Here is a 43,751-nt window from a genome sequence, read left to right on the forward strand (position 1 = left end):
CTGGGCGGCGTCGTCGAGTTCCTTGGGCAGGGCCTTCATGAACTGGACCATCAGGAAGATGAAAAACGCGTTGGTGGCCATGAAGTTCGGCACGATCAGCGGCAGGTAGGTGTCCAGCCAGCCCAGCTGGGAGAAAATGATGTACTGCGGGACCAGGAGCACGTGGCCCGGCAACATCAGCGTTCCCAGCATCAGCGTGAAGAACAGTTTCCGGCCGGTGAACTCCATCCTGGCGAACGCGTACGCGGCCAGCGCGCAGGAGAAGATGTTGCCCACGATCGAGAGCACCACCACGATCATGGAGTTGATGAGGTACACGTGGAACGGCTGGTTCAGCGCAGTCCAGCCCTGCTCATAGTTGCTGAAGTCCCAGTTTTCGGGCCAAAGGCCCAGCTGCCTGAAGATGTCGTTGCTGGGCTTGAACGAGCTGGAGATGAGCCACAGCAGCGGGTACAGCATGACCAGGCCCACCAGGCAAAGGATCAGGTGGCGGGAGAACCGGGTTGCTTTGGTGCCGGACAGTGCGTCTTCCGGGTCGGCCTGCTTTGCTGCCTTGTCTTGTTTGCGCTTCGGGGGTAGTTCGAGGAGTGCCATGGGGTTGCCTTAATTGTCGTAGAAGACCCAGAACTTGGATGCGATGAAGTTGATGGCGGTGAAAATCGCGATGATCATCAGCAGGAGCCAGGCCATGGCGGAGGCATAGCCCATCTCGAATTCAGTGAAGCCCTTCTGGTACAGGTACAGGTTGTAAAACAGGGTTGAGTCCGCCGGTCCGCCGGTGCCGCCGCTCATCACATAACCCTGCGTAAAGGTCTGGAACGAGCCGATCAGCTGCATGATCAGATTGAAGAAAATGATGGGGCTGATCAGCGGGATGGTGATGCTGCGGAATTTCCGCCACTGGGACGCGCCGTCGATCGAGGCCGCCTCGTAGTACATGGTGGGGACCTGCCGCAGGCCGGCCAGGAAGATCACCATGGGTGAACCGAAGGTCCAGACGTTGAGGACAACCAGCGTGCTGAGGGCGAATTCCGGGTCCGTGACCCAGGCCGGACCCTGGATGCCGAAGATGCCAAGGAACCCGTTGACGATTCCGTCGTTGCCGAAGATGTAGCGCCACAGCATCACGATGGCCACGCTGCCGCCCAGCAGTGACGGCAGGTAGTAGACGGAGCGGTAGATGGCCAGCCCCTGCAGGCCGCGGTTCAGGACCAGGGCCACCCCCAGCGCCACGGCCAGGGAGATCGGGACCGAGACAAAGGTGTAGATGAAGGTGACCTTCAGCGACTGCAGCAGCCGGGGGTCCTCGAACATGGCCTGGAAGTTGGCCAGGCCCACAAAGTTCGGTTCCGTAAAGAGGTTGTAGTCGGTGAACGCCAGGTACAGCGACGCGAAGAACGGAATGATGGTGAACAGCATTCCGAGGAACCACGGCAGCAGGAACAGGTAACCTGACCGCTGGTTCCGGCGGCGGGGGGTGCTTCGCCGCCGCTTGCCGGGATGGCCCGTGGCAAGTTCAGCGGCGGCGCCCGGGGCGGCTTTTGTCAGCACGGACATGCGTCAGGCTCCTGTCTGCGTGGCGGAAGAGGGACCGGAATTACTTGTTGATCGCTGCATTGCTCTTCTCGATGAAGGTTTTGGCAGCGTCGGCCGGAGTGACGCGGCCGAATTCAACCTCCGTGGCGAGCTGCTTGAGGGTGTCCGCCACAACACTGGCGCCCTTCGGGTAAACATATGCTGCGGGCAGCTCGTCTTCCTGGATGGCTGCGACGAGGTCCACAAACGCGGTGTCATCCGGACCAAGCTGTGACTTGATGGAGTCGGCGACGTCCGGGTTGATGGGCACGCCGCGCTGGGTCAGGGTCTGCGCAGCGCCTTCGGCATCGTTGATGAGGAAGTCCAGGAGCTTGGCTGCTTCCTCGGGGTGCTTGGACTTGGCTGCGACGGACCACAGCATGCTTGGATCAGCAGAATATCCGCGGCGTTCCTCAGTGGTTTCACCGGGCATACGTAACAGCACCACCTTGCCGCCGGCGGCTTCGTTGTAGGCCTTGAAGTTGTTGATGGGAATGATCTGTGAGGCGACGGTGCCCTTGGCCAGATAGGACTGCGCCGGGGATCCACCGATCTGCTCAAAGAATCCGGCAGGCGGATAGCCGCCGGCGGTCCGCAGGTCCACGCTGTACTGGAACCACTTCTCGATGGTTTCAGCACTTACGCCGAGTTTGTTGTCCTCGGTGTAAAAGTCCTCGCCACGCTGCCGGGCAAGGAGGATGGGTCCGGTTTCCGTGGCAACGTCGTAGCCGGCACCGTAGACCTTGCCGCCGGTTTTCTGCGTTATCTCGGTGGCGAACTTTGCGTAGTCCTCCCAGCTCCAGGTCTTGTCATCCGGAATGGCGACGCCGGCCTCATCCGTGATCGCCTTGTTCACCACCATGCCGATCGTCGTCACGCCCGTAGCGACCCCATAGAGCTTGCCGTCCACCTCGCCGCGGCCCAGGATGGTCTGCGGCACCTTGTCCAGGTTCACGCCGTCCAGGGACTTAACATCCGCCAGGGTGCCCCGCTGCGCGTATTCCAGCAGGCTCCGGTTGGCCATGTTCAGCACATCCGGGGGATTACCGCCGGCAAAACGGGTGGCCAGCTTGTCCGCGTAGGGTCCGCTGTCCTGGTATTCGCTCTTGACGGTGATGCCGGGGTTCTTCTCTTCGAAGATCCGCAGCGCGGCATCTGTCATCTTGGCGCGGTTGGAATCACCCCAGTAAACGAAGTTCAGTTCCACGTTGCCGCCTGCCGAGGGGGATGAGCCGCCCCCGCAGCCGCTGAGTGCAAGCCCTGCAGCGGTCAGTGCCGCACCGATGAACAGCCGGCGGGGCATGCCCGCGGTGGTTGCCTTCTTCATTGAATGACGCCTCTCGTTGGTTGCCCCTGCTTGTAGGCGGATTTTATATAAAGCAGAAAGTTTCTGATGCATTGAGCTGCATAGTGAGATTCAGACCCACGTGTACGGAGTGCAAAACTCTCGGTAAACGATTTCTAGCAAGGAAAGACTGTGACTGTCAACACTTCATAACAAACTAGCCGAAATCATATATCGGAAAGTTTCTAGGGCTATTGCCGTTTTCTTTCTGAGTCTTTAGGCTGTTTCAAACATCCGGGATGCACAAACCAAAGGAGGCCCGATGGACCTGCCCGGCGAAAGCCTTGCCGGCCTGGCAACCCATAACGGCGGCAGCGCGCTGCCGCCGCTCAGCTCGCCCCGGCCCTACCTCCACCCCATCCGGTCGCTTGCCGGAACCGTACTGACCGACGCTTCCCCGGCGGACCACGCCCACCACTTGGGACTGTCGATCGCCGTCTCGGACCTGAACGGCACCAACTTTTGGGGCGGCTCAACCTTCACAGCCGCGAACGGGCCCCAAATCCTGCCCAACCACGGGACACAGCGTGCGGACGGCTGGACGGCAACCAGCCCGCCAGGATGGACCAGCGCGACAGGCAACCCGGATACACCCCACGCTGCAGGCTTCGAGGGCGCGCTGACTTGGCTTTCGGAGCACGGGAACGAACTCGCCGTGGAACGCCGCAGGATCAACCAGTACCCGCACCCCAGTCCCGGAACGTGGTGCCTGTCCGTGGACTCGGCCCTCACCCCCGCAGGTTCCGTGCCGCGGCTGGAGGTGTCGTCGTCGGCCGTCAAGGGACGAAACGGTGCCGGCTACGGCGGCATTTTCTGGCGCTTTTCCGCCAGCAGCACACCACCCACCGTCCTCTCGGACCACGGGGCCGGAACCGAAGCTGCGCATGGTTCGCTCTCGCCGTGGCTGGCCATCAGCCTCACCGTGGCCGGCGCACCGGTCAGCGTGGTGCTGGCGCAATCCGCCTTGATCCGGCCCTGGTTCATCAGGACTGAGGGCTACATCGGCGCCGGCCCGGCCGTGGCCTGGTCAGCCAAAGCCGCCGCGGACGCCGACACCCCGCTGGTCCAGGACCTACACGCCGTCATCCACGACGGCACCCTCCACACGGCCAGCCAGGCCCTGGAACTCCTCCGGCACCACCCCGGACTCCATCCCGAACGCCAGCCCGACAGGACATCATGACTTCCCGGAACGCCGTCCCCGTGTACAGCAACCCCATCCTCAACGCAGACTGGCCCGACCCCGATGTGGTGCAGGTCAGGGGCGTGTACTACCTCATTGCCTCAAGCTTCAACCGGGTCCCGGGGCTGCCGGTGCTCCGCTCGCGGAACCTCGTGGACTGGGAACCCGCCGGCCACGCCCTGACGCAGCTGCCGCAGGCCAGCCACTATTCCCTGGTCCGGCACGGCAGCGGCGTCTGGGCCCCATCCATCCGCCACCACGCGGGCCGGTTCTGGATCTTCTACCCGGACCCCGACCACGGCATCTTTGTCCTCAGCGCCGAAAAAGCAGAGGGTCCCTGGACCGCCCCGCACCTCCTGTATCCCGGCCGGGGCCTGATTGACCCGTGCCCGCTGTGGGACGACGACGGCCAGGCCTACCTGGTCCATGGCTGGGCCCACAGCCGGATCGGCGTCAAAAACAGGCTCACCGTGCACCGTATGAGCCCGGACGCCAGCCGCCTCCTGGACCACGGCACCCACGTCATCAACGGGGCTGACCTGCCGGGATTCACCACGCTGGAAGGGCCCAAGTTCTACAAGCGGGACGGCTGGTACTGGATCTTCGCCCCGGCCGGCGGCGTGGCCACCGGCTGGCAGTCCGTGTTCCGGTCCAGGTCCCCGTTTGGCCCTTACGAGGAGCGCCGGGTCCTGGAGCAGGGCGCTTCCGCGGTCAACGGTCCGCACCAGGGCGCCTGGGTCACCACGCCGCTGGGCGAGGACTGGTTTGTGCATTTCCAGGACCGCGGACCCTACGGGCGGGTGGTCCACCTCCAGCCCATGGGCTGGGACGGGGACGGCTGGCCGTGGATGGGGGAGCAGGCGGCCGACGGCGGACCGGGAACCCCGGTAGCAACCCACCCGTACCCGGCGGGTACTTCACCGCGGGACGTGGCGCCGGAGGGCAGCGACGACTTTGCTTCCCCGTGGCTGGGCCAGCAGTGGCACTGGCAGGCCAACCCGCGGGAGGCGTGGTCCGCGACGCCCGGCGGCGGGCAGCTGGTACTCCGGCCGCAGGCCAACGATCCGGTCAACCTGCGTGAACTGCCCAACGTCCTGGGCCAGATCCTGCCTGGCACCCCTTCCACGTTCACCACCTCGCTGGAGCTGCAGGACGTTCCTGTTGGAACCCGGGCGGGTGTGGTGGTCCTGGGCCAGAAGTACGCCTGGCTGGGGATGGTGCGGACAGCAGACGGCTTTGTGCTCGGGGCCGGAACCGGCGGGGAGGGGCCGCAGGAAGAATCCCTGGGCCGGGCCGTGCAGCTCGCAGGTCCCCGGATTGAGCTGCAGATCAGGACCGACGGCTCGCCACGCTCCACCTTCGCGTGGCGGGCAGCCCCGGGAGACCCCTGGGAAGTCCAGGGCTGGAACTTCAGCGTGATGCAGGGCAAGTGGATCGGTGCCGAGCTGGGCATCTTCGCCACCTCACCCCTGGGTTCGGCCGAAGGCGGCAGTGTTATCGTGGGACCCGTGCGGGTGGATACTGCGCCCGTGCGCCGGGCCTCCGCCCCGCAGCTTGCCGTTGCCGCCACCATATGAACCCAAGGACTGCCCCGTTGACCGCCACCCCGCGTCCCAAGATCGCAGACGTCGCGGCAGCCGCAGGAGTTTCTGTACCTACGGTCTCCAAGGTCCTTAACGGCCGCACCCACGTCTCCGATGCCACCCGGGCCAAGGTCCAGCAGGCCCTGGCGGACCTTGACTACTCCAAACGCAACACCCCCGCAGCCCAGCCGGGCATGCTGCAGCTGGTGGTCAATAACTTCGATTCCCCCTGGGTCCTGGAAACCATGGCCGGGGTGGAGTCCGCCGCGGACCGGCTGGGCTATGCGGTGGCGTATTCGCGTGCCGAACACGCCACCGCCGAGCGGTGGCGGAAGCTGCGCGAGCCCTCCGTGAACCGGTTGGACGGCGTGATGCTGCTCGCGCCGCGGCGGGGTTCACCCCTGGTGACAGCACTGCGAAGCCTGCGCATCCCGGCCGTGGCCATCGACCCCGAGGGGTCCGAAGGCCTGGCAATCCCCAGCGTCAGCCCGGCGTCGTTCTCCGGCGCGCTGGCCGCCGTTGGGCACCTCCTGGCCCTGGGACACCGACGGGTGGGCATTATCACTGGCCGGAACCACAGCCCGGGGCACGGCCGCGCCCGGTACGCGGCCTACGCGGCCGCGCTGCACGAGGCCGGCCTGCCCGTGGCGCCGGAACTGGTCCGCGACGGCGACTTCAGCACCGAGTCCGGCATGCGGCTGGGCGCCGAGCTGCTGGATCTGCCGGAGCCGCCCACCGCCATCTTTACCGGCAGCGACCTGCAGGCGCTGGGCGTGATGAACGCCGCGGGCCAGCGCTCGCTGCTGGTTCCCCGGGACCTCAGCATTGTTGGTTTCGACGACATCGCCCAGGCCGCCCTGACCTCTCCGCCGCTCACTACCGTCCGGCAGCCGCTGGCGCAGATGGCAGCCATGGCGGTGGGCATCCTGACTGAGCAGCGCGAAGGCGCGGTGTCGGCGGCCCCCACAGCCCTGGAGGTAGCCACCGAACTGGTGGTCCGCGGAACCACGGCCCCGCCGTCCCGGTAACCTGCGACCCGGCCAGCTATCAAAGGCCGGTCCCAGCGGACCAGCTCCAGCTCCCGCAGCCGGGTCAGGACCAGGCCGGCGACGGGATCGGCGCCTGACTCCCGCGTGGCCGATCCGCCCCTAGCCGGACCCGAGGACCAGGTTCCGCAGGTCATCCAGGGTCTGCTGCATGTGGGCGTCCATGGCCTCCCGGGCCCGCTGCGCATCCCGGGCCTGCAGGGCCTCGGCGATGTTCTGGTGGTGCCCGATGGCATGCTCCTGGATGGCCGGCACTGCTGATGTCTCCGTCCGGCGCTTTTCCAGTACCCGGTGCAGCGGCTCGAACAGCACCGAAACAAACACGTTGCCTGAGGCGTGCAGGATGATGTCGTGGAACGCCAGGTCCGCCTCCACAAAAGCGGCCACATCGTTGACGTGGTGGGCGGCCCGCATGGCGGTGATGTAGGCGAACAGCGAGTCCACCTCGGCCTCGGCGATCCGGCCCGCCGCCAATTCGCAGGCGCCCGTTTCCAGCATCCGCCGCAGTTCAATGAGCTGGATGGAGGACTCGGCCTCGTCCCTGCCCTCGGAGGCAGCCCGCAGCACCGCTTCCAGCGACGCCCACCGGTTCAGCGGATTAACAAACGTCCCCCGGCCGCGCTCCACGCTGAGGATGCGCTGCGCCTCAAGGGTCTTCATGGCTTCGCGGACGGTCATCCGGCTGACATCGTGCCGGGCGCTGAGCTCCAGCTCGCCGGGGACGGTGGATCCCGGTGGGAATTCGCCGCCGATGATACGGTCCAGCAACTCGTCCGCCACTACGCCAACCAGTGACTTCCTGGCCATGCTGCCCCCGATCGCTGCCGTGGGCGTACGCCCCGCGGTATGTCAGACAAGTCTACTTGCGCGTTTTTATGTCCTGTGCCACACTAATATTCAAATGTTAGATGTCAGACATCTTACAGGTCGATAAAACGGGATCCGCCGTGCCGGATCACTACACAACGGAGTGCATTGTGACGCTTGAAGTTGACGTTCTGGCTGCCTACCCGCCGGAACTCGAGATCCCCGCCGCGCTGGTGGCCAGGACCGTGGCCGAGTCGAATGCCGGGGCGCCCCGGATGCTTGTGGTGCTCGACGACGATCCCACCGGAACGCAGTCCGTGGCAGATTTGCCCGTGCTCACCCGCTGGGAAGTGTCGGACTTCGCCTGGGCTTTCGGGCAGGCCAAACCGGCCGTCTACGTCCTCACCAACACCCGCAGCCTTGACCCGGCCGAGGCCGCTGCACGCAACGAGGAAGTGGTCCGCAACGCCCTCACCGCCGCGGGTGCCTCCGATCCGCAGTCCGGGCCGGCCCTGCAGCTTGGGTTCGTCAGCCGCAGCGACTCCACCCTCCGAGGGCATTACCCGCTGGAGCCTGACGTCATCGCCGCCACCGTGGCCAACGTCAGCGGGGAATCGACGGACGGCGTGGTCCTGGTTCCCGCCTTTCCCGACGCCGGCCGCATCACCATTGGCGGCGTCCACTACATGCGCGGCACGGGCGAGGCCGCAGGTACGCTCATTCCCGTCTCCGATACCGAGTTCGCCAGGGATGCCAGCTTTGGCTTCAGCACGTCGGTGCTGAAGGACTACGTGGCGGAGAAGTCGCAGGGCCGGTTCCCCGCCGGCTCGGTCATTGTCCTGGACCTGCACACCATCCGCGCCGGCGCAGCAGCCAACGACCCCGCAGTCTCAGCAGTGGCCATCGCCGACGCACTCGACGCCGCCAATGATTCCACCCCCATCGTGGCGGACATCGTCACCGAGAACGACCTCCGTGCCCTGGCCCTTGGCCTCGACGCAGCCGAACGCCGCGGCAAAAAACTCCTGTACCGGGTGGGCCCGCCGTTCGGCAGGGCCCGGATCGGCCAGGAGATCCGCGCGGAACTCAGCGGCGGGGAAGCCTTTGCCGGCCAAAACCCTTCCGGGGCCGGCGGCCTGATCGTGGTGGGCTCGCACGTGGGCGTCACCACCCGGCAGCTCAAAGCCCTCACGGAGCAGCACAGTTCTGCCCGCATCGTGGAAATCGACGTCGAGAAGCTCCTGGGCGGGGACGCCGCCGCACACCTCGACAGCACGGTGGAGACTGTCGTCGAAGCCCTCCACACCGGCGACGTCATTGTCCACACCAGCCGCCTGCTGATCAGGACGGACGATCCCGCCGAAAGCCTGCGGATCGCCCGCACCGTTTCCGCCGCCGTCGTTGCCGTGGTCAACCGCACCCTGAAGACGTTCCCGCCCCGCTTTGTGATCGCCAAGGGCGGCATCACCTCCTCGGACGTCGCAGCCCACGGCCTTGAGATCCGCCACGCGATTGTCCGCGGCCCCATGCTGCCGGGCATCGTCTCCCTCTGGGAACCGGTGGACGGCCCTGCCAAGGGCATCCCGTACATCGTCTTCGCCGGCAACGTGGGCGACGACGAGTCCCTCGCCCAGGTCACCCGCAAACTCAGCACCACCTTCTAATACCCACAGGCTCCTAACCCCGTCCCGCAAAATTCACCGGAGAACACCATGACCAGCAATTACACCGTCACCGTCCTGGGCCTTGGCGCCATGGGCCTGCCCATGGCCACCCGCCTCGCGTCCAAGCTCACGGTCCACGGCTTCGACATCGCCGAACCCCGCCTGGAGCTGGCCGCTGAAGCCGGCATCGCCACCTTCAGCACCGCCCGCGAAGCCGCCAAGGGGGCGGACGCCGTCCTCCTGGCCGTCCGCAACGGCGAACAACTCAACGACGTCCTCTTCGGCGAAAACGGCGTGGCCTCGGTCCTGGAACCGGGCGCCGTCGTCATCCTCGGCAGCACCGTGGGCACCGAAGCCATCCCGGCCACCGTGGCCAAACTGGCCGAATACGGCGTGGACCTGGTGGACGCCCCCTTGTCCGGCGGGCCCAAGCGCGCCGGCGAAGGCGACCTGCTGATCGTTGTTGGTGCGTCCCCCGAAGCCCGCACCAAGGCAGCCCCGGCCCTGGAACTGCTGGCCTCCACCCTGACCGTGGTGGGCGACAAGCCCGGCGACGGCCAGGCCCTGAAGACCGTCAACCAGCTCCTCTGCGGCGTCCACATCGCCGCCGCGGCCGAGGCCATGGCCCTCGCGGACGCCCTGGGCCTGGACCAGGCCAAGACCCTCGCCGCCCTCGAAGCGGGTGCAGCCGGCTCCTTTATGCTCTCCAACCGCGGCCCGCGCATCCTGGAGGCCTACTCCGAGGACGGCGCCGAGGTCCTGTCCCGCCTGGACATCTTCGTCAAGGACATGGGCATCGTGGGCAAAGCCACCCGGGCCGCCGGCCTCGCAGCGCCGGTGGCTGCCGCCGCGGAACAGCTTTACCTGCTGGGCCAGGCCCAGGGCCTCGCCGCCGCCGACGATTCCGCCGTCATCAAGGTCGTCGCGCCCACCAAGCGCAACAACTAAGCGCAACCCCCACAACGTACGACGACGGCGGTCCCCCCTCCGCCGTCGTCGTACCCCCACCAGAAATTCCCAAGCGCCTGATCGCCCGTCTTCTGGAAGACTGGCACGTCAAAGGAGACACCCCTCATGAACCATCCGATACTGCCGCTGCTGGGGCGGGCGGCTGATGCGCCCGCCATCAAACCCGCCGTTGAGCTCGGCACCCCGCTGCTGCTGACCATCGCCGCGCTCGGCATCGCCGTCCTGCTGGTAATGATCATCCGCTTCAAGATCCAGGCGTTTGTGGCCCTGCTGACTGTCAGCATCATGGTGGCCGTCGCCGCCCAGATCCCGCTCAAGGACGTCTTCACCGTGGTGGCCAACGGTGTGGGCAGCACCATGGGCAAGGTGGCGCTGCTTATCGCCCTGGGCGCCGTGCTGGGCCGCATGATCGAGGTGTCCGGCGGCGTCCAATCGCTCGCGACGCACTTCACCAACAAGCTGGGCGCAAAGCGCGTGGCTGTGGCCCTCACCGCTGTTGGCTTCCTGGTCGCCATCCCGGTGTTCTTCGAAGTGGGCGTCATCGTCCTGGTCCCCATCGTGTATGCCTTCGCCAAAATCGCCAAGGTGCACCCGGTCAAGTTCGGCCTGCCCATGGCCGGGATCATGCTGTCCATCCACGTGGCGGTCCCGCCGCATCCGGGCATTGTTGCCGGTGCCGGCGTGTTTGGCGCGGACATTGGGCTTATCACCCTCATCTCCTTGATTATCTGCATTCCGCTGGGTTTCCTGTCCTACTGGGTGGCCAGCATCATGAACCGCAAGGACTACGAACTCCTGCCCTCGGTCAAGGCGCAGGTTGAGGAATTCGGTTCGGATGCCCTGGTGAAGGTGGGCCATGACGGCCCCGGCGCCGCCACGCAGGCCCCGCCCCGGCCCGGTCTGATCATCTTCCTTATTGCCGCCCCCATCGTGCAGATCCTGCTCGGCACCGTTGGCACCCTCACCATCCCCAAAGACAATTCCTGGTATGGCCTGGCCGCGTTCGTCGGCAACCCGTTTTTCGCCCTGCTGGTGGCCGTGGCGCTGTCGTTCTTCCTGCTCGCCGTGCGCCGCAACTGGTCGCTCAAGGAAACCGGTGAAATCTTCGAAGGTGCCCTGCCGCCCATCGCTTCCATCCTCATGGTGGTTGCTGCCGGTGGCGTGTTCGGGGAGGTACTCAGGACCTCCGGCATCGGCGCGGCGCTCTCCCAAACCCTGGACCACCTGGGCCTGCCCGTCATCGCCCTCGGCTTTGTCATCTCCCTTGCCCTGCGCGCAGCCCAAGGCTCCGCGACCGTCGCGATTGTCACCACCACCGGGCTGCTCACCTCCGCGGTGATGGAGGGCGGCTACACGCCTGCGCAGATCGCCGTCATCGTTATCGCCATTGGCTTCGGCTCACTTGGCCTGTCCCACGTCACGGACGCCGGTTTCTGGACAGTGGTCCGGTACTACGGCCTCACCGTCTCCGACGGGCTCCGCACCTGGACCGTCCTCACCACCGTCCTGGGCCTTGCCGGCTTCGCGCTGACCTTTGTTGCCTGGATCCTGGTGGGAGGCCTGGGCGTCTGATGCGTACCCAACTCGACCACCTGGTCACCTCTGCCCTGCAGCAAGGCTCGGCAGTGCCGGCCTTCACCTGCTACGACTTCACCACAGCCCTTGCCGTGGTGGGTGCCGCGGAGGAATCCGGCCGCGGCGTCATCCTGCTGGTGGCCCCCAGGACCGCCGCCACCCGCAACGGGCTGCGCCTCATCGCAGCACTCCGTGGCCTGGCGGATGCCGCCACCGTCCCGGTCGCCGTGCAGCTTGACCACGCAACGGACCTTGCCGTGATGGCCGGCGCCGTGGCTGCCGGGGCGGATTCCGTCCTCGCTGACGGCTCCTCCCTGCCCTTTGAGGAAAATATCGCTTTGGTGCTGGCAGCCCGCGCCCTCCTGGGCCCGGATGTGGTCCTGGAGGCGGAGTTGGGTGGCCTGGCCGGAGACGAGGACCGCGCATTCGGCGATGACGCTGCCGGAGTGGATATCGCAGGCCTGACCGATTCGGCCCAGGTTGAGGAATTTGTGTCCCGCACCGGCGCCGGATTGCTGGCTGTGGCCGTGGGCAACGTGCACGGCAAATACAAGGGCGAACCCCGGCTGCGGTGGGACGTGCTGCAGGACATCGCCGTACGGACCCACATTCCCCTGGTGCTCCATGGGGCCTCCGGCATTCCCGCTTCGGAACTGGTGAAAGCCGCCGCCATGAACGTGGGGAAGGTGAACTTCAACACCGAGCTCCGCACTGGAGTGCTGGCCACCCTGCAGGAGCAGCTGCCCGCTCACCGGGCCGACGGCGAAAACCTGCAGGCCCTGCTGGGCCGCTGGGACCGGACGGCGTCAGATTTCGCCACCGGCACGTTGGAGACACTGAGCAGGTAGGGACACCACCGTTGGTGCAGGGAGGCTAGGATCAAGCCATGATCCTGGCCTCCCTTGTTTTCGTTTTCCTGGCAGCAGCCCTGCACGTTTTTATCTTCACGCTGGAGTCGGTGAACTGGACCAAACCCGCCACGTGGAAGCGCTTCAACATCGCCTCCCAGCAGGACGCCGAAACCACCAAGTCGCTCGCCTACAACCAGGGTTTCTACAACCTGTTCCTGGCGATCGGCGCCTTCATCGGGCTTGCCCTGGTGGCCTTCGGTGGCGACGGCTCGGCGCAGGACGTGGCCGGCTGGACCCTGGTCTTCGCTTGCTGCGGCTCCATGCTGCTCGCCGCCCTGGTCCTGGCACTGAGCGGCAAAAAGAACCTCCGGCCTGCGGTGACGCAGGGGATCACCCCGCTGATCGCCGTCGTGCTTGGCCTGATTGCCGTCACGTCCTAGCGTTGCCCGCCGTTCCGCCGCGCCGGTGAGCATTGCCAGCGGGGCCAAGTAGTGCCACTGTCGAACCATGACCGAGAACACCATGTCCACGGAAGACACCTTTGCGCCGGACGTAGCGCTGGCCCGCAATGACGCGGACCACCGCTACGAACTGCATGTGGGCGGAACCCTCGCCGTCCAGTCGTTCTTCGAGGACCAGCCCGGACACGTTGACTTCATCCGCACCGAAACCTCGGCAGGGTTCGAAGGCCAGGGCCTGGGCAAGGTCCTGGCGCATTTTGCGCTGGACGATGTTGTGGCCACCGGCAAGCGGATCATTCCGCATTGCCCGTTTATTGCCGGTTACCTGCGCAAGCACGAGGGCTACGGCCAGTTTGTGGACTGGCCGGAAAGCTGACCCGACGGCGGGTCAGGGCAGTTCGTCGGCCGGACCGTCGATGGTGAACCCGCAGGCGCAACGGTACGTGACCGCCCTTTCTGCCATGGCGGCGCTGTCAGCGGGACCGCCCTGCTCCTGCAATGCCAAACGGTCCGCCGGCATCCCACGTTGAGCCGGCCCGTCCCCGACCTGCATCGGAGCGGCAATATCAACGTGCACTGGTTCGCGGATGGGGGAGGAGTCCGGGTCCACCCGCTGCATGGGTGTCCTGCAATGCATCCGGGTGCTGAGTGTGGCCATCAGCTCCACGTCCACCGGTCCGGCCGGTACCTCCGGACTGCCCGGAGGGTCGGGGAGTGGTGCCGCCAGAAGGGGCTCTGCGGTGCTGGGCATGGTATTTTTCCTTGGGCTTCTTCACGGGCCTGCCGGCGTTGGCAGGGCCCGCCGCGAACTGCTTGCGGAGCTTTGCGCTTCCAACAAGCCAAGCATGCTTAGTACCTGCGGCCAAATTGCGGCCGCCACTAGGTCCTTCTTCGCCCGCTGCGGGGCGCGGGAAAGAGGGTCGTTGCCGTTGCGCCGGGTTCAGCCCCGGCGCCGCTGCCATTGGAAGGCATGCCAGAACAACAGCACCATGGCCGTCGCCAGCCCCGAGACGATGAGCTGCGGACTGAAAGACATCAATAGGTAGGCCAGGGGCGGGCCGTTGGTGGATCCGAAGGACATGACGGTTGTGCCGGCTCCGCCGAACAGGACAGCCAGGCCGCCCACCACCAGGGCTGCGGCCAGCAGCCAGAGCACAACAATGAACGGGTTCACGCTGAAGCCGGGCGATTTTTCGGCCGGCTCCGGCGGTTCACCGGCGCCCCCATCCGGAATCCGGTTTCCGTGCTGGTCCACTTCGCGGAAGGTCACCGCGCCCATTGGCTGTTCCATTGTTCCCCCTGGTTCCCGGGCTCCGTTCGGGCGCCCGGTCCATCCACCCTAGGCCGCGCAGGGCCGTTGGCGTCAAGGGCGTCGTTGCGGCACCATTCCGGAATCGTCCCGGCACTGCCCCGAATCATCCCGGCGCCATCGTTGGCACCTGGCGGGCCGCATATTGTGCCGGACGGTTCCACGGACTGCCAGTCAATGACGCCCCGCAGGCCGTTGAATCGTTCAATTCCGGGTGCCTGGGATAAATACATCACAGAAGTTTGATTAAAAGGGTTACCTAAGTAAGGCTTGCCTATGCAATTCGACGTACAACCCTGACCGAAGGAATACCAGTGCCGCTGATGCCCCGCCTTGACGAGTTACCCGTGGACCAACCGCGACCGCTTCAGGAGCTGCCGGGCCAGGATTTCGGCTCCCGCGTGGAGCTGGCACTTGGCGCCTCCAACCATCTGCTGAACGCCAGGAATTCCCCCCGCTACGTGGCGCAGGTGCTGCAGGGCGTGACCGCAGTTGCCACCAAACTGGAGCGGAGCACCCAGCCGTTCACCGGCGTCGGACCTGCGGAGCTGCAGGCCCGGGTGGCCGCCGTGGACCTGGAAACGCCGCTGCCGGATACCGCGGCGGCGCTGGCGGAACTCGAAGGGGTATACCTCCGGGACGCCGTCTACTTCCACGACACCAAATACGCCGCGCACCTGAACTGCCCCGTGGTCATCCCGGCGCTGGTGGGCGAAGCCATCCTGTCCGCCGTGAACTCCTCCCTGGACACGTGGGACCAGAGCGCCGGCGCCACCATGATCGAGCGGCGCCTCATCGACTGGGCCGCGGACCGGCTGCACCTCGGCGCCGACGCTGATGGCATCTTCACCTCCGGCGGCAGCCAGTCCAACCTGCAGGCCCTCCTGATCGCCCGCAACCACGCCGTAGCCGGCCTCCGGCAGGACCCGGCCCGCAGCGGCCTCCGGCTGCCGGCGCTGCTGGACACCCTGCGCATCTTCACTTCGGAGGACAGCCATTTCAGCATCCAGAAGTCAGCGTCCATGCTGGGCCTGGGGTTCGACGCCGTGATCACCGTGCCGTGCACCCCCGACCATCGGATGGACCCGGCCGCGCTGGCCGCCGCAATGGCTGACGCCACCGACGCCGGGCTCACCCCCATGGCTGTGATCGCCACCGCAGGCACCACCGACTTCGGCTCCGTCGACCCGCTGGCCGAGCTCGCCGCCCTGGCCCGCGCCTACGGCGCCTGGCTCCACGTTGATGCTGCCTACGGCGGCGGCCTGATGGTCTCCGGCCGCTACCGGCACCTCCTTGACGGCACCCGGCTGGCGGATTCCGTCACCGTGGACTTCCACAAAACCTTCTTCCAGCCGGTCAGCTCCAGCGCCCTGCTGGTCCGCGAGCGCGCCATGCTGCGCCACATCACCTACTACGCCGACTACCTCAACCCGGAAAGCGCCGCCCTGGCCGACATCCCCAACCAGGTGGACAAAAGCATCCAGACCACCCGGCGCTTCGATGCCCTCAAGCTCTGGCTCACCCTGCGCATCATGGGCGCGGACGCCATCGGCGCGCTGTTCGACGAGGCGATCGACCTGACCTCCCGGGTGGGGGCGCTCCTTGATGCTGATGACGGGTTTGAGCTCGCCGCCCAGCCCCAGTTGAGCACCCTGGTATTCCGGTACCGGCCCCTGCTCGCTGACGGCAGCCGGCTTTCCGAGGACGCCGCTGACGTGCTGAACCCCGCCATCCGCGCCGCCGTCTTCGCCTCCGGCCAGGCCGTGGTGGCCGGCACCAAGGTTGCCGGGCGCCACTACCTGAAGTTCACCCTCCTCAACGCTGAGGCAACCCTGGAGGATATCGCCGGGATCGTTGACCTGCTGCGCCGGACCGGCGCGGGCATGCTGCAGGACGGGGTGGCAGCATGAGCCGCATCCACGACTTCGCAGCCATCGGCGTGGGGCCCTTCAACCTGGGCCTCGCCGCCCTGGCCGAACCGATCGAAGGGTTGGCCGGGGTTTTCCTGGAGCAGCGCGAATCCTTCGACTGGCACCCCGGCATGATGCTGGAACCGGCCCACCTCCAGGTCCCGTTTATGGCCGACCTCGTCACCCTGGCAGACCCCACCTCCCCATACTCCTTCCTGAACTTCCTGAAGCAGACGGGCAGGCTGTACCGCTTCTACATCCGGGAAAACTTCTACCCCCTGCGCGCAGAGTACAACCAGTACTGCCAATGGGTGGCCGGCCAGCTGCCGTCCGTCCGCTTTGGCACCACGGTCCGGGACATCACGCACGACGGCGGGGTGTACCGGCTCACCGTGTCCGGCCCGGCCGGGCCTGAGGTACTGCTGGCCCGGCGGCTGGTGCTGGGCACCGGAACCTCGCCGTACGTCCCCGCGTCCGGCCGCGACATCCTGGCCCGCTCCGGAGCGGGAACCGGGGGACTGGCCATCCACAACGCCGACTACCTGGCCCGGAAGGACGAACTGCAGCAGCAGCGCAGCATCACCATCCTGGGCAGCGGCCAAAGCGCCGCGGAGATCTACTACGAGCTCCTGCAGGAATCCGGAACCCACGGCTACCAGCTGAACTGGGTCACCCGGTCCGGCCGGTTCTTCCCGCTGGAATACACCAAGCTGACCCTCGAAATGACCTCCCCCGAATACGTGGACTACTTCCACGCACTTCCGCAGGAGCAGCGGGACCACCTGAACAAGGCGCAGAAGAACCTCTACAAGGGCATCAACTCGGACCTGATCGACGCCATCTATGACCTCCTCTACACCCGCAGCATCTCCGGGCTGGTGGACACGCAGCTGCTGACCCACTCCACGCTCACGGCGGCGGAATGGGACCCGGCAGCGGGCACCCACACGCTGCACCTCGAGCATGGCGAGCAGGGCAGCTCCTACACGCTGGACAGCGAAGCCGTGGTCCTGGCCACCGGGTACGGATACCACGAACCGGAATTCCTGGCCGGTGTGCAGGACCGGATCGCCCGGGACAGCGCCGGGAGGTTCGCCGTGGACCGGAACTACAGCACCGGCGTCGAACCCGGCGAGATATTTGTCCAGAATGCCGAACTCCACACCCACGGATTCGTTACCCCGGATCTGGGCATGGGCGCCTACCGCAACTCCTGCATCCTGCGCGCGATCACCGGCCGCGAGGTCTACCCGGTGGAACGCAGCATCGCTTTCCAGCAGTTCGGTGCCCCGGCAGGCGTCGCGGCGGAGGTGCCCGCATGAGGTTCACCTTCCGCTGCCTCGACGCCACCGCCGACGCACCGCTCCTCCACAGCTGGGTGACCAAACCTTACGCCTCCTTCTGGGGCATGCTTTCCGCCAGCGTCGAGGACGTGGTGCAGGAATACCGGACCATCCAGGCCAGCGGCCACCACCACGCGCTGCTGGGGCTCGACGGCGGCGTCCCCGCCTTCCTGATGGAGGACTATCTTCCCGGCTCCTCACCCCTGGCCGCGGTCTATGCCGAGGAGCCCGGCGACGTGGGGATGCACCTGCTGGTGGCGCCGCCGTCGTCCGGCCCGGAAGCCGGGTACACCACTGCCGTGATGGACGCCGTCCTGGACCGGATCTTCGCCCGCCCGGACGTGGAACGCGTGGTGGTTGAACCTGACGCGCGCAACACCCGGATCCACGCCCTCAACGAACGGCTCGGGTTCCAGCCCGCCGGCCTCGTCACCCTGCCGGACAAGGAAGCGCTGCTCAGCTTCTGCACCCGCGCCGACTACCTCACCGCCCGCGCCGCACTGAACCTTCCCACCCCCATCCCCCAGGGAGCCGCACTGTGACCATCCACCTCGATCCTGCACCCACCGCCGGATACCGGGCCGCTGAAGCCCCGCACCTGGCCGCCGACCGCTGGGACATCGCCAACCGGCACCTGCTCCGGAAGGCGCTCGCCGAGTTCTCCCACGAACGCATCCTCTCGCCGGAACCCCTCGACGGCGGCTACCGGGTGGTGAGCGACGACGGCAGCTCCGAATACCGCTTCACCGCCCGGCTGCTGGAACTGGACCACTGGTCCATCGACCCGGGCTCCATCCGCGGCTTCCGGGACGGCAGGGAAGCGCCGCTGGACGTCCTGGACTTCATCACCGCGTTCCATGGCACGCTGGGGATCAACACCGCCATGCTGCCCGTGTACCTCGAGGAAGTCAGCAGCACGCTGGCCAGCCACGCGTACAAGCAGTGGGCCGGGCAACCGGCCGCCGCCGAACTCGCAGCAGGTGTGACCGGCGGGTTGGATGCTGCCGCGGACTTCCAGGCCATTGAACGCAGCATGACCGAGGGGCACCCCTGTTTTGTGGCGAACAACGGCCGGCTGGGCTTCGGGATCGGGGACTACCTGGCGTTCGCACCGGAAACCGGCGCCCCGGTCCAGCTGGTGTGGGTCGCGGCCGCGCGCAGCCACGCTGTCTTCACGGCCAGCCAGGGCCTGGACTACCGAGCCCACCTGGAGGCTGAACTGGGCGGCCTGGTGGGGGACTTCAACGCGGAACTCCGGCTCCAGGGCCTGGACCCCGACCTGTACTTCTTCCTGCCGGTGCACCCCTGGCAGTGGGAGAACAAGCTGACCGTCACGTTTGCGGCGGAAATCGCCCGGCAACGGATCGTCTACCTGGGCACCGGCACCGAGAAGTACCAGGCGCAGCAGTCCATCCGGACGTTCTTCAACACCGACCAGCCGGCGAAGTCCTACGTCAAGACGGCCATGTCCGTCCTGAACATGGGCTTTATGCGCGGTCTCTCCCCCCAGTACATGAAGGCCACCCCGGCCATCAACGACTGGCTGCGCAGACTGATCGAAGCGGACGGTGCCCTGCAGCAGCGCGGCTTCACGATGATCGGCGAGGTCGCAGCCATCGGTTACCACAACGGCTACTACGAGGCCGGCTCCGACCCCGGCTCGGCATACCGGAAGATGCTCTCCGCGCTGTGGCGGGAAAGTCCGCTGCCGCTGCTGGCGGACGGGCAGCAGCTGGCCACCATGGCCTCGCTGCTGCACGTCGACGCCGATGGCAGGCCCATGGTCTCCGCCCTGATCGAGCGGTCCGGGCTGGCCGCTGCGGAGTGGGTGCGCCGCTACTTCGAGGCGTACCTGGTGCCGCTGGTGCACTGCCTCTACCGCTATGAGCTGGCGTTTATGCCGCATGGGGAGAACGTGATCCTGGTGCTGCAGGACGGGGTCCCGGTGCGGGCCGTGATGAAGGACATCGCCGAGGAGATCGTGGTGATGGGGACCCGGCTGGAGCTGCCGGAGGAGGTTTCCCGGATCCAGGTGGCCATCCCGGACAGTGAGAAGGTGCTGGCCATCTTCACGGACATCTTCGACTGCATCTTCCGGTTCCTTTCGGCGCTCCTGGACGAAGACGGGATGCTGCGCCAGGAGGACTTCTGGGCCATCGCGGCCCGGGCGATCGCCGGCTACCAGGCCGAACACCCGGAACTGGCGGACCAGTTTGCCCGGCATGACCTGTTCGCCGCCGACTTCGAGCTGTCCTGCCTGAACCGGCTACAGCTGCGGAACAACCAGCAGATGCTGGACCTGACGGATCCCTCCGGCGGGCTGCAGATGGCGGGCCGCCTGGCCAACCCGCTGGCCCGGTTCGCCTAGCCGGGCCTGTCTCCGCGCCCGCCGTCGGATTCTGCACCATCAACCGGCTCGGCCCGCCGGCTGGCCCCGTCTTTCCGGGGCCGGCCACGGGGCCCGCGGGAATGATCGTGCAGAATCCGCCGGACTAGGCTGGCCGGATGAGCCAACCAGCACGCGGAACCACTGCCCTTATCACCGGCGCCAGTTCGGGCCTGGGCGCGGAGTTCGCCCGTCAGCTCGCAGCGCAGGGCTGCAACCTGGTGCTCGTGGCGCGGAACCGTGCCCGGCTGGAAGAGGTCGCGGGCGCCCTGGCCCAGCAGTACGGGACCACCACTGAAGTACTCCCCGCAGACCTGGCGGACGACGCCGGGGTGGCCGCCGTCGTCGAACGCCTGTCGCTCCCGGACCGGCCGGTAGGCATCCTGGTGAACAACGCCGGGACCGGGCTGCTGCATGACTTCGAGGACAACGTCATCGGCGAGGAGCAGCGGAACCTGAAACTCCACGCTGAAACGGCGATGGTGCTGACCCACACCGCTGTGCAGGGCATGCTGGCCCGTGGCGGCGGCCGGATCATCAACGTGGCCAGCATCGCCGCGTTCCTGCCGCGCGGGACCTACTCGGCGGCCAAGGCGTGGCTGCTCAGCTTTAGCCGGTGGGCCAACTTCGCTTACCGTGCCCGGGGCATCAAAGTTACGGCGGTGTGCCCCGGCCTGACCCACACCGAATTCCACCAGCGGCTGGGAATGGACCAGCCGATGGCTCCGGCCTGGGCGTGGCTGGACGCGGAAAGGGTGGTCCGGGAAGGGCTGGCGGCCAACCATCGGGGCCGGGCCGTATGCGTCCCGTCAAAGCGGTACAAAGCGGTGGCCGTGCTGGCCAAATTGGCGCCGGCCAGGCTAATGGCGGGCCCGGCGCGCAAGGCCCAGTAGCGCGGCGGGGGAGCGGGTCCCCGGCCGCCGGACCGCCACCACCACCGCGATCCCCACCAGAGCCCCCACCAGGGTTTCCACCGCCCGTTCCGCGATCAGCACGGTGGGATCCGCGGGGGCGGCGAGCTGCGTCATCAACAGGATCACCGGGGTGAACCAGACCATCGCCAGCCCGTAGTGGCGGTTCATGAACAGCTCGGTCGCAAACTGGAACACGATCACCAGCAGGGCCAGCAGCACCGCCTCGTTGCCCGGAACCAGCGCTGCAACCGACCACGGGCCGGGAAGGATCATGGCTGCGGTGACGGCAAGGCCCACAAATGTTCCCACGATCCGGTGGATGCCGCGGCGGACGCTGCTGGGCAGGTCGGCGCCGGCCAGCGGCACGGCGGCAGCCGCCATGGCCCAGTGCGGATGGCCACTGCCGCTGATGACCCCCACGGAACCTGCGGCGCCCACCGCCAGCACGTAGCGGGCGGCGTGGATCAGGAGTTCGCGGCGTCCGGTCCGGCCCGCCGCGGCAGGTTCCGGAGACGTCCGACGGCGGCCTGCCGGGGCCAGCCGGCCGGCCTGGCCCACGGCAAGGGAAAGGGCCGCCGATCCCGAAGCGATCAGCAGCGCCACGAACCAGGGGACCGCCGCGGGGACCGAGGCGCAGGCCCCGAGGGCCAGGATTCCAAAGAAGGGTCCCGCCGGTTTGAGCCGCATCCGGTCGGCGTAGACAGATCCCGCGCCAGCCAGTGTGGCTTCCACCCCCACGAGCCACCAGGATTGCAGGTGGTTGGCGGACAGGACAACGCCCACAGCCACCCCGCCCAGGAGCATGCCGGCAGCCCGGCCCTGGTGCCGGAGGCGCAGGAGATGCGGTGCGGACCTGCCGTACATAGCGGTGAGGCCACCGAACACCGCGTAGATGATGAGGTCCGTCCGGCCCGCGGCCAGCAGGAGCAGGGACGGCAGTGCGACGCTGACGGCAACGCGGACGGCGGCGGCGCTGTCGTTGTCCGCGGGTTCCAGGCGGTGCAGCGCGCGCACCTGCTCCACCACTCGGTTCATGCCCAACCATTCCTGTCAGCCTGCGGCCTCTTGGCCCTTCGGAAACTATCACCGGCCCCGGCCCGGAGTCATTTCCGGCGGGCCCTGCACCGTCATGGAACGCTTGCCCGGCCGGGCCTTGTGGCAGGAAGTCCGGCGGGTGGCACGGCAAGGGCCCGCCCCGCGGCTTCTTGGGAAGAGCGCGGGACGGGCCCTGTGAGCGTGGGCTGCTGCAAGTGCCCTGCGCGGCAGCCGGGAAACGGCTGCCGCGCGGTGGTGCCTACGAGGTTGACGCCTTACCGGCAGAGCTGCTGTTCAGGGGAGCAACATCGTCGAACGGCAGGTCAGCCACTACGAAATTGGGGTTATCGTCCTGGGTTGCCACCAGTTCGGCCGCCTCTTCCTGAGTGTCCACGCTGGGCATGGATCCGGGGAGGGGCTTGTTGGCCGACTCCTTGAGGAAGTAGATGCCGATCGCGCCGGCTGCGGACGTCAGCATCAGGTAATACGCCGGCATCATGTCGTTGCCCGTGGCCTTGATGAGGGCAGCCACGATGAACGGGGTGGTGCCGCCGAAGATTGCCACCGCAAAGTTATAGGCGATTCCCATCGAGCTGTAGCGGCTCGAGGTGGGGAACTGCGCGGGCAGCGAGGACGCCAGGTTGGCAACATAGAAGGTGACCGGGAAGGCAATCAGGGCCAGGCCCACCAGGGTTGACCACACCTCACCGATTCCGATCATCATGAACGCCGGGACGGCCAGGACGATGGTGCTTACAGCGCCCACCCAGAGGATTGGGCGGCGGCCCACTTTATCCGACAGGCGGCCTGTCAGCGGGATGCACAGGGCCATGATCACAAGGACCGGGATGGTCAGCGCGGTGCCGTGCATCTCGTCGTAGCCCTTCTCCGAGGAGAGGTAGGTGGGCATATAGGACGTGAGGGCGTAGCCGGCGGTATTGGCGGCGGCCACCACAACCATGGCTACCAGGATGGGGCGCCAGTTGGCCTTGACCGTGGCCAGCGGGCCGTTGGCGGCGACGGGATCGTTGTTGGTGGCATCCTTGGCGGCTTCTTCCCGGGCATCCAGCGTGGCCTGGAATTGCGGGGATTCCTCGATCTTGCTGCGGAAGTAGATGGCGATCAGGCCCAGCGGCCCGGCGGCCAGGAACGGAATCCGCCATCCCCAGTCCTCCATGGCGTCCTGGCCCAGGGTGAGCTGCAGGACCGAGACCAGGGCGGCACCCATGGCGAAGCCCAGGTAGCTGCCCAAATCCAGGAAGCTGGCAAAGAAGCCGCGGCGCTTGTCTGCTGCGTATTCGCTGACGAAGGTGGTTGCGCCGGCGTATTCGCCACCGGTGGAAAAGCCCTGCACCACCTTGAGGATGACCAGCAGCACGGCAGCCCACAGGCCCACCTGTGCGTAGCCGGGAAGCAGGCCCACGGCGAAGGTGCTGGCTGCCATGATCATCAGCGTGGTGGCCAGGGTCTTCTGGCGGCCCACCTTATCGCCCAGCCAGCCGAAGATCACGCCGCCGAGGGGGCGTGCGATGAAGGTGGCGGCGAAGGTGCCCAGGAGGAAAAGGTTCTGGGTGGCCGGGTCGGATTCCGGCAGGAACGTGGGTCCCATGGTGGTGATGAGGTAGCCGAACACGCCTACGTCATACCACTCCATGGTGTTACCCACGATGGTGCCGCCCATGGCTTTTTTCAGCATGGGCTGGTTGACGACGTTGACGTCGGATTCCTTCAGCCTGCGGCGTGGCAGCAGCTTGGGCTTCTTGAGAGCCTTGGCGGCTGTCGGGTCGGTTCCGCGGGCGTTTTGGGCGCCTGCTGAAGAGTCGGTCATGCTTCGGTCTTTGGGCATTTGGGTAGCTCCCGTGGAGGTCATTTGCTTGCGACTTGTAGCTGCCCCGCTCCGGGCAGACCTTAAATTTTACTGGAATTCTCTGGCATTGGCGGCGTTTGTGCCGTAGGGTCTATGGTTTTGCGCCTGGTTTTGGGGCGTATTACGGAACTTCTTTTCCCGGTTTTTCCCATATATCCACTGGGATCGGCCGCCGCTGCCGCCGCCATTGCCGAATCTTTTTGAACAACGGTCCTTGCGGGCCGATTTTTGGGTGCCTTCGGACCCAAAAAGTGAGAGCCGTCACCAGGGTATTCGGCGCTGTGGGGCGGGCCCAGGTGGTCCGATAGGGGCGGCGTGCGGGGGTTGCTGAAATCGGGGGTTCACAGGCACTGGATGCTTGCCTAAGGTGGACCCATGGGAATTTTGTAGAGACAGTCGGCGGACGCGCAAAGATTGGCCGGGACCGGCCTGCGCCACCGCAGAACAAGCCATCGCAGCAGGCGGCGAACCGCTGCGACCTCGATTTCCGCTGGCATTCCCGGCGGCCCCCTTGGCCTTCGGGCTGAATCCTTCATTTCACTGCGGAAAGGAAGAAACAATGGCTGACGAAAATCGCACCCAGCATCTTGCCCCGGAGGTGGCCGACCACCTCACGGCCGCCATGGACGCCCCGGCGGCGCCGGGTCCGGCCGCCACGGGCACGGCAGAGATGCCCGGCCAGAATGCCTGGCCGGACGGCAACGGCAAGAAGCGGCACCCGAAGGACCGCGGCTCAGGCCACGGCCGGATGGGCCACGAAGCGGCCGTTACCGCGGTCCACCGGACCAGCCGGCCGCAGATGCCGCACTCCTCCTAGCCCGAACTGCTTCGCAGCACTGGACCTGGCAGAAGCGGACTTTACGGCGCAGGAGCGGCCCGGCCCCCGGATCTGGGAGTTCCGGGCCGTTCCTGCGCCTGGTTCCGGAAACACCTGGTCCCCGGAACACCCGCACAGCCCGGAGCACCCGCACAGCCCGGAGCACCCGCACAGCCCGGAGCACCCGTATCGCCCGAAACTAGTGCTCCCGGACAACCTCCGCCGGGTCTTTGTCCAGCCGCCAGCCGCGCCACACCGGATGCCGGAGCCGGCCCGGACCGGTCCACTCGCTGAACGTCACCTCGCCCACCAGCTCCGGCGCCACCCAGTGGGCATCCGCCGCATCCATTCGGGGAACCTCGTGGAATGGCGAGGTCTTCCTGCCCAGTCGTTCCACTGTTTGCCGCAGTTCGGTGAGTTCGCGGGTGCTGAAGCCGCTGCCCACCCGGCCCACATACGCCAGTTTGTCGCCGTCCGGGATGCCCACCAGCAGGGAACCGACGCTTTCCTGCCGGCCGCCTTTGCCGGGCCGCCAGCCGCCCACCACCACTTCCTGGGTCTGCTCCAGCTTCAGCTTGATCCAGGTGCGGGTCCGCTGGCCGCTCACATAGCGGCTGTCGGTCCGCTTGGCCATGATGCCCTCAAGTCCCAGCTCACGGGCGCTCGCCAGGAGGTCGGCCACCGGGTTGGCCAGCACGTCGGAAAGGTCAACGGGCGCGTCGGACGGCACAAAAAAATGCTCCAGCCGCTGCCGCCGCTGCCGCAGCGGGAGTCCGCGCAGATCCGTTCCGGCGTCCTGGAGCAGGTCAAAAAGTACCAGGCGGACGGGGATGCTGGCCCTGGCGTGGGCCACATCGGCGGCGCGGGTGAGTTTCATCCGCCCCTGCAACAGGCCGAAGTCGGGGCGTCCCGCTGGCCCCATGGCCACAATTTCCCCATCGGCCACAAAGGGCTGTGCCGGCCAGGTGCTTCGGTCCGTGAACTCGGGGTAGGTGAGGCTGACGTCGTTGCCGTTGCGGCTAAGGACGCGGACTGTTTTGTCGTCCGCCACGATGACTGCCCGGACCCCGTCCCACTTGAGTTCCAGCTGCCAATCGCTGCCCGCCAGATCGGACGGCTTTCCGGCAGTGGCCATCATGGGGCGGACATCGCCGGGATCCCAGTCGCTGCCCCCCAATGCGCCGGTCTCCGAAGCGCCCCTCGGAGTGGGTGCATCCCCGCCCCCGGCCTCCACGTCGCTTGTTGGGGCGGGTGCAGCATCACCGCCCCGGGACCCGGCGCCCGCCACGGCTGCCCCGGAATCTTCCCCGTCGTCGCCTTCCGGCGCCGCGTGGCGCCGTCGGCCGCTGTAATGCTCGTCCATGAGGTGGATGAGCCACTGCCCCTCCGCCTCCTTGCCGTGTCCGCGGCCGGTGTGGATCAACGCGAACCTGCGGGTGCCGCCCAGGCCGCCGCCGTCGGCCCCGGTCAACGTGGCGATCACCTCCTTGCCGTTGATCCACTTCTCCAGCTGGTACGTTCCGTGGTCCCAGATGGTCACCTCGCCAGCGCCATATTGCCCTTTCGGAATGGTGCCCTCGAACGTGCCATAGTCCAGCGGATGGTCCTCGGTCTGCACCGCGAGGTTGTTCCGGCCGCTGCTCTCCGGCACACCCTTGGGCAACGCCCACGACACCAGCACACCCTCATGCTCCAGCCGGAAGTCGTAGTGCAGCCTGCTCGCGTGGTGCTCCTGGATCACGAAGCTGTTGCCGCTGCCCGCGCTGCCGCTGAACGGTTCGGGCGTGGCCTGGGGATCGCGCATGCCGCGGTACGCAGCAAGCCGCGGATCGCCGTCGTTGTGGCCTTCGTGATGGCCGGCTGAGGCATTAACGACGGCGGCAAACGGGTCCTTCCCGTCACTCACCCGCCGCATCACCGCCTGGTAGTCCAGATGCGTCAGCTTGGGTGAGCTGATCTCCCGCCAGGTGCGGGGCGCGGCGACGGTGGGGGTGCTGCGGCCGCGCAGCGAGTAGGGCACGATGGTGGTCTTCGCGGCGCTGTTCTGGCTCCAGTCCACCAGCACCTTGCCGCGGCGCAGGGTCTTTTTCATGTCGCTGACCGCCAGGTCCGGGTGGTCGGCTTCCAGGGCCCGGGCCAGTTCCTTGGCGAACGCCGAAATGCTGTCCGAGCTTTGGGTACCGTCCAGCGCCGCGTAGAGGTGGATGCCCTTGCTGCCGCTGGTCACCGGCACGGGAGCCAGGCCCACATCCTGCAGGATGGCACGGGCCAGCAGCGCCACCTCGCGGCACTCTTCCAGCCCGGCACCGTCGCCGGGATCGAGGTCCAGGACCAGCCGGTCAGGCGGAAGCTGGTTGCCGTGCGAATCAACCTGCCACTGCGGCACGTGGACTTCCAGGGAGTTGATCTGGCCGAACCAGGTCAAGGTGGCCGGATCGTTGACCAAGGGATAAAAAATGGTCCTGTCCTTGTGGGTGATGGCGGCCCGGGGCAACCAGCCGGGAGCTGAATCGTCCAGGTTCTTCTGGAAAAAGACCTCGCCGGGTTCGGCAGCGGTGCCCACCCCGTGGACCCAGCGCTTCCGGGTGGCGGGCCGGTTGGCTGCGGCGGGGATGAGGACGTGCGCCACGGCCGCGTAGTAGGCCAGCACGTCTGCCTTGGTGGTTCCGGTCTCCGGATAGATGATTTTATCCAGGTTGGTCAGCGTCAGCTCGCGTCCGGCCACCCGCACGCGCTCCCTAGACCCGGCCATGGGGCTTCACCTCCGGCCCGGTCTGTTGTTCACTTGAGGGATGAGAGCCATCTGGAAAGGTGCCATCGCGTTTGGCCTGGTCAACGTGCCCGTGAAGGTCTACAGCGCCACAGAAGATCATGACATCAGTCTGCACCAGGTCCACAACGCCGACGGCGGCAGGATCCGCTACCAGCGCCGGTGCGAGGTCTGCAGCGAGGTAGTGGACTATTCCGACATCGAAAAGGCCTACGAGGACGACGGCCGGACCGTGGTCCTGTCCAAGGAGGAACTCAAGTCAATCCCCGCGGAGAACAGCCACGAGATCGAGGTGGTGCAGTTCGTCCCGTCGGAACAGCTTGAACCCATGATGTTCGAGAAGAGCTACTATCTGGAGCCGGATTCCAAATCGCCCAAGGCGTACGTCCTGCTCCGCCGGGCGCTGGAGGACACGGACCGGGTGGCGATCGTCCAGTTTGCGCTTCGGGAGAAGACCCGGTTGGGGGCGCTCCGGATCAAGGACGACGTGCTGGTCCTGCAGTCCCTCCTGTGGCCTGACGAAGTCCGTGAGGCCAGCTTCCCTGCCCTGGACGCCAGCATCAGGATTTCCTCGCAGGAGCGGGACATGTCTGCCGCCCTGGTGGAGTCCATGGCGGCCGACTTTGATCCGGCGCATTTCACCGATGACTACCAGACCCAGCTGCGCCAGCTCATCGACGCCAAACTGGAGCAGGGCGATTCCCTGGACACCGAGCAGACCTTCGGCGTGGACGCCGGCGAGGGCGGCAAGGGTGAGGTGATCGACCTGATGGAAGCCCTCAAACGCAGCCTGGACCGAAAACGCGGGGCAACAGCGCAGGCCACCGACGAAGACGAGGAAGAAGAGGACGACGACGGGAAGCCGGCCAAGCGGGCCGCCGGAAGGAACGCCGGGCGGGCAAAGTCGACGGCGGCAAAAACCGCGGCGTCGAAGCCGGAGGGCGCAACGGCCACGAAGGCTGCTACCAAGGCGGCCGGCAGTGCCGCGTCCGGCGGCTCCAAAACTGCTGCCGCAAAGCCTTCGCCGGCGTCGAAATCGGCTGGTTCGGCGTCTTCCGGCACCAAAGCTGCGGCCAGTAAGGCCACGGCGGCCAGCAAGCCTGCGGCTGCCCGGACGTCGGCCAAGCCCCCGGCGAAGTCCACTGCCACCAGGGCCCGCAAGCCCGCCTAGCGGCCGGCCCGCCAGCAAACCGCAGTAACTTCCCTTAGGTTGGCGCCCTTTACACCCGGAGGCCGCGGGGCCACAATGAGCAGCATCGCAGCCTCCGCTGTGGCAACAGCGTGCTGACACTTGGACCTACCCGGCAGGGAGGCGCGGCCATGAAAACTGCGGACACGGACCCGGCGGGTGGGGGCGGCCCGCCGGACGCTGCTGAGGCAGATCGGGCGCTGAAGCAGAAGCACCGGGCCATGTGGGCATCCGGCGACTATCCGGCGCTGGCCAGCGAGATGCTGCCGGAGCTGGGCGCCATCCTGGTGGAGGCCTGCGGGATCAGGGCACGCCAAAAGGTGCTCGATGTGGCAACCGGTGCCGGCAACGCCGCCATCCCGGCGGCGATGATGGGCGCAAAGGTGGTGGCGAGCGACCTCACGCCTGAACTGTTCGACGCCGGCAAACGGCAGGCCGCCGAACGGGGTGTCAGCCTTGAGTGGGTGGAGGCTGACGCCGAGGCCCTGCCGTTCCCGGACGGCGGCTTTGACACGGTGATGTCCTGCCTCGGCGTGATGTTCGCTCCGCACCACCAGGTGGCCGCCAGCGAGCTGCTCCGGGTCTGCCGTCCCGGCGGGACCCTTGGCCTCCTGAGCTGGACCCCGGAAGGCTTCGTGGGGCAGCTCTTTGCCACCATGAAACCGTTCGCCCCGCCACCGCCGCCTGGCGCCCAGCCGGCGCCGCTGTGGGGCAAGGAGGACCACGTCCGCGGGTTGTTGGCCAGTGGGGTTTCGGAGCTCACCGCCCGCAAGCAGTTCCTCGCCGTCCGGAACTTCTCCGAGCCCGCCGACTTCATGCGCTATTTCAAGTCGCACTATGGGCCCACCATCGCCGTCTACAAATTCCTGGGCGGCGATGCGGAGAAGACAGCGGCGCTGGACCAGGCCCTGGTTGGACTGGCGGAATCGTTCGGGGACGCCCACGGCGATGCCCCGTTCCAGATGGAATGGGAGTACCTACTACTCACTGCGAAGAAGGCCGGGCATGTCTGACGGATTAGTGGCAACATCCAGCATCACGATCAACGCGCCGCAGGACAGGGTGTGGCAGGTCATCACGGACCCGGAAGCGGTCAGGGAGTTTATGTTCGGCACCAACCTGGTGACGGACTGGACCGTGGGCGGGCCGATCGCCTGGCGTGGCGAATGGGAAGGGAAGCCATACGAGGACAAAGGCACGGTCCTGGCCTTCGAGCCGCCCCGGAGACTGGTCCACACCCATTTCAGCCCCCTCTCCGGCGCCCCTGATACGCCGGAAAATTACCACACCCTGACGTGGACGGTGGAGGAGGAGGCCCGATCCACCCGGCTGACCCTCGCCCAGGACAACAACCCCGATCCCACTGCCGTGGAACATGCGCAGGGGATGTGGGACTCCCTGGTGGCGGACGTCAAGAAAATCGCCGAACGCGGCTGACCCCACGCCGCGGGGCTTAAACGGGACGGCCGCCGCCGGACCTGTCCCACGCAGGGGAGTCCGACGGCGGCCGCCGTCACCGGAGTTTCTACTCGGCGTCGTGATCCGTTTCGAGGATCTGCACCAGGCGGGCCAACGCGTCGTCTGCGCCGTCGCCCTCGGCCCGGAGGACCACCACGTCACCGTGGGAAGCGCCAAGGCTCATGAGGGACAGGATGCTGGCAGCGTCCATTGCCTCGTCGGCCGGCTCGCCTTCACGGGCGATGGTGATGTCCAGGTCGAACTCACCGGCGGCTTCGGCGAAGATGGCCGCGGGACGGGCGTGCAGGCCAACGCGGCTGGCGATGGTGGCGGTACGTTCGGTCATTTCTGCTCCTTGGAGATCATAAAAGGCATTGTCGGCCGGGAAGGCGGACCTGGAAATCAGGGGCCTGCTCAGACGGTTACGGGAACCTGTTCCACCGTATCAACGGACTTCTTGGTAGCCCAGCGCTTCAGGGCCAGGACCGAGAACGCGGTGACAACGGTGCCCACGGCGATGGCGAGGAGGAACATGAAGAAGTTGTCGATCGCGAAGAAGACGAACACGCCGCCGTGCGGTGCCTTGGAGCCAACGCCTGCCGCCATGGTGATGCCGCCAGTGATGGCGCCACCAAGCATGCTGGCGGGGATGACGCGGAGCGGATCGGCGGCGGCAAACGGGATGGCGCCTTCGGAGATGAAAGAGGCGCCCAGCAGCCAGGCTGCTTTACCGTTTTCGTGCTCGGTGGCGGTGAAGCGTTTTTTGTCCAGCGTGGTGGCCAGGGCCATGGCCAGCGGCGGCACCATGCCGGCCGCCATAACGGCTGCCATGATCTGCCACGGAGCCTGGTTGGCGAGGGTGGCCGTTCCCAGGCCGGCTACCGCGAATGAGTAAGCGACCTTGTTGACCGGGCCGCCCAGGTCGAAGCACATCATGAGGCCCAGGATGACGCCCAGGACAACGGCTGAGGCGCCGGTCATGCCGGACAGCCAGCTGTTGAGGCCGGTGGTGATTGCAGCGATGGGTGCGCCGAGGACCAGGAACAGCAGGCCGGAGGCAACGATCGAGGCCAACAGCGGAATGATGACGACGGGCATCAGGCCGCGCAGCCAGCGGGGAACTTCCCAGGTGCCGATGACGTAGGCAATGTAGCCGGCCAGGAGGCCACCCACAATGCCGCCCAGGAACCCTGCGCCCGTGAAACCGGCCACGGCGCCGGCCACGAAGCCCGGTGCGATACCTGGCCTGTCGGCGATGCCGTAGGCAATGTAGCCTGCAAGCGCCGGGACGAGGAAGCCCATCGAGAGTGCGCCGATCTTGAAGAGCACCGCACCAAGGTAAGCACCCAGCGGGCCGACGGCGTTGTCCGGGTATTCGGTGGGCAGGTTGAAGAGGTTGTTCGTGGTCACGATGGTGTCCGCGAAGTCCGTGATCAGGTAACCGCCCAGCAGGAAGCCCAAGGCGATCAGCAGCCCGCCACCGGCAACGAACGGAATCATGTAGCTGACGCCGGTGAGCAGTGCCTTCTTCAGCTTCTGGCCGATGTGCTCGCCGCCTGCCGTGGACGTGTCCTCGGTGGAGCCGCCCGAACCTGCGGCGACGCGGCGGGAATTGGGGTCTGCTGCTGCAGCGAGTGCTTCCTGGACCATCTTTCCGGGTTCGTCAATGCCACGCTTCACCGGGGCTGTGATGACGGGCTTGCCGGCAAAACGCTCCTTTCCGCGGACATCCACGTCCACGGCGAAGATCACGGCGTCGGCGGCGGCGATGACGGCCGGGTCCAGCGGCTTGGCGCCGGAGGATCCCTGCGTTTCCACCTGGAGGTCAACACCCATCTCCTTGGCGGCGGCCACCAGGGAGTCGGCGGCCATGTAGGTGTGGGCAATGCCGGTGGGGCAGGCGGTCACGGCCACGATGCGCTTGGGCGCAGTACCCGGGGCACCGGCCGTGGCTGCACCCGCTGCGGCGGCAGGTGCCGCGTCGGCGGCGGAAGCGGCGGGCTTGTCTGCCAGGGCGCCGTCCACGAGGGCAACGATTTCCTCGTTGGAGGAAGCGTTGCGGAGGGCCGCCGTGAAGTCCTTTTTGATCAGGGACCGGGCCAGCTTGGACAGCAGCTTCAGGTGCGCCTGGTCTGCTCCGTCCGGGGCGGCGATGAAGAACACCAGGTCTGCGGGGCCGTCCTTGGCGCCGAAGTCCACCTTGGGGTCCAGCCGGGCCATGGCCAGGGTGGGTTCGGTTACGGCAGCGGACCGGCAGTGCGGGATGGCAATGCCGCCCGGAATGCCGGTGGCCGTCTTCTGTTCCCGGGCATAAGCGTCTGCGAAAAGACCCTCAACCTCCGTTGCGCGTCCGGTGGCAGCAACTTTGCTTGCCAGGTGCCGGATCACCGCCTCGGGCGTCGAGCCCAGGTTTTGGTCGAGGTCGACCAGTTCAGTTGTGATGAGCTGGGTCACTGTCAATCCTTTCGAAGGGCCGTGATGGTTACGGCATCCGGGGTTGTTTGCGAGACTGCCGGGACGGTGGACCCCGGCAGGGAGGCGGCGGCGGCACCGTGGGCCACCGCCTGGCGAAGGCAGTCGGCCGGGGCGGCGCCCTGGCCGTGGGCAAGCAGGTAGCCGGCCAGTGCGGAGTCGCCCGCACCCACCGTGCTCACTGCAGTGACCGGTGGATGCGTGGCCAGCCACGCGCCGTCGGCGGTTACCAGGACAGCTCCCTTGGAACCGAGAGTTGCCAGCACAGCTCCCACACCGGCACGGACGACGGCGGCTGCTGCTGTCGCGGCAGCCACCGGATCCGCTTCGAGTTGGTCAGCGGTGGCCGAGGCGAAGCCAGCTGCAGCAGCCAGTTCCGCGAGTTCCTCGGCATTGGGTTTGAGGAGGTCCGGTTTCCCGGAGCCAGGGGTGGTGCCATCGCCGTCGTCGGTGAGGACGGCCGCGAGGGGAGCGCCGGAAGAGTCCACGGCAATCCGGGGTGCGGTGCCGTTGGCGGCCGCACGAAGGCGCCGTGCCACGGTGGCGTAGAAGCCGGCGGGAAAGCCAGGGGGCAGTGAGCCTGCCAGGACCACCCAGCTGGCGTTGTGGGCGCTTTCCAGCAGGAGCTTGATCAGCGCTTCCTGCTGGTCCGCGTCCAGCTGCGGGCCGGGTTCGTTGATCTTGGTGGTCACTCCGCCCGGTTCCGTGAGGGCCACGTTGGTCCGCAGCGGTTCGCCGATGGGCAGGGAAGCGAACGGGACCGACTGCTCGCGCAGGCCCGCCAGGACCGGATCGCTGTCCGCGCCGGGGAGGACGGCCAGGGATTCCAGGCCGGACGCCACCAGGGCCCGCGAAACGTTGACGCCCTTGCCACCCGATTCCTGGCTGACGGAAACGGCGCGCTGGACTTCACCGCGCTCCAGGGGGCCGGGAAGGGCAACGGTGCGGTCCAGGCTGGGGTTGGCCGTGAAAGTGACGATCATACGACCACCACGTCCACGCCGGATTCTTCCAAAGCGGCCGCGAGTTCGGGGCCGGGTTCGCTGTCTGTAATCAAGGTGTCCAGATCTTTCAGGTCGGCGAACTGGACCAGGGTCTCTGTGTCCAGTTTGGAGGAGTCGGCCAACACCACGATGCGGCGTGCCGAGTGGACGAAAGCAGCCTTGACGGCGGCTTCCTCAGGATCGGGGGTGCTGAGGCCGAAGGTTGCATGGATGCCGTTGGTCCCGAGGAACGCGATGTCGGGGCGCATCCGCGAAGCTGCCTCCACCGTTGCCTGCCCCACGGCAACCTGGGTGAGCCCACGGACGCGTCCGCCCAGGATCTGCAGCGCAATTCCGGCGGTGTTGGACAGCTTCCCGGCGATGGGAACGGCGTGCGTGATGGCCACCAGTTCGGCGTGGGGGCCAGGGGAATCCAAACGGTCGACGGCGGTGCGGCGCGACAACATTTCGGCGAGGACTTCGGTGGTGGTGCCGCCGTCGATCAGGACGCTGCCCTGCGCGTTACGGGGGATCAGTGCGAGCGCGGCTTCGGCGATCCGGTGCTTCTGGTCCGGGCGTTGGATGGCGCGCTCGTTGATGCTTTCTTCGGTGGTGCTGAAACGGTCGGCCGCTACCGCCCCGCCGTGGACCCGGCGGAGTGTGCCCGCTGTTTCCAAGGTGGCGAGATCGCGGCGGACGGTTTCGGTGGTGATACGGAAGCGCTCAGCCAGGAGGGTCACGCTGACCCGACCGTTGCCGGTCACAAGCTCGGCAATCTTCTGCTGGCGCTCCTCGGCGAACACGTACCCTCCGTTGCGTAAAGTCCTGAAATCACTGCTGGCTGTGTGCCGGCCGGGGCAGTGCATCCGGCGTGACTGGCATCACATGATGTTGAGTTACTTGACTTTATCTTTGATCATGTTGGTTTGTCAATGGAAACCAACATGAAACAAAGGCTGAAGCAGTGTGTGGCCGGGTTTGGGTCTCCGGGCTGATGAGGCGGCGCCCACGCGCCGGGGGTGGCGGGCATAAAAAGCCGTGCCCGACCAACGTGGTCGGGCATAAAAAAGCCGGGCCTGACCAACCTGGTCGGGCCCGGCTTTTCCGGATTCATTGCGGGGGTGCTGCCCGCCTGCTTGCGCGCTGCCTGTCAGATGCCGCCGTCGCGGCTTTCGTTCCGGGTGATGCGCTCGCCGGTGTTGGGGTCCACCACGGAGCGCGTTTCGCTGACCCGCCGCGTGCGCCCCGGCGAGGCGAGGATGAGGGATGCGATCAGGCCCACAACACCTGCGGCGATCAGGATGTACCCAATCATGGCCTGGTCCACAAAGGGGATCAGGCCGGGGGCAATCGCCCAGGCAAGAATGGCGCCGAGTGCGATGAGGAAGATTGACGAGCCAATTCTCATAATTGCTCCTTAGAAGCCGATTGGTGCGGATGCGCTACTACTAAGCATGCTGTCCGTCCAGCGCCACGCTACCGCGCAATCGGGCGGTATTCAATGAATTCGGGAGCCGTCTTCCTATGGCGCTCGACTGATGCAGGAGTTACCCCTGGTGCTGATGGTGTAGTGCGGAGGATCGCGGCGTCTCTTGCCCGGCACCTGTACTGACCTGTCCTGCCGTGGCACCTGCCCTGCCTTGGCCTCGCTAGGCTGGTGCGATGGAAACTGTGGTGTGGTCCAAACCGGAGGATCAGCGCGCCGGCACCCCCTTGCTGGTGATGATGCATGGCTATGGCACCGATGAGTCCCGCATGGTGCGGCTCTTCGAATTCCTGCCCCCGGAGTTCACCTTCGCTGCGGTCCGGGCTCCCATGGACATTGGTGACCACTATGGCTGGTTCCTGCTGGACTACTTCCTGGCAAACGACTTCGCCGACGTGGTGCGGGTGACCAACTCCGTCCATGACTGGATCAACTCAGTCAGGAGTCAGCATTCAAGCGTGAGCCTGCTGGGCTACTCACAGGGAATGGCCATGGCCAGCACACTGCTGCGCCTGCATCCGGCGTCCTACTCGGCGGTGGTGGGCCTCTCCGGTTTTGTGCTGAACAACGAACTCCTGACGCTGACGGACTCCTTCGAGACCAAGCCGCCGTTCTTTTGGGGACGGGACAAGGCGGACCTGGTGATCAACGAGGATGCCAGCGCCTACACCGGGGATTGGCTCGACGAGCACACCCTGTTGACCGCAAGGACTTACCCCGGGATGGGGCACGCCATGTCCAAGACGGAAATGGCCGACGTCGGCGCGTTCCTGCGCCACTACGTGCTGCGCTGAGGGAAATCACTGCGCACCCGCACCCTGAGAAATCCGTCACAGCACCACCGGCGCGGAAAAACAGTTGCCAGCCTAATTTGTAAGCGCTTACACTCAATTCCGGCCGTCATCGCGGCCTGAAGAGGACGGATGGCGGCTCCGAAGCCATCCGAAGCGCGCGGCGACCCCAACCCGGGTGGCTGACCCAAATCGATGCAACCGACATCCGCGGGTTCCGGTTTGTCCCACAGCACCAACGCGCCCATGATTGAAGAAACGCAATAATCTGCAAGGCCGTGGCCCACCGCAGTGCCGCCCGCCGGAACTTCCCGTCGCCCCTGCACATCAAGCATGGGCAGGCGGTGACCCGTTTCACGCGACCGTCTTCCCGGCTCCCCGCCGCCTGAAAGGAAAATGCACTGCTGATGACTGATAACTCTGCACCTGACGCACCTGTTTCAAAGGCCGGGCCTGCCGCTACGGGAACCACTGACTGGACCGGCGCTGCCGCCATCCTCTTCGACCTGGACGGCGTCCTGACGCCGACGGCTGAGGTCCACGAAAGAGCCTGGCAGGAGTTGTTCGAAGCATTCCTCAGCGCGCACCCACAGGCGCCGGAGTACACGGAAAGCGACTACTTCGACCATATCGACGGTAAACCGAGGTTCGACGGCGTCCGCGACTTCCTGTCCTCGCGCGGCATCACCCTGCCCGAGGGCCCGCTGGACGATGACCCCGCCAACAGCACGGTCCAGGGGCTGGGCAACAAGAAAAACCGCATCTTTAACGACATCGTGAGCGCAGGGGTTGAACCCTTCGAGGGCTCTGTCCGTTTCCTCGAAGCCGTGCTGGCGCGCGGACTCAAGGTCGCCGTCGTCTCCTCCTCCCGGAATGCCCCCTCGGTCCTGGCAGCTGCGGGCCTCAGCGGCAACTTCTCCATTGTTGTTGATGGTGTGGTGGCAGCCCGGGAGGGCCTGCCCGGTAAACCCAGCCCGGCCACGTACGAGTACGCCGCCAGGCTGCTGGAGTTGCCCAGCGAGGACTGCGTAGTGGTGGAGGATGCTGTTTCCGGCGTCCAGGCCGGCCATGCCGGGTCCTTCCACTCCGTCATCGGCGTGGATAGGGGAGCCGGGCGGCAAACCCTTCTCGCTGCCGGCGCCACCCTGGTGGTCAATGACCTCAAGGAACTCTTGCCCTAGGCCTGTTCGGCCCGCCCGGTGTACCGCTGCAACCCCCAGCAGCAGCACATCCGCCTGCAGTACCGGCGCTTCGAACGCCAGCACCACGCCTTAACATCAGCACGCCTTGGCCGGCTCCCCACCGGCTGCCCAGCAAAACGCCAAAGGACCCCAACAGCATGGCTCTCATCACCGCGGACCGCGAACGGTTCCCCAACACCCCCTGGCAGCTCGTGGAAACGCGCCATGAGCAAGGCAGCGCGGGCACCCTGGAAACCCTGTTTGCGCTGGGCAACGGGCACCTGGGGATCCGCGGCGCGCACTGGGCTCCAGCCGATGCCGACCTTCCCGGCAGCTTCATCAACGGCCTGCACGAGATCTGGGACATCAAGCACGCGGAGAACGCCTTCGGCTTCGCCCGGACGGGCCAGCGCATCGTCTACATCCCGGACGCCAACAACTTCACCGTGGTGATCGACGGCGAGGCCCTGAGCCTGGCCGAATCCGAGGTGCTGGAGTACCGGCGGTCCGTCGACTTCGCCACGGGTGCCTACGAGTGCCGGATCCGGTGGCAGTGCCGCTCCGGAGCGACCGTCACCACCACCGAGCGCCGGGCCGTTGGCTTCCGCAGCCGCGGCAGCCTGGGCATTTCGCTGGAGGTTGCCGCGGACCGGCAAGTCTCCCTGGACGTGACCTCCACCGTGAGCAACCGGCAGGACCAACCGGTGGAGGACCACTCCAACCACGACCCCCGCCGCGCAGGCCGGCACGCCGGGCGCGTGCTGCTGCCGCTGCGCCTCGACGGCGGCGACGGTTCGCTCCGGCTGTCATGGGAAGCTGCCGAATCGAAGCAGCGTGTGGGCCTGGCCGTGGACCACTGGACCTCGCCGGGCCACCAGCCGTTCGACACCCTGGTGGACCAGGATGAGAGCAGCGTTCGGTACGTGCTGGCAGCCAGCGCCGACGAGCCTTTCCGGCTGGAAAAGAGCGTCAGCTACGCCGCCGGCCCCGCGGTGCAGGACGACGCCGTGGACGCCGCCGAGGTGGCCGAAACCGGCCTGCGGCCCGTCCAGGACATCTTCGAGGAAAGCGAAGCCCACTACAAGGACTACTGGGCCACCTCCGACATCGTGGTGACGGGCCAGCCTGAACTCCAGCAGGCCATCCGCTGGAACCTGTTCCAACTGGCGCAGGCAACGGCCCGCGCGGATGTTGCAGGCGTGCCTGCAAAGGGCGTGACCGGGTCCGGTTACGAAGGGCATTACTTCTGGGACCAGGAGGTCTACATCCTGCCCTACCTGACGTACACCAACCCGGACGGTGCCCGCCAGGTGCTGGAATACCGGCACGGGATCTTGCCGGATGCCAAGATCCGCGCCAAGGAACTGAGCGTTGACGGCGCACTGTTCCCGTGGCGCACCATCAACGGGCTTGAGGCCAGTGCCTATTACGCCGCCGGTACCGCGCAGTTCCATATCGCAGCGGCCATCGCGTTCGCAACCAACCGGTACCTCTGGGCTACCGGGGACACCAGTTTCCGTGAAGGCATGGGCGCAGAGCTGCTCATCGAAACCGCGCGGATGTGGATCTCTCTGGGCTTCTTCGCCAAGGACGGGCTCTTCCACATCCATGGCGTCACCGGCCCGGACGAGTACACGGCAGTGGTCAACGACAACCTGTACACCAACGTCATGGCCCGCTTTAACCTCCGGGCCGCCGCTGCCCTGGAGCACTCGGGCATCACCCAGGAGGAACGGCAGCTGTGGCAAGCGGCCGCAAACCTGATGCACCTGCCCTTTGACGAACGGATGCAGGTCCACTCCCAGGACAACGACTTCATGACCCTCGAGCCGTGGGACTGGACCACGCCCCGCTCCAAGTACCCGCTGCTGCTGCACTTCCACCCGTTGGTCATCTACCGCCACCAGGTCCTCAAGCAGGCGGACACCGTCCTGGCGATGTTCCTCCAGTGGCAGGACTTCAGTGCGGAAGAAAAGCAGCGCGCCTTCGACTTCTACGACCCGATCACCACCGGCGACTCCACCCTGTCCGCCTGTGTGCAGGGCATCATGGCCGCTGAGGTGGGCTATGCCGGGGAATCACTCAAGCACTTCACGGATGCCGCCTTCATCGACCTGGACGACACGCACGGCAACACGATCGACGGCGTCCATATTGCCTCGACGGGCGGCGTGTGGAGCTCACTGGTCTGCGGTTTCGCCGGCCTGCGGGATCAGGGGCCGCTGCCGTTCTTCGATCCCCGGCTGCCGGCCGAATGGGAAGGGCTGTCCTTCCACCTGCGCATCAGCGGCAGGCTGCTCCGGGTTGAACTGACCCAGGGCGCCATCACCCTGACGGTCAGTGACGGCGACCCGCTGGACGTGGACGTCCGGGGCAGTAAGGTCACCGTGGGCAGCGACCCGGTCCGGGTGGAGCTGGCAGACATTCCGGAGCCGGAGCCCACAGTCTTCCCCACGGGACTTCCGACGGCGGGCATTCCGTTGGTGCGCGGCCGCAACTAAGTGCCGCGGCAGCAGGACGAAGGGGACTGGCGCGGCGGGTGCGCCGCCGCGTCAGTCTCCTGCCGGCGTCGTGCTTTCCATTGCAGGTTCGGTGTCCAGGGGGTGCGCCAACTCGTCGTCCGGCATCCGGGCAACAACGATGGCCACCACGGCCATGATGGGGCAGACGCCGCCGGCCACCGCGAAGATCAGCCAGATGGGCAGGACCTCGGCGGCGGGACCGGCCAGGGCCATGGACACCGGCATCAGGGCCAATGACACAAAGAAGTCCAGGCTGGAAATGCGGCCCAGCAGGTGACGGGGGACGCGCCGTTGCAGCAGCGTTCCCCAAATGACCATGCCCACGCTGCCGGTGGCGCCGAACACAAACAGGGCCGCGGCGATCGCCCAGAAGCTGTCCATGAATCCGACGGCGGCCAGCGGCAGGCTGCCCGCGCCCCACGAGACCATCATCACCGTCAGGTAGCGGCGCGGCAGCCTGAACGAGGCGGTCAGGAGGGAGCCCAGCGCGGCCCCCACGCCCATCACGGCGAGGAGGAAGCCGAACATGCTGGAATCCCCGGCGAGCTGGTCGCGGACCACGAAGGGCAGTAGGACCTCGATGGGCCCGATCAGGAACAGCACCGAGATGCAGGCCCACAGAAGCGTCCAGAGGAGCCACGGAGTCCGGACCGTGTAGCTCACGCCTTCGCGGAGGTCCTGCAGCAGCGTGTTTTTCCGGAGGGCGCCGTGGTCCTGGCCGGGATCCGGTGTTGCCAGCGCGGTGCGGCTGAGGAAATTCAGGACGGCAAACGCCAGCAGATGGCAGACGGCCACCGCAGCGACGGCGTGCGACGGCGACAGCGCCGCCACCACGATGCCTGCCACAGCTGGCCCGGCCGCCTGCTGGAGGACAGGGCGCATTGAACCCTCCATGCCGTTGGCGGCCAGCAGGTCTTCCGCCGGCAGGATGCGCGGGAGGATGGCCGAGTAGGCGGGGAAGAAGAAGGCGGCGCCCATACCGAGCACAAACGCACCGATGGCCAGGTGCCAGATCTGGAGCAATCCGGTCATCGCCAGGGCGGTGATAGTGGCGATGACGGCCAGGTTGGCACCCTCCACGGCAATGATCAGCCGGCGCTGCGGGAACCGGTCGGCGGCGATGCCGCCGGCCAGGACAAACGCCACCAGGCCCACGCTGCCGGCGGCTGCGACGAGGGACAGGTCCAAGGGGCCGCCGCCCAGGTGGATGACCTGGTAGACCATGCCCACGGCCCACATTCCCGAGCCAAAAATCGAAATGGCCAGGGCTGCGATCAGGACCCGGTACTCGCGATGGGCAAACGGTCGCAGGGCTTTGGGGGTGGGCATATCCCCAATACTAGGTCCGGCATCCGGTTTCCGGGGTGGGCACCAAGTACCCGGTTGTGGGCTTGAACGGGGGCGGCTGCTGGGTGGTTCAACCCCAAGCAGCCTTAGTATTGGGGAAGGCCGCATCCGCCGCGGCGAGACTAACAGAGGTGACCATGGCCAAGCGCAGCAATCCCGCAGTCCGAATCGCACAGGAGACGGCCCACAACGCCGTGTTCGATGCCGACGGCAAGCCCAAGCCGGGCGTCCACAACATGCTCCTGAAGGCAGTGGAGATCCAGCGGCCGCTGGTGCTCGCCTACATCCGACGGCTGCAGAAAAAGCATCCCAAAGCCACCGCGGCCCAGCTCGCAGCCATCCTGGAACGGGACTACATCCGGGCGGTAACCGGCGGAGGGGCAGTGGTGGGCGCAACTGCCGTCGTCCCCGGGGTGGGAACCATTGCGTCGCTGGGCCTGTCCGCCGCGGCAACCGTTGGCTTCCTGGAGGCAACGGCGCTGTACGCGACGTCGCTGGCCGAACTGCACGGCATCCGCCTGACCAACCCCGAGAAGGCCAGCACCATGGTGATGGCCATCATGCTGGGCGAGGAGGGCACGTCGCTGCTGAGCACGCTCAGCAGCCAAGCAGCAGGCGGTGCCGGCATCAACACCACCAAGACACTGGGCAGCGTTTTTTCCAAGGCCATGCCGATCTCCGGCTTTGGCGCCGTGCGGAACAAGATCCAGAAAGCCTTCCTCAAGAATCTCCTGAAGCGCCAGGGAACGGCGCTGTTGGGGCGGGCCCTGCCGTTCGGAATCGGCGCGGTGGTGGGTGGAGCCGGTAACCTCATGATGGGACGCGCGGTGGTTTCGAACGCCAAGGAGGCGTTCGGACCGATGCCGGACACCATCCCCGGTGAGCTCACGCTGAACGCTGCAGCTCCCGACCATCACACGCTGGAAGGCAACACACTTGGATCTCAACGCTGACCTAGGCGAATCATTCGGCTCCTGGAAGATGGGAGACGATGCTTCGATATTCCAGCTGGTTACCAGCGCGAATGTGGCCTGCGGGTTCCACGCCGGGGATCCCATCACCATGCTGGACAGCTGCCGCGCCGCCTATGAACTGGATGTGACAGTCGGTGCACACGTGGGGTACCGGGACCTCGCAGGCTTTGGCCGGCGCGCACTGGACGTCAGCTTCGATGAGTTGTTCGGCGACGTGCTGTACCAGCTTGGCGCGCTCGACGGTGTTGCGCACGCCGTTGGTGCCTCCGTGGACTACGTCAAGCCGCACGGCGCCCTGTACAACCGGCTCGTCAACGATGCGGAGCAGGCGTCAGCCGTTGTGGCCGCAGTCAATGCCTACGATCCCGGCCTTCCCATCCTGGGCCTCCCCGGCTCGGAGCTGCTCAAACAGGCCAAGGAAGCGGGCCACCCGGTTTACGTCGAGGCCTTTGTGGACCGCGCCTACCGGGGCGACGGGACGCTGGTTCCGCGGTCGCAGGAAGGCGCGGTGCTGCACGACGTCGACGCAATCGTTGAGCGCGCCGTCCGGCTGGCCACCAAGGGTGAAGTTGTTGCCGTGGACGGGACGGTCGTCAAAGTCCGGCCCGACTCGCTGTGCATCCACGGCGACACCCCCGGAGCCGTCGAAATGGCATCCGGCGTGCGGGCCGGCCTTGAGGCTGCCGGCGTGGAGCTGGAGGCGTTCGCCTAGGCCGTCAGGTTCCGGTCGAATCGGCTCCGGCTGCCATGACTCGAATTCTGATTACCGGAATGTCCGGGGCGGGAAAGACAACTGTGCTGCGCGAGTTGTCCCGGCGGGGCCACAGAACCATCGACACGGATCACGACGGCTGGGTCCTTCCCGACGGGACGTGGGACGAGACCCGGATGTCCGCATTGCTCGAGATGCATATGCCGCTGTTTGTTTCGGGGACTGTTGAGAACCAAGGCGCCTTCTACGATCGGTTTTCCGCTGTTGTCCTGCTGAGTGCACCGGCGGAGATCCTCATCGAGCGGGTCTCTTTGCGGGCCAACAACTCCTATGGACGATCCACAGCCGACCAAGCAGAGATTCTTCAGTTCATTCTTGACGTCGAGCCTTTGCTTCGGGGTGGCGCTACCTTAGAACTCGACGGCCGTCGGCCGGTCTCTGAACTTGCGGATGAACTCGAGCGCCTCATCAGGGTGTCCCCCTGAAGCCCGGCTCGGATGCCATCAGCTGTGCTGCTGAAGTTTTTGGCCGGCGTCGCCCCGCTGTGCCCGGGCGGCCTGCGAACTGAGCCGGACGGCAGTAGATCTTGACCGGCGCCGTGTCAAGCATCGGCGCGGGGATTCACCCGGCGGGTCCAGAATTCCATTCCCGACGTCCCCGGTCCGCATTTCCTAGGTAGTCAAGCCGTGAAGGTACTTCTCCAGGAATGAATCCGCGAGGGAGAAACTTCGGCGGTGCTGGTTTTCACGGAGCTTGTGCCGTTTGAGTCTTCTCCGTGCACTGGCGCCTGACTGGTCTCGGCATGGTCGTGTACTGGCGCCCGGCGCTGGACCGGGCTCGAGGCGTTCACGCTGTCCGTGTTGTGATTGCCGGTGCTCGTGGTTGTGTTCAGGGCGCCGGGGTTGGACCTCGTGTTCGGGCTCTTGTTGCTGGAGTTCTTGGTGTTGGGTTTCCTGGTCCTGGACGTGGTCCTGGTCCTGGTGTTCTGGTTCCTGGTGTTGGGGCGTGTTGGGTGTGGGGTGTTGTTGGGTCCAGGTGGTGGGCCAGGTGGGTGGTTCGTGGTCGGGGTGTTCGGCGGGGTAGTAGCGGCCGGTGGGTGAGAGCCAGCCGGGTGGGTGGTTTTTGGTGGCGGTGGTGGGGGTCCAGGTGGTGTTGTGTTTGAGGTGGTGGTGTTTGGGGCAGAGTTGGTTGAGGTTGTTGATGCCTGTGGTGCCGCCGTGGTGCCA

Annotated in this window: 39 protein-coding genes and 1 pseudogene; 24 read left to right on the top strand and 16 right to left on the bottom strand. The window is 66.5% G+C overall.

Annotation, left to right across the window (positions count from 1 at the left end; translation table 11 throughout):
* The 3 genes from ACU18_RS10685 to ACU18_RS10695 all read right to left on the bottom strand — a co-directional run.
* Nucleotides 1–594 (bottom strand): carbohydrate ABC transporter permease (locus ACU18_RS10685; RefSeq protein ID WP_050685535.1); only part of this gene is annotated, 594 nt, incomplete at its 3' end.
* A gap of 9 nt (nt 595–603) precedes the next feature.
* A complete protein-coding gene (locus ACU18_RS10690; protein WP_050685536.1) occupies nt 604–1,557 on the bottom strand; it encodes a carbohydrate ABC transporter permease in 954 nt (317 codons plus the stop codon).
* Between the two features lie 40 nt (nt 1,558–1,597).
* The gene (locus tag ACU18_RS10695) at nt 1,598–2,902 is read right to left on the bottom strand and encodes an ABC transporter substrate-binding protein (RefSeq protein ID WP_050685537.1); all 1,305 of its coding nucleotides are present in this window, start codon (nt 2,900–2,902) and stop codon (nt 1,598–1,600) included.
* A gap of 280 nt (nt 2,903–3,182) precedes the next feature.
* On the opposite strand from ACU18_RS10695, the gene ACU18_RS10700 reads away from it, so the two are divergent.
* From ACU18_RS10700 to ACU18_RS10710, 3 genes are read left to right on the top strand one after another with little or no spacing between them, the layout of a single operon-like run.
* Complete coding sequence (locus tag ACU18_RS10700) at nt 3,183–4,103, top strand: DUF6807 family protein (protein ID WP_050685538.1); 921 nt, start codon at nt 3,183–3,185, stop codon at nt 4,101–4,103.
* A complete protein-coding gene (locus tag ACU18_RS10705) occupies nt 4,100–5,680 on the top strand; it encodes a glycoside hydrolase family 43 protein (RefSeq protein WP_050685539.1) in 1,581 nt (526 codons plus the stop codon). Before ACU18_RS10700 ends, ACU18_RS10705 begins: the two co-directional genes overlap by 4 nt.
* Nucleotides 5,681–5,697: 17 nt before the next feature.
* On the top strand, nt 5,698–6,714 hold the full coding sequence (locus ACU18_RS10710) for a LacI family DNA-binding transcriptional regulator (RefSeq protein WP_231686054.1): 1,017 nt from the start codon (nt 5,698–5,700) through the stop codon (nt 6,712–6,714).
* Nucleotides 6,715–6,834: 120 nt separating this feature from the next.
* Here ACU18_RS10710 and ACU18_RS10715 read toward each other — a convergent pair whose 3' ends face one another.
* Nucleotides 6,835–7,539, bottom strand: coding sequence for a FadR/GntR family transcriptional regulator (locus tag ACU18_RS10715; RefSeq protein WP_050685541.1), 705 nt, complete (start codon nt 7,537–7,539; stop codon nt 6,835–6,837).
* A 170-nt stretch (nt 7,540–7,709) separates the two neighbouring features.
* Here ACU18_RS10715 and ACU18_RS10720 point away from each other — a divergent pair, with 170 nt between their 5' ends.
* The 6 genes from ACU18_RS10720 to ACU18_RS10745 all read left to right on the top strand — a co-directional run bounded on the left by ACU18_RS10720 (nt 7,710) and on the right by ACU18_RS10745 (nt 13,435).
* Nucleotides 7,710–9,203, top strand: a complete 1,494-nt coding sequence (locus ACU18_RS10720) for a four-carbon acid sugar kinase family protein (protein ID WP_050685542.1) — start codon at nt 7,710–7,712, stop codon at nt 9,201–9,203.
* A 48-nt stretch (nt 9,204–9,251) separates the two neighbouring features.
* Nucleotides 9,252–10,151, top strand: coding sequence for an NAD(P)-dependent oxidoreductase (locus ACU18_RS10725; RefSeq protein ID WP_050685543.1), 900 nt, complete (start codon nt 9,252–9,254; stop codon nt 10,149–10,151).
* 126 nt (nt 10,152–10,277) lie between these two features.
* Nucleotides 10,278–11,744, top strand: coding sequence for a GntP family transporter (locus ACU18_RS10730; RefSeq protein WP_050685544.1), 1,467 nt, complete (start codon nt 10,278–10,280; stop codon nt 11,742–11,744).
* Nucleotides 11,744–12,595: a class II fructose-bisphosphate aldolase gene (locus tag ACU18_RS10735; RefSeq protein ID WP_050685545.1), complete on the top strand. Its 852-nt coding sequence runs from the start codon at nt 11,744–11,746 to the stop codon at nt 12,593–12,595. Before ACU18_RS10730 ends, ACU18_RS10735 begins: the two co-directional genes overlap by 1 nt.
* Before the next feature lie 38 nt (nt 12,596–12,633).
* Nucleotides 12,634–13,038, top strand: a complete 405-nt coding sequence (locus ACU18_RS10740) for a DUF1304 domain-containing protein (protein ID WP_050685546.1) — start codon at nt 12,634–12,636, stop codon at nt 13,036–13,038.
* Nucleotides 13,039–13,105: 67 nt separating this feature from the next.
* Nucleotides 13,106–13,435, top strand: a complete 330-nt coding sequence (locus ACU18_RS10745) for a GNAT family N-acetyltransferase (RefSeq protein ID WP_050685547.1) — start codon at nt 13,106–13,108, stop codon at nt 13,433–13,435.
* 12 nt (nt 13,436–13,447) lie between these two features.
* Here the strand turns inward: ACU18_RS10745 and ACU18_RS10750 are convergent, their stop codons facing one another.
* Nucleotides 13,448–13,810, bottom strand: coding sequence for a hypothetical protein (locus ACU18_RS10750; protein WP_050685548.1), 363 nt, complete (start codon nt 13,808–13,810; stop codon nt 13,448–13,450).
* Between the two features lie 189 nt (nt 13,811–13,999).
* Nucleotides 14,000–14,338 carry a hypothetical protein gene (locus ACU18_RS10755; RefSeq protein WP_050685549.1) on the bottom strand — a complete coding sequence of 113 codons (339 nt, stop codon included), beginning with the start codon at nt 14,336–14,338 and terminating at the stop codon, nt 14,000–14,002.
* A gap of 353 nt (nt 14,339–14,691) precedes the next feature.
* On the opposite strand from ACU18_RS10755, the gene ACU18_RS10760 reads away from it, so the two are divergent.
* From ACU18_RS10760 to ACU18_RS10780, 5 genes are all read left to right on the top strand, one after another.
* On the top strand, nt 14,692–16,278 hold the full coding sequence (locus tag ACU18_RS10760) for a pyridoxal phosphate-dependent decarboxylase family protein (protein ID WP_050685572.1): 1,587 nt from the start codon (nt 14,692–14,694) through the stop codon (nt 16,276–16,278).
* Entirely contained in the window at nt 16,275–17,600 is a 1,326-nt protein-coding gene (locus tag ACU18_RS10765) for a lysine N(6)-hydroxylase/L-ornithine N(5)-oxygenase family protein (RefSeq protein WP_050685550.1), read from the top strand. The genes ACU18_RS10760 and ACU18_RS10765 overlap by 4 nt, the downstream gene beginning before the upstream one ends.
* Complete coding sequence (locus ACU18_RS10770; RefSeq protein WP_050685551.1) at nt 17,597–18,163, top strand: GNAT family N-acetyltransferase; 567 nt, start codon at nt 17,597–17,599, stop codon at nt 18,161–18,163. Before ACU18_RS10765 ends, ACU18_RS10770 begins: the two co-directional genes overlap by 4 nt.
* Entirely contained in the window at nt 18,160–19,989 is a 1,830-nt protein-coding gene (locus ACU18_RS10775; protein ID WP_082178281.1) for an IucA/IucC family protein, read from the top strand. The genes ACU18_RS10770 and ACU18_RS10775 overlap by 4 nt, the downstream gene beginning before the upstream one ends.
* Nucleotides 19,990–20,126: 137 nt before the next feature.
* Entirely contained in the window at nt 20,127–20,900 is a 774-nt protein-coding gene (locus ACU18_RS10780; protein ID WP_050685552.1) for an SDR family NAD(P)-dependent oxidoreductase, read from the top strand.
* On the opposite strand, the gene ACU18_RS10785 is transcribed toward ACU18_RS10780, so the two are convergent.
* Nucleotides 20,868–21,956 (bottom strand): FUSC family protein, encoded by a 1,089-nt coding sequence (locus ACU18_RS10785; protein WP_050685553.1) that lies wholly within the window; start codon nt 21,954–21,956, stop codon nt 20,868–20,870. The genes ACU18_RS10780 and ACU18_RS10785 overlap by 33 nt on opposite strands.
* Nucleotides 21,957–22,215: 259 nt before the next feature.
* Nucleotides 22,216–23,802, bottom strand: a complete 1,587-nt coding sequence (locus ACU18_RS10790; protein WP_050685554.1) for an MFS transporter — start codon at nt 23,800–23,802, stop codon at nt 22,216–22,218.
* Nucleotides 23,803–24,382: 580 nt separating this feature from the next.
* On the opposite strand from ACU18_RS10790, the gene ACU18_RS10795 reads away from it, so the two are divergent.
* Entirely contained in the window at nt 24,383–24,640 is a 258-nt protein-coding gene (locus ACU18_RS10795) for a hypothetical protein (protein ID WP_050685555.1), read from the top strand.
* Nucleotides 24,641–24,839: 199 nt separating this feature from the next.
* On the opposite strand, the gene ACU18_RS10800 is transcribed toward ACU18_RS10795, so the two are convergent.
* Nucleotides 24,840–27,392 carry an ATP-dependent DNA ligase gene (locus ACU18_RS10800; RefSeq protein WP_050685556.1) on the bottom strand — a complete coding sequence of 851 codons (2,553 nt, stop codon included), beginning with the start codon at nt 27,390–27,392 and terminating at the stop codon, nt 24,840–24,842.
* A 40-nt stretch (nt 27,393–27,432) separates the two neighbouring features.
* Here ACU18_RS10800 and ku point away from each other — a divergent pair, with 40 nt between their 5' ends.
* From ku to ACU18_RS10815, 3 genes are all read left to right on the top strand, one after another.
* The gene (gene ku, locus ACU18_RS10805; RefSeq protein ID WP_050685557.1) at nt 27,433–28,581 is read left to right on the top strand and encodes a non-homologous end joining protein Ku; all 1,149 of its coding nucleotides are present in this window, start codon (nt 27,433–27,435) and stop codon (nt 28,579–28,581) included.
* Between the two features lie 149 nt (nt 28,582–28,730).
* Nucleotides 28,731–29,612: a class I SAM-dependent methyltransferase gene (locus ACU18_RS10810; protein WP_050685558.1), complete on the top strand. Its 882-nt coding sequence runs from the start codon at nt 28,731–28,733 to the stop codon at nt 29,610–29,612.
* Entirely contained in the window at nt 29,605–30,036 is a 432-nt protein-coding gene (locus ACU18_RS10815) for an SRPBCC domain-containing protein (protein WP_050685559.1), read from the top strand. The genes ACU18_RS10810 and ACU18_RS10815 overlap by 8 nt, the downstream gene beginning before the upstream one ends.
* An 88-nt stretch (nt 30,037–30,124) precedes the next feature.
* Here ACU18_RS10815 and ACU18_RS10820 read toward each other — a convergent pair whose 3' ends face one another.
* The 5 genes from ACU18_RS10820 to ACU18_RS10840 all read right to left on the bottom strand — a co-directional run bounded on the left by ACU18_RS10820 (nt 30,125) and on the right by ACU18_RS10840 (nt 34,920).
* The gene (locus ACU18_RS10820) at nt 30,125–30,403 is read right to left on the bottom strand and encodes an HPr family phosphocarrier protein (protein WP_050685560.1); all 279 of its coding nucleotides are present in this window, start codon (nt 30,401–30,403) and stop codon (nt 30,125–30,127) included.
* A gap of 68 nt (nt 30,404–30,471) precedes the next feature.
* Entirely contained in the window at nt 30,472–32,511 is a 2,040-nt protein-coding gene (locus tag ACU18_RS10825; protein ID WP_050685561.1) for a PTS fructose transporter subunit IIABC, read from the bottom strand.
* 2 nt (nt 32,512–32,513) lie between these two features.
* Nucleotides 32,514–33,512, bottom strand: coding sequence for a 1-phosphofructokinase family hexose kinase (locus ACU18_RS10830; protein WP_050685562.1), 999 nt, complete (start codon nt 33,510–33,512; stop codon nt 32,514–32,516).
* The gene (locus ACU18_RS10835) at nt 33,509–34,315 is read right to left on the bottom strand and encodes a DeoR/GlpR family DNA-binding transcription regulator (protein ID WP_050685563.1); all 807 of its coding nucleotides are present in this window, start codon (nt 34,313–34,315) and stop codon (nt 33,509–33,511) included. Before ACU18_RS10835 ends, ACU18_RS10830 begins: the two co-directional genes overlap by 4 nt.
* Nucleotides 34,316–34,662: 347 nt before the next feature.
* Entirely contained in the window at nt 34,663–34,920 is a 258-nt protein-coding gene (locus ACU18_RS10840; RefSeq protein ID WP_050685564.1) for a DUF6458 family protein, read from the bottom strand.
* A 254-nt stretch (nt 34,921–35,174) separates the two neighbouring features.
* On the opposite strand from ACU18_RS10840, the gene ACU18_RS10845 reads away from it, so the two are divergent.
* The 3 genes from ACU18_RS10845 to ACU18_RS10855 all read left to right on the top strand — a co-directional run bounded on the left by ACU18_RS10845 (nt 35,175) and on the right by ACU18_RS10855 (nt 39,471).
* On the top strand, nt 35,175–35,792 hold the full coding sequence (locus ACU18_RS10845; RefSeq protein ID WP_050685565.1) for an alpha/beta hydrolase: 618 nt from the start codon (nt 35,175–35,177) through the stop codon (nt 35,790–35,792).
* Nucleotides 35,793–36,196: 404 nt separating this feature from the next.
* Nucleotides 36,197–36,970, top strand: coding sequence for an HAD family hydrolase (locus ACU18_RS10850; RefSeq protein ID WP_050685566.1), 774 nt, complete (start codon nt 36,197–36,199; stop codon nt 36,968–36,970).
* 158 nt (nt 36,971–37,128) lie between these two features.
* Nucleotides 37,129–39,471, top strand: coding sequence for a glycoside hydrolase family 65 protein (locus ACU18_RS10855; protein ID WP_050685567.1), 2,343 nt, complete (start codon nt 37,129–37,131; stop codon nt 39,469–39,471).
* Between the two features lie 51 nt (nt 39,472–39,522).
* Here the strand turns inward: ACU18_RS10855 and ACU18_RS10860 are convergent, their stop codons facing one another.
* Nucleotides 39,523–40,821, bottom strand: a complete 1,299-nt coding sequence (locus ACU18_RS10860; RefSeq protein WP_050685568.1) for an MFS transporter — start codon at nt 40,819–40,821, stop codon at nt 39,523–39,525.
* 155 nt (nt 40,822–40,976) lie between these two features.
* On the opposite strand from ACU18_RS10860, the gene ACU18_RS10865 reads away from it, so the two are divergent.
* The 3 genes from ACU18_RS10865 to ACU18_RS10875 are packed head-to-tail and all read left to right on the top strand — an operon-like array spanning nt 40,977 to nt 43,010.
* Nucleotides 40,977–41,792 (top strand): hypothetical protein, encoded by an 816-nt coding sequence (locus ACU18_RS10865; RefSeq protein WP_050685574.1) that lies wholly within the window; start codon nt 40,977–40,979, stop codon nt 41,790–41,792.
* Nucleotides 41,776–42,525, top strand: coding sequence for a LamB/YcsF family protein (locus ACU18_RS10870; RefSeq protein WP_050685569.1), 750 nt, complete (start codon nt 41,776–41,778; stop codon nt 42,523–42,525). Before ACU18_RS10865 ends, ACU18_RS10870 begins: the two co-directional genes overlap by 17 nt.
* Before the next feature lie 35 nt (nt 42,526–42,560).
* Entirely contained in the window at nt 42,561–43,010 is a 450-nt protein-coding gene (locus ACU18_RS10875) for an AAA family ATPase (RefSeq protein WP_050685570.1), read from the top strand.
* Between the two features lie 186 nt (nt 43,011–43,196).
* Here the strand turns inward: ACU18_RS10875 and ACU18_RS20225 are convergent.
* A pseudogene (locus tag ACU18_RS20225) lies at nt 43,197–43,751 on the bottom strand (hypothetical protein); the annotation flags it as partial.

Origin of the sequence: Arthrobacter sp. ZBG10 (genome assembly GCF_001238605.1) — a bacterium.
GTDB lineage: Bacteria > Actinomycetota > Actinomycetes > Actinomycetales > Micrococcaceae > Arthrobacter.

What these genes read in the sequence shown, in the direction of transcription:
- ACU18_RS10790 (WP_050685554.1), bottom strand. Translation starts at nt 23,802, where the DNA reads ATGCCCAAAGACCGAAGCATGACCGACTCTTCAGCAGGCGCCCAAAAC.
- ACU18_RS10830 (WP_050685562.1), bottom strand. Translation starts at nt 33,512, where the DNA reads ATGATCGTCACTTTCACGGCCAACCCCAGCCTGGACCGCACCGTTGCC.
- ACU18_RS10850 (WP_050685566.1), top strand. Translation starts at nt 36,197, where the DNA reads ATGACTGATAACTCTGCACCTGACGCACCTGTTTCAAAGGCCGGGCCT.
- ACU18_RS10700 (WP_050685538.1), top strand. Translation starts at nt 3,183, where the DNA reads ATGGACCTGCCCGGCGAAAGCCTTGCCGGCCTGGCAACCCATAACGGC.
- ACU18_RS10695 (WP_050685537.1), bottom strand. Translation starts at nt 2,902, where the DNA reads ATGAAGAAGGCAACCACCGCGGGCATGCCCCGCCGGCTGTTCATCGGT.
- ACU18_RS10760 (WP_050685572.1), top strand. Translation starts at nt 14,692, where the DNA reads ATGCCCCGCCTTGACGAGTTACCCGTGGACCAACCGCGACCGCTTCAG.
- ACU18_RS10715 (WP_050685541.1), bottom strand. Translation starts at nt 7,539, where the DNA reads ATGGCCAGGAAGTCACTGGTTGGCGTAGTGGCGGACGAGTTGCTGGAC.
- ACU18_RS10840 (WP_050685564.1), bottom strand. Translation starts at nt 34,920, where the DNA reads ATGAGAATTGGCTCGTCAATCTTCCTCATCGCACTCGGCGCCATTCTT.
- ACU18_RS10745 (WP_050685547.1), top strand. Translation starts at nt 13,106, where the DNA reads ATGACCGAGAACACCATGTCCACGGAAGACACCTTTGCGCCGGACGTA.
- ACU18_RS10750 (WP_050685548.1), bottom strand. Translation starts at nt 13,810, where the DNA reads ATGCCCAGCACCGCAGAGCCCCTTCTGGCGGCACCACTCCCCGACCCT.
- ACU18_RS10770 (WP_050685551.1), top strand. Translation starts at nt 17,597, where the DNA reads ATGAGGTTCACCTTCCGCTGCCTCGACGCCACCGCCGACGCACCGCTC.
- ACU18_RS10705 (WP_050685539.1), top strand. Translation starts at nt 4,100, where the DNA reads ATGACTTCCCGGAACGCCGTCCCCGTGTACAGCAACCCCATCCTCAAC.
- ACU18_RS10690 (WP_050685536.1), bottom strand. Translation starts at nt 1,557, where the DNA reads ATGTCCGTGCTGACAAAAGCCGCCCCGGGCGCCGCCGCTGAACTTGCC.
- ACU18_RS10855 (WP_050685567.1), top strand. Translation starts at nt 37,129, where the DNA reads ATGGCTCTCATCACCGCGGACCGCGAACGGTTCCCCAACACCCCCTGG.
- ACU18_RS10785 (WP_050685553.1), bottom strand. Translation starts at nt 21,956, where the DNA reads ATGAACCGAGTGGTGGAGCAGGTGCGCGCGCTGCACCGCCTGGAACCC.
- ACU18_RS10815 (WP_050685559.1), top strand. Translation starts at nt 29,605, where the DNA reads ATGTCTGACGGATTAGTGGCAACATCCAGCATCACGATCAACGCGCCG.
- ACU18_RS10765 (WP_050685550.1), top strand. Translation starts at nt 16,275, where the DNA reads ATGAGCCGCATCCACGACTTCGCAGCCATCGGCGTGGGGCCCTTCAAC.
- ACU18_RS10820 (WP_050685560.1), bottom strand. Translation starts at nt 30,403, where the DNA reads ATGACCGAACGTACCGCCACCATCGCCAGCCGCGTTGGCCTGCACGCC.
- ACU18_RS10780 (WP_050685552.1), top strand. Translation starts at nt 20,127, where the DNA reads ATGAGCCAACCAGCACGCGGAACCACTGCCCTTATCACCGGCGCCAGT.
- ACU18_RS10725 (WP_050685543.1), top strand. Translation starts at nt 9,252, where the DNA reads ATGACCAGCAATTACACCGTCACCGTCCTGGGCCTTGGCGCCATGGGC.
- ACU18_RS10755 (WP_050685549.1), bottom strand. Translation starts at nt 14,338, where the DNA reads ATGGGCGCGGTGACCTTCCGCGAAGTGGACCAGCACGGAAACCGGATT.
- ACU18_RS10800 (WP_050685556.1), bottom strand. Translation starts at nt 27,392, where the DNA reads ATGGCCGGGTCTAGGGAGCGCGTGCGGGTGGCCGGACGCGAGCTGACG.
- ACU18_RS10860 (WP_050685568.1), bottom strand. Translation starts at nt 40,821, where the DNA reads ATGCCCACCCCCAAAGCCCTGCGACCGTTTGCCCATCGCGAGTACCGG.
- ACU18_RS10735 (WP_050685545.1), top strand. Translation starts at nt 11,744, where the DNA reads ATGCGTACCCAACTCGACCACCTGGTCACCTCTGCCCTGCAGCAAGGC.
- ACU18_RS10865 (WP_050685574.1), top strand. Translation starts at nt 40,977, where the DNA reads ATGGCCAAGCGCAGCAATCCCGCAGTCCGAATCGCACAGGAGACGGCC.
- ACU18_RS10810 (WP_050685558.1), top strand. Translation starts at nt 28,731, where the DNA reads ATGAAAACTGCGGACACGGACCCGGCGGGTGGGGGCGGCCCGCCGGAC.
- ACU18_RS10795 (WP_050685555.1), top strand. Translation starts at nt 24,383, where the DNA reads ATGGCTGACGAAAATCGCACCCAGCATCTTGCCCCGGAGGTGGCCGAC.
- ACU18_RS10875 (WP_050685570.1), top strand. Translation starts at nt 42,561, where the DNA reads ATGACTCGAATTCTGATTACCGGAATGTCCGGGGCGGGAAAGACAACT.
- ACU18_RS10740 (WP_050685546.1), top strand. Translation starts at nt 12,634, where the DNA reads ATGATCCTGGCCTCCCTTGTTTTCGTTTTCCTGGCAGCAGCCCTGCAC.
- ku (WP_050685557.1), top strand. Translation starts at nt 27,433, where the DNA reads ATGAGAGCCATCTGGAAAGGTGCCATCGCGTTTGGCCTGGTCAACGTG.
- ACU18_RS10845 (WP_050685565.1), top strand. Translation starts at nt 35,175, where the DNA reads ATGGAAACTGTGGTGTGGTCCAAACCGGAGGATCAGCGCGCCGGCACC.
- ACU18_RS10730 (WP_050685544.1), top strand. Translation starts at nt 10,278, where the DNA reads ATGAACCATCCGATACTGCCGCTGCTGGGGCGGGCGGCTGATGCGCCC.